57 protein-coding genes (2 of these 57 only partly in view) are annotated in these 57,671 nt (G+C 38.9%); 50 read left to right on the top strand and 7 right to left on the bottom strand.

Translation table 11 applies throughout. The annotated features are described in order from the left end of the window. The 30 genes from FPK91_RS10330 to FPK91_RS10180 all read left to right on the top strand — a co-directional run. Positions 1-526: the 3' end of a type II and III secretion system protein family protein gene (locus FPK91_RS10330; RefSeq protein ID WP_227006731.1), read on the top strand. Its footprint begins 740 nt before the window's first position; the window shows 526 of its 1,266 coding nt (coding positions 741-1,266); the start codon falls outside the window, past its left edge; its stop codon occupies positions 524-526. A gap of 12 nt (positions 527-538) precedes the next feature. Next, positions 539-2,263 (top strand): ATPase, T2SS/T4P/T4SS family, encoded by a 1,725-nt coding sequence (locus FPK91_RS10325; RefSeq protein WP_144211098.1) that lies wholly within the window; start codon positions 539-541, stop codon positions 2,261-2,263. Then, positions 2,260-3,111, top strand: coding sequence for a type II secretion system F family protein (locus tag FPK91_RS10320; protein ID WP_144211096.1), 852 nt, complete (start codon positions 2,260-2,262; stop codon positions 3,109-3,111). The genes FPK91_RS10325 and FPK91_RS10320 overlap by 4 nt, the downstream gene beginning before the upstream one ends. Before the next feature lie 8 nt (positions 3,112-3,119). After that, entirely contained in the window at positions 3,120-3,983 is an 864-nt protein-coding gene (locus tag FPK91_RS10315; protein ID WP_144211094.1) for a type II secretion system F family protein, read from the top strand. Further along, positions 3,973-4,323 (top strand): DUF192 domain-containing protein, encoded by a 351-nt coding sequence (locus FPK91_RS10310; RefSeq protein WP_227006730.1) that lies wholly within the window; start codon positions 3,973-3,975, stop codon positions 4,321-4,323. The genes FPK91_RS10315 and FPK91_RS10310 overlap by 11 nt, the downstream gene beginning before the upstream one ends. 53 nt (positions 4,324-4,376) lie before the next feature. Further along, positions 4,377-4,808, top strand: a complete 432-nt coding sequence (locus FPK91_RS10305; RefSeq protein ID WP_227006729.1) for a tetratricopeptide repeat protein — start codon at positions 4,377-4,379, stop codon at positions 4,806-4,808. 32 nt (positions 4,809-4,840) lie between these two features. After that, a complete protein-coding gene (locus tag FPK91_RS10300; RefSeq protein WP_144211090.1) occupies positions 4,841-5,488 on the top strand; it encodes a TadE family protein in 648 nt (215 codons plus the stop codon). A gap of 76 nt (positions 5,489-5,564) precedes the next feature. Next, positions 5,565-9,737, top strand: a complete 4,173-nt coding sequence (locus FPK91_RS10290) for an IPT/TIG domain-containing protein (protein WP_158638080.1) — start codon at positions 5,565-5,567, stop codon at positions 9,735-9,737. 2 nt (positions 9,738-9,739) lie between these two features. Continuing rightward, positions 9,740-10,165: a hypothetical protein gene (locus FPK91_RS10285; protein WP_144211084.1), complete on the top strand. Its 426-nt coding sequence runs from the start codon at positions 9,740-9,742 to the stop codon at positions 10,163-10,165. Between the two features lie 71 nt (positions 10,166-10,236). After that, positions 10,237-11,472: a hypothetical protein gene (locus FPK91_RS10280; RefSeq protein WP_144211082.1), complete on the top strand. Its 1,236-nt coding sequence runs from the start codon at positions 10,237-10,239 to the stop codon at positions 11,470-11,472. Positions 11,473-11,792: 320 nt separating this feature from the next. Then, positions 11,793-12,224: a hypothetical protein gene (locus tag FPK91_RS10275; protein WP_144211080.1), complete on the top strand. Its 432-nt coding sequence runs from the start codon at positions 11,793-11,795 to the stop codon at positions 12,222-12,224. 76 nt (positions 12,225-12,300) lie between these two features. Beyond that, on the top strand, positions 12,301-13,332 hold the full coding sequence (locus tag FPK91_RS10270; RefSeq protein ID WP_144211078.1) for a hypothetical protein: 1,032 nt from the start codon (positions 12,301-12,303) through the stop codon (positions 13,330-13,332). 59 nt (positions 13,333-13,391) lie between these two features. Then, complete coding sequence (locus tag FPK91_RS10265) at positions 13,392-13,826, top strand: hypothetical protein (protein ID WP_144211076.1); 435 nt, start codon at positions 13,392-13,394, stop codon at positions 13,824-13,826. A gap of 156 nt (positions 13,827-13,982) precedes the next feature. Continuing rightward, on the top strand, positions 13,983-14,759 hold the full coding sequence (locus FPK91_RS10260; RefSeq protein WP_144211074.1) for a hypothetical protein: 777 nt from the start codon (positions 13,983-13,985) through the stop codon (positions 14,757-14,759). Continuing rightward, positions 14,749-15,183: a hypothetical protein gene (locus tag FPK91_RS10255; RefSeq protein ID WP_144211072.1), complete on the top strand. Its 435-nt coding sequence runs from the start codon at positions 14,749-14,751 to the stop codon at positions 15,181-15,183. Before FPK91_RS10260 ends, FPK91_RS10255 begins: the two co-directional genes overlap by 11 nt. Before the next feature lie 164 nt (positions 15,184-15,347). Continuing rightward, a complete protein-coding gene (locus FPK91_RS10250) occupies positions 15,348-15,785 on the top strand; it encodes a hypothetical protein (protein ID WP_144211070.1) in 438 nt (145 codons plus the stop codon). 90 nt (positions 15,786-15,875) lie between these two features. Beyond that, the gene (locus FPK91_RS10245) at positions 15,876-16,538 is read left to right on the top strand and encodes a hypothetical protein (RefSeq protein ID WP_144211068.1); all 663 of its coding nucleotides are present in this window, start codon (positions 15,876-15,878) and stop codon (positions 16,536-16,538) included. A gap of 146 nt (positions 16,539-16,684) precedes the next feature. Continuing rightward, positions 16,685-17,176: a hypothetical protein gene (locus FPK91_RS10240; protein WP_144211066.1), complete on the top strand. Its 492-nt coding sequence runs from the start codon at positions 16,685-16,687 to the stop codon at positions 17,174-17,176. 78 nt (positions 17,177-17,254) lie between these two features. Continuing rightward, positions 17,255-17,968 carry a hypothetical protein gene (locus FPK91_RS10235; RefSeq protein WP_144211064.1) on the top strand — a complete coding sequence of 238 codons (714 nt, stop codon included), beginning with the start codon at positions 17,255-17,257 and terminating at the stop codon, positions 17,966-17,968. A gap of 91 nt (positions 17,969-18,059) precedes the next feature. Next, the gene (locus FPK91_RS10230; protein WP_144211062.1) at positions 18,060-20,081 is read left to right on the top strand and encodes an IPT/TIG domain-containing protein; all 2,022 of its coding nucleotides are present in this window, start codon (positions 18,060-18,062) and stop codon (positions 20,079-20,081) included. 164 nt (positions 20,082-20,245) lie between these two features. Continuing rightward, complete coding sequence (locus FPK91_RS10225; RefSeq protein WP_144211060.1) at positions 20,246-20,953, top strand: hypothetical protein; 708 nt, start codon at positions 20,246-20,248, stop codon at positions 20,951-20,953. Positions 20,954-21,064: 111 nt separating this feature from the next. Continuing rightward, positions 21,065-23,080, top strand: coding sequence for an IPT/TIG domain-containing protein (locus tag FPK91_RS10220; RefSeq protein WP_144211058.1), 2,016 nt, complete (start codon positions 21,065-21,067; stop codon positions 23,078-23,080). 200 nt (positions 23,081-23,280) lie between these two features. Continuing rightward, positions 23,281-23,967 carry a hypothetical protein gene (locus FPK91_RS10215; RefSeq protein ID WP_144211056.1) on the top strand — a complete coding sequence of 229 codons (687 nt, stop codon included), beginning with the start codon at positions 23,281-23,283 and terminating at the stop codon, positions 23,965-23,967. Then, on the top strand, positions 23,967-24,443 hold the full coding sequence (locus FPK91_RS10210; protein WP_144211054.1) for a hypothetical protein: 477 nt from the start codon (positions 23,967-23,969) through the stop codon (positions 24,441-24,443). Before FPK91_RS10215 ends, FPK91_RS10210 begins: the two co-directional genes overlap by 1 nt. 56 nt (positions 24,444-24,499) lie before the next feature. Further along, entirely contained in the window at positions 24,500-25,813 is a 1,314-nt protein-coding gene (locus FPK91_RS10205) for a hypothetical protein (RefSeq protein WP_144211052.1), read from the top strand. Between the two features lie 68 nt (positions 25,814-25,881). Continuing rightward, entirely contained in the window at positions 25,882-26,310 is a 429-nt protein-coding gene (locus FPK91_RS10200; RefSeq protein WP_144211050.1) for a hypothetical protein, read from the top strand. Positions 26,311-26,373: 63 nt separating this feature from the next. Then, entirely contained in the window at positions 26,374-27,618 is a 1,245-nt protein-coding gene (locus tag FPK91_RS10195; protein WP_144211048.1) for a hypothetical protein, read from the top strand. A gap of 79 nt (positions 27,619-27,697) precedes the next feature. Then, positions 27,698-28,129 carry a hypothetical protein gene (locus FPK91_RS10190; RefSeq protein WP_144211046.1) on the top strand — a complete coding sequence of 144 codons (432 nt, stop codon included), beginning with the start codon at positions 27,698-27,700 and terminating at the stop codon, positions 28,127-28,129. Between the two features lie 68 nt (positions 28,130-28,197). Further along, positions 28,198-29,229: a hypothetical protein gene (locus tag FPK91_RS10185; protein WP_144211045.1), complete on the top strand. Its 1,032-nt coding sequence runs from the start codon at positions 28,198-28,200 to the stop codon at positions 29,227-29,229. Between the two features lie 26 nt (positions 29,230-29,255). Beyond that, the gene (locus tag FPK91_RS10180; protein ID WP_144211043.1) at positions 29,256-29,891 is read left to right on the top strand and encodes a hypothetical protein; all 636 of its coding nucleotides are present in this window, start codon (positions 29,256-29,258) and stop codon (positions 29,889-29,891) included. 127 nt (positions 29,892-30,018) lie between these two features. On the opposite strand, the gene rluF is transcribed toward FPK91_RS10180, so the two are convergent. Continuing rightward, positions 30,019-30,951: a 23S rRNA pseudouridine(2604) synthase RluF gene (gene rluF, locus FPK91_RS10175; protein WP_264371781.1), complete on the bottom strand. Its 933-nt coding sequence runs from the start codon at positions 30,949-30,951 to the stop codon at positions 30,019-30,021. 173 nt (positions 30,952-31,124) lie between these two features. Here rluF and FPK91_RS10170 point away from each other — a divergent pair, with 173 nt between their 5' ends. The 6 genes from FPK91_RS10170 (at position 31,125) to gloA2 (ending at position 37,752) form a co-directional block, all read left to right on the top strand. Further along, positions 31,125-31,571 carry a GNAT family N-acetyltransferase gene (locus FPK91_RS10170; RefSeq protein ID WP_158638079.1) on the top strand — a complete coding sequence of 149 codons (447 nt, stop codon included), beginning with the start codon at positions 31,125-31,127 and terminating at the stop codon, positions 31,569-31,571. A 165-nt stretch (positions 31,572-31,736) separates the two neighbouring features. Next, positions 31,737-32,171 (top strand): hypothetical protein, encoded by a 435-nt coding sequence (locus FPK91_RS10165; RefSeq protein ID WP_144211037.1) that lies wholly within the window; start codon positions 31,737-31,739, stop codon positions 32,169-32,171. Positions 32,172-32,296: 125 nt separating this feature from the next. Next, positions 32,297-33,298 (top strand): DUF4382 domain-containing protein, encoded by a 1,002-nt coding sequence (locus tag FPK91_RS10160; RefSeq protein ID WP_144211034.1) that lies wholly within the window; start codon positions 32,297-32,299, stop codon positions 33,296-33,298. Between the two features lie 319 nt (positions 33,299-33,617). After that, positions 33,618-34,919, top strand: coding sequence for a DEAD/DEAH box helicase (locus FPK91_RS10155; protein ID WP_144211032.1), 1,302 nt, complete (start codon positions 33,618-33,620; stop codon positions 34,917-34,919). Between the two features lie 242 nt (positions 34,920-35,161). Then, entirely contained in the window at positions 35,162-37,231 is a 2,070-nt protein-coding gene (locus tag FPK91_RS10150) for a PhoX family protein (protein ID WP_144211030.1), read from the top strand. 134 nt (positions 37,232-37,365) lie between these two features. Beyond that, the gene (gene gloA2, locus FPK91_RS10145) at positions 37,366-37,752 is read left to right on the top strand and encodes an SMU1112c/YaeR family gloxylase I-like metalloprotein (protein ID WP_144211028.1); all 387 of its coding nucleotides are present in this window, start codon (positions 37,366-37,368) and stop codon (positions 37,750-37,752) included. A 13-nt stretch (positions 37,753-37,765) separates the two neighbouring features. Here the strand turns inward: gloA2 and FPK91_RS10140 are convergent, their stop codons facing one another. Beyond that, on the bottom strand, positions 37,766-38,179 hold the full coding sequence (locus FPK91_RS10140; protein ID WP_144211026.1) for a MarR family winged helix-turn-helix transcriptional regulator: 414 nt from the start codon (positions 38,177-38,179) through the stop codon (positions 37,766-37,768). A 307-nt stretch (positions 38,180-38,486) separates the two neighbouring features. On the opposite strand from FPK91_RS10140, the gene FPK91_RS10135 reads away from it, so the two are divergent. The 3 genes from FPK91_RS10135 to FPK91_RS10125 all read left to right on the top strand — a co-directional run bounded on the left by FPK91_RS10135 (position 38,487) and on the right by FPK91_RS10125 (position 40,723). After that, on the top strand, positions 38,487-39,317 hold the full coding sequence (locus FPK91_RS10135; RefSeq protein WP_144211024.1) for an ion transporter: 831 nt from the start codon (positions 38,487-38,489) through the stop codon (positions 39,315-39,317). A 294-nt stretch (positions 39,318-39,611) separates the two neighbouring features. Continuing rightward, a complete protein-coding gene (locus tag FPK91_RS10130; RefSeq protein ID WP_227006727.1) occupies positions 39,612-40,421 on the top strand; it encodes an AzlC family ABC transporter permease in 810 nt (269 codons plus the stop codon). Then, positions 40,421-40,723: an AzlD domain-containing protein gene (locus FPK91_RS10125; protein WP_144211021.1), complete on the top strand. Its 303-nt coding sequence runs from the start codon at positions 40,421-40,423 to the stop codon at positions 40,721-40,723. The genes FPK91_RS10130 and FPK91_RS10125 overlap by 1 nt, the downstream gene beginning before the upstream one ends. Before the next feature lie 92 nt (positions 40,724-40,815). Here the strand turns inward: FPK91_RS10125 and FPK91_RS10120 are convergent, their stop codons facing one another. Next, complete coding sequence (locus FPK91_RS10120) at positions 40,816-42,552, bottom strand: glycoside hydrolase family 9 protein (protein WP_144211019.1); 1,737 nt, start codon at positions 42,550-42,552, stop codon at positions 40,816-40,818. Positions 42,553-42,982: 430 nt separating this feature from the next. Here FPK91_RS10120 and mpl point away from each other — a divergent pair, with 430 nt between their 5' ends. The 7 genes from mpl to FPK91_RS10085 all read left to right on the top strand — a co-directional run bounded on the left by mpl (position 42,983) and on the right by FPK91_RS10085 (position 49,038). Then, the gene (gene mpl / locus FPK91_RS10115) at positions 42,983-44,383 is read left to right on the top strand and encodes a UDP-N-acetylmuramate:L-alanyl-gamma-D-glutamyl-meso-diaminopimelate ligase (protein ID WP_144211017.1); all 1,401 of its coding nucleotides are present in this window, start codon (positions 42,983-42,985) and stop codon (positions 44,381-44,383) included. A gap of 110 nt (positions 44,384-44,493) precedes the next feature. Beyond that, on the top strand, positions 44,494-45,165 hold the full coding sequence (locus FPK91_RS10110; protein ID WP_144211015.1) for a flavin prenyltransferase UbiX: 672 nt from the start codon (positions 44,494-44,496) through the stop codon (positions 45,163-45,165). 7 nt (positions 45,166-45,172) lie between these two features. After that, on the top strand, positions 45,173-45,703 hold the full coding sequence (gene hpt, locus FPK91_RS10105; RefSeq protein ID WP_144211013.1) for a hypoxanthine phosphoribosyltransferase: 531 nt from the start codon (positions 45,173-45,175) through the stop codon (positions 45,701-45,703). Positions 45,704-45,852: 149 nt separating this feature from the next. Further along, positions 45,853-46,788 carry an ABC transporter ATP-binding protein gene (locus tag FPK91_RS10100; protein WP_144211011.1) on the top strand — a complete coding sequence of 312 codons (936 nt, stop codon included), beginning with the start codon at positions 45,853-45,855 and terminating at the stop codon, positions 46,786-46,788. Then, on the top strand, positions 46,788-47,558 hold the full coding sequence (locus tag FPK91_RS10095) for an ABC transporter permease (RefSeq protein WP_144211009.1): 771 nt from the start codon (positions 46,788-46,790) through the stop codon (positions 47,556-47,558). The genes FPK91_RS10100 and FPK91_RS10095 overlap by 1 nt, the downstream gene beginning before the upstream one ends. A gap of 316 nt (positions 47,559-47,874) precedes the next feature. Then, positions 47,875-48,396 carry a signal peptidase II gene (gene lspA / locus FPK91_RS10090; protein ID WP_144211007.1) on the top strand — a complete coding sequence of 174 codons (522 nt, stop codon included), beginning with the start codon at positions 47,875-47,877 and terminating at the stop codon, positions 48,394-48,396. 192 nt (positions 48,397-48,588) lie between these two features. Next, complete coding sequence (locus FPK91_RS10085) at positions 48,589-49,038, top strand: SMI1/KNR4 family protein (protein ID WP_144211005.1); 450 nt, start codon at positions 48,589-48,591, stop codon at positions 49,036-49,038. A 118-nt stretch (positions 49,039-49,156) separates the two neighbouring features. On the opposite strand, the gene FPK91_RS10080 is transcribed toward FPK91_RS10085, so the two are convergent. Both FPK91_RS10080 and FPK91_RS10075 read right to left on the bottom strand, forming a co-directional pair. Then, positions 49,157-49,636 carry a DUF2306 domain-containing protein gene (locus tag FPK91_RS10080; protein WP_144211003.1) on the bottom strand — a complete coding sequence of 160 codons (480 nt, stop codon included), beginning with the start codon at positions 49,634-49,636 and terminating at the stop codon, positions 49,157-49,159. Between the two features lie 197 nt (positions 49,637-49,833). Next, the gene (locus FPK91_RS10075) at positions 49,834-50,169 is read right to left on the bottom strand and encodes a winged helix-turn-helix transcriptional regulator (protein ID WP_144211001.1); all 336 of its coding nucleotides are present in this window, start codon (positions 50,167-50,169) and stop codon (positions 49,834-49,836) included. A gap of 163 nt (positions 50,170-50,332) precedes the next feature. Here FPK91_RS10075 and FPK91_RS10070 point away from each other — a divergent pair, with 163 nt between their 5' ends. The 4 genes from FPK91_RS10070 (at position 50,333) to dbpA (ending at position 55,178) form a co-directional block, all read left to right on the top strand. Then, positions 50,333-51,664, top strand: a complete 1,332-nt coding sequence (locus tag FPK91_RS10070; RefSeq protein WP_144210999.1) for an aldehyde dehydrogenase family protein — start codon at positions 50,333-50,335, stop codon at positions 51,662-51,664. Between the two features lie 75 nt (positions 51,665-51,739). Next, positions 51,740-52,522, top strand: a complete 783-nt coding sequence (locus tag FPK91_RS10065; protein WP_144210997.1) for a prolyl hydroxylase family protein — start codon at positions 51,740-51,742, stop codon at positions 52,520-52,522. A 247-nt stretch (positions 52,523-52,769) separates the two neighbouring features. After that, positions 52,770-53,645: a pirin family protein gene (locus tag FPK91_RS10060; RefSeq protein ID WP_144210995.1), complete on the top strand. Its 876-nt coding sequence runs from the start codon at positions 52,770-52,772 to the stop codon at positions 53,643-53,645. Between the two features lie 129 nt (positions 53,646-53,774). Further along, complete coding sequence (gene dbpA / locus FPK91_RS10055) at positions 53,775-55,178, top strand: ATP-dependent RNA helicase DbpA (protein ID WP_144210993.1); 1,404 nt, start codon at positions 53,775-53,777, stop codon at positions 55,176-55,178. 80 nt (positions 55,179-55,258) lie between these two features. On the opposite strand, the gene FPK91_RS10050 is transcribed toward dbpA, so the two are convergent. Together FPK91_RS10050 and FPK91_RS10045 are read right to left on the bottom strand one after the other, a co-directional pair. Then, positions 55,259-55,966: a DUF6445 family protein gene (locus tag FPK91_RS10050; protein ID WP_144210991.1), complete on the bottom strand. Its 708-nt coding sequence runs from the start codon at positions 55,964-55,966 to the stop codon at positions 55,259-55,261. A 353-nt stretch (positions 55,967-56,319) separates the two neighbouring features. Beyond that, on the bottom strand, positions 56,320-57,671 hold the 3' portion of the coding sequence (locus tag FPK91_RS10045; protein ID WP_144210989.1) for a DEAD/DEAH box helicase. Its footprint extends 67 nt past the window's final position; only the last 1,352 of its 1,419 coding nucleotides appear in the window; its start codon lies off the right edge, out of view — the gene reads right to left on this strand; its stop codon occupies positions 56,320-56,322.

Raw genomic sequence — 57,671 nt, 5'->3', positions numbered from 1 at the left:
CAATCTTACAACTCGTAGTGGAGAATCTGCCTCATTTTTAGCTGGTGGTGAGTTTCCTGTTCAAAGTGTTACAGGGCTTGGCGCAGTAAATGTTGAGTTTAAAGAATACGGTATCAAATTAGATATTGAGCCAGTAGTCGATGATGAACAGAATATCGTGAGCCGCATAATGGCTGAGGTTAGTTCTATTGATCCTTCAAGAAGTTTTGACGGGATTCCTGGCATGCTCACACGAAGAACGGAATCAGTGATAAATGTAAAAAATAACCAAACGATAGTTATTTCCGGGCTCGTAAATAGCCAAATGTCAAAAATTGTTCATAAGTTCCCTTTCTTAGGTGATATCCCCGTCTTGGGTGAGTTATTTAAATCTCGAAACTTTAAAGAAGATAAAAGTGAGTTGGTTATTTTTGTTACTCCAACGGTTGTCTACCCAGGTGAAGAAAGCCACGATAAACAACTTGCTCGAGGATTAGAGATGGTTGATGAATCAAGCAAACTTGAAGCATTTTACATCTTAGATTAAAGGGAATTAGCAATGTTTAACATTATGGTTAGCACCACTAAAGGCACTAAGGTTGGTGAGTTTCAATGTATTCACTCGGAATGCCTAATAGGTAAAGATACAAGTCAATTGATTCAATTGCGTGGTTTTAAAGTCTCGAAAAACCATGCAACGCTTCATCAGGACGATTCTGGCATATTTGTTACAGATAATAAAAGTCGTACAGGTATAAGAGTTAACGATGTTAAAGAAGACAACTTTGGACCTTTATCATTAACTGATAAGGTTCAAATTGGCGATTATGTGATTAGAGTTCAAAGCTCTGATCCAGTAAGAACTCCTGTTGCAGCAGTTAATAATTTTTCGATAGAACCTCAAATAACAATTGAAGATGAAGGCAAAGAGACTTTAAGTGTTACTGAGTATTCAGAAGCTCCAGTTGAAAAAGCCTCAACAATAGCTGACCCTGAAATAATTAAAAAAATTCAGATTCGCAATGAATGGCGCCGTAAAGTTCACAGTGAATTACTTAAGTTAATGGACTTACGTCGAGTGAACGTAAATGAAATGAGCGATGATGAACTCAGAACTCAGAGCCAAAAATTGATACAGCAAATCATTTTGAATATGAAAATTCCAAATGATATTGATATTGAAGCTTTAACGAAAGAAGTTCTCGATGAAACAATAGGGCTAGGTCCTCTTGAAGGATTAATTGCTGATCCTGAAGTGACTGAAATCATGGTAAACAGCCATGATCAAATTTTCTATGAAAAAGCCGGTAACTTGTTTTTATCCGATATCGCCTTTTCAGATGATCAAGCGGTATTAGGCGCGATAGAAAGAATTGTAACGCCTATTGGTCGACGCATTGATGAAAGTTCTCCAATGGTTGATGCCCGACTTAAAGATGGCTCTCGAGTTAATGCTGTTATTCCTCCTCTTGCCCTGAAAGGCCCATGTATTACCATTCGAAAATTCATGCAGCAAAGGCTTAGTTGTAATGATCTAGTCAATTTTGGTTCGATGAACCATCAGATGGCATTATTTTTAGAGATGGCCGTAAAACAAAAAAGGAATATTGTCATTTCAGGCGGAACAGGTTCAGGTAAAACAACATTATTAAATGTTTTATCAAACTTTATTCCGGATAAAGAGCGCATTGTTACAGTAGAGGATGCAGCGGAACTACAACTTTACCAACCAAATCTAGTCGCACTTGAGGCGCGACCGCCGAATCAAGAAGGCAAAGGGGCGGTTGAAATCCGAGATTTAGTAAAAAACTGTCTTCGTATGCGACCAGATAGGGTTGTTATTGGTGAGTGTCGTGGTGGTGAGGCTTTAGATATGCTTCAAGCAATGAACACTGGACATGATGGCTCACTTACAACAGCCCATTCAAACTCACCTAGAGACTGTATATCTAGATTAGAAGTGATGGTGATGATGGCAGGGATGGACTTACCTGTTCTTGCTATCCGTGAACAAATCACTTCGGCTGTGAATATTATTGTTCAACAGTCGCGCTTCTCTGATGGTTCAAGAAGAGTAACAAGCATATGTGAAGTGACAGGCTTAGAGGGAACTGTAGTTCAACTTTCTGAAATATTTAAGTTTCAACAAACAGGCTTTAATACTGAAGGTAAGGTTGAAGGGCATTATACCGCTACTGGTACCGTTCCTGAGTTTTACGAACAGCTACAAAAACGTGGTGTTAAAATCAAGCTTGATATCTTCGATATTGGCGGTGAAAGATGAGTACGGTGATTATTGCTGCCATACTCGCATTTTTCTCCATATCTTTATTGGTGTGGTCAGTTAAGCATTTATCTGCAAAATTCGCATTAAAATACCAAGAAACGTTCACCACATCAGCAAGAACAAATCTATCAGATATGTTTTTGTTTATTGAGCCTAAACAGTTATTTCTTATTAATATGCTGACATTGTTTTCATTGCCGATTTTATTAAGAATATTTTTGGGTTCTTGGGCTATTGGTATCATTATCAGTATCATTTTAGCGATAGTGCCCCGCTTCGCTTATAAGTTTTTGCATAAAAGGCGACGCCGTAAATTTGTTCACCAACTACCTGATGGACTTAATATGGTTGCAACTTCGATGCAGTCTGGAGCCAATGTCACCAGTGCTATTGAGTTTATGGCCGTTGAAATGGAGTCTCCGATGAAGCAAGAGTTTCAGTTATTTCTGCGTGAACAGCGTTTAGGTGTCGAGTTTAATACGGCGTTAGATAATATGTTGGTAAGGATTCCTGAAGACGAATTCCAATTAGTTACCGCTGGAATGCAAATATCTAGAGAGGTCGGGGGTAACCTGGCTGAGGTGTTATTACGACTTTCGAGTACATTAAGACGAAAAATTGAAATGGAAGGAAAGATCGATGCGCTAACGTCCCAAGGCAAGATGCAAGGTGTTGTAATGACTTTACTACCACTTTTCATTGGTTTTGTTCTGTATCACATGGAACCAACTTCAATGGGGAGAATACTTACAGAACCTATGGGGTGGGCATTAATGGTGGTGATTGCAATCATGCTAACTTGTGGTTATATGTCGATTAGAAAAATTGTGGCGATAGACGTTTAAGGATAATTATGGTCAATCTCATTGTAGCCTGCTATACAATTGCTGTTGTTTTTCTGGTTGTTAGTTGCATAAGAATATATAGAAAAGTTCCTGCGGATAATCGCGAATTTATGGATCCTATCTCGCCAGGTTTAAAAATAATTTGGCCTTGGGTGCGTATCTTAGCTTATTACGTGAGTGAAAATCTTAGCGTAGATTATCTTGAGCGAATCTCTAAAAAACTACAAACTTCAGGGTTATCGTACATCATGACAGCGGAGCAATATTTTGCTATTCGTCTGATAAGTACAATATTTTCCGTAGGTTTATGTATTGTAACCGGTTTTTTACTTGATGGTGTCACTGTAAACTACCTAATTATTGCCATTGTTATTGGTTATTTTTTACCAGTATTAACGCTAAATGATTTACGGAAAAAACGTCAAGGCTTAATCGTAAAATCACTCCCTGTATATTTAGATTATTTAACTATGTCGATTGAGGCAGGTTTAAATATGACGGGTGCTTTATCACAAGCTGTAGATAGAGGCCCAGATGGGCCATTAAGAATCGAACTTGAGAAAGTCATCCGTGATATGCGTGCAGGTATGTCACGTGCGCAGTCTTTTAGAAATATGGCCGAGCGAGTTCAAGTGACCGAAATTAATAGCCTTGTAAGTGCTTTAGCACAAGCAGAAAGAACGGGGGCAAGTCTTGGTCAAACATTAAGAATTCAATCCGATCAACGACGAGTTGAGCGTTTTCAACGGGCAGAGAAAAAGGCCTTAGAAGCGCCAGTTAAATTAGTGTTTCCACTCATTATATTTATTTTCCCAGTGACCTTTATGATTCTGGCATTCCCTATTGCAATGAAATTTATGTATGAGCTTTAATATGAGAACCGTCAGCATAACTCATGAAAACGGAAACAGTATTAGTGATGTCAAAGTCGCTGATACCGCACCATCAAGAATGCGTGGTTTATTAGGGAGCAAGCCTTTAACTATCGAACAAGGTTTATTAATTACCCCTTGTAATTCAGTTCATACTTTTGGCATGAAGTACGCAATTGATGTCATATTTTTAAATAAAAAAAATTATGTCATCAAAATAATAAAAGTAATGAAACCAACTCGGATTACAGGGTGTTTTAGAGCTTCAAAAGTTTTAGAAATAGCAGCTGGGGCAGCTGACAAAAATAATATAAAAAAAGGAGATATATTGTCATGGTAAGACAGAGTTTTTTATTAATATTAATTATTACGAGTTTAATGTTAAGCGGTTGTGTGAGTTCTGAACCACCCAAAGAGCCTGAAGGTAATCAGCAAATAATGATATTGCAATCCGAAGCTGAATCAGCTTATAAAATGGCAATGTTAGATAAGGCAGAAAGCTTATATTTCGAGATTTTAGCCAGTGTACCTAATTATTCACCAGCCTGGTTTCGTTTAGGAAATATATATACCAGAACTGGCAGGCAAGAAGCGGCAATTGCTGCCTATAGTAAATGTTTAGAATTAGATCCTGAAAATCAAAAAGCTTGGTATAACATAAGTTTAGTCAGAATAAAACAGTCTACTCAAGTGTTATCTACGGCATCAAGAAAAGGTAATTTAGATACTCCCGTAGGGCGACAAATTAACGCGCTTTTAGCTGCATTAAATAAATTGCAGCAAGAGCCGCGTAAATCTGACAGCCAAATACAAGCAGCATTATGAGGTCTTTAGTGCGCTTTCAAAAAGGTCAAAGTATGGTTGAGTTTAACTTAGCTCTGCCTTTTTTGATGCCCTTAATTCTTGTAACCATGATGCTCATTGTACAGTGGGGCTTTATTTATTCCGCTAAAAGCACGCTAGATGCAGCCACTATTAATGCTGTAAGGGCAGGTACATTACATAACGGAAATCTTAGTGAGATAAAGAAAGGTTTGGCAGCAGGAATGATGCCGTTATTTGCTCATGGAACTGATATTTCTGACACGCTTGAGGCTGTAGCGGCGTCCCGTATTGCAGTAGCTTTACAAAGTGAAGTGACCATATTAAGTCCTGATAGAGCAACATTTGATGAATTTAAAATCAGAGCTCGATATACACAAGGTTATGTTAATGAAATTCCGAACAATACTTTAATGTACCGTAACCCGGCTTTAAAAGATGTGGGTCAAGGAAGGAAATTAAATGTTCAGGATGCCAACTTATTGCAGATTGAAGTCCGTTGGTGTCAGAAATTAATCGTGCCTTTTGCTAATTATGTTATTGAGGAGATTGTTAATTCTATTTTGTATGTGCCAGGACCTGAGCAGTTGGTTTGTAGTGCCCTAGGTCAAGCAACTGGAGATATATATTTGTCGATGGTGTCACAAGGATTAATGAGGATGCAAACACCTTTTAGATTGTAAATATAATAGACGTCAACTAATCAGATAGTAAAACTTTAAAAATTGAAATAAATGGATTTATATAGGGATATATTCAATGAAACATAACAGTCTTTGGCTAGCGATGGTTTTATCGTTAAGCATTGGGATTTCTGGGTGTAATGGCGAGTTAGAAGAAGGAGAAGGTACGCAGGAACCAACAGTACCGACTAACCCAACAGATCCGGTAGATCCAACAGATCCAACAGATCCAACGGACCCGACAGAACCAACAGATCCTGACGAGTATGTTGGCACCTGGGAAAATAAAGATGAAGATGGTGATGGTGTACCTGATGAATTAGATGATTATCCGTTTGATTCAAGCCAATCTGAATACGAAATGCTTTTTGAAGAAGAATTTAATAATAACGTTGGTGAGGCAAACGTCGTCGGTTCTGTGCCATTTCGCATACAAGGTGCCATTAGTGACTCCCGTGATATTGATGATTTTAAATTTACAGTATCAAATGAGGATATTAGTGCTGAAGTCATTTTTAGTTTTATTGTCTATAAAGATGAATCTAAATTTAAACCGAGAATCGCTATCATAAAAGATGATGGTGTTGTTCTTCAGGTGCCTAATATAGCAATTGATAAGGTTGGGCGAATAGGGTACGCAATCTCTTTTAAACCTATGGATGTAGGAAATTACAATCTGAGTGTGACAGACTTCTTCGGGAATAGTGATGTTGATTATACTTATTTACTAGAGTCATTTGTTGATTTAGATAGTGATGGTGTAGCTGATGAGAAGGAAGTTGCATTAGGCATGAATCCTAATATACAGGATACAGATAATGATAATATTCTTGATGGTAACGAATATCATGTCTTTAAAAGTCAAAATGTACGAGATCTAGATGTTGACTTAGATAGTATTCCTAATTGGTTGGATAGTGACTCTGATGGTGATGGTATTTTAGATTTATTAGAGTCTACAGCAAATTTTGACGGTGATAATTATCCTAATTTTGTAGACGTAGATAGTGATAATAACAATATTTATGATAAAGATGATTTTGATGACTCTATAGGGTACCTACAAGATACAGATGGGGATAATATTCCTGATTATGCGGATGTTGATGATGATGGTGATCTTCTGTTAGATATCAATGATACTGAAAGTAAACAGCCTCTTGTATTATTCAGTTCGGTAAGTGACACAACTCCTAAAATACGCAATGTGCAGTCTAATATTGCTGGTAATTCTGTGATAAATAAAATTTCTGCATTTAACCCAGTAATTATCAATGGTATTAATTTAAATTATTCGAGTGAGGCTTTTGTTGTTTTAAACAAAAATGACGAGAATGAAAAAACGACAAATATTGAAGTTAACGTTACTTCGGAAAAACAAATAGAGTTTGTTGTTCCTGATTATGGTGATATTAAGTTTGGTGGGGAAGATGTTGATTTGTTTCTTGTCATTGGTGGTAAGAGAACAGAAAAAATACGTGTTAGGTTACTGGATCCTCTTAATCCACAGCTGTATACAATAACTCCAACTTCAGCTGGGTCAGGGCAAGTGATAAGCGTCGTAGGAGATAATCTTTCTCCTGGAACGAATGTGATTATTAATGATCAAGAACTACAACTTAGCATAATCAGCTCAAGTTCTGCTGAGTTCACAGTACCAGAATTAGCTTTATCCTCTAATATTTACTTAAAAAATCAATATGGAACAAGTGAAGCCAGTTTTTTAATTATTAGACAAAATAAAAATTTGGCAATAGATATACCAGTTCAATACCAAAATATGACCGGACCTTTTAGGTTATCGATGGTAGATGAGATATTTACTGAATTAAATGATATACAGGGTTATACCTACCCATTTACTAGTATGCAGCCTAGCACGATATTAATCACAAATAGTAATGATACCAGTATATTACGTGCAATAATGCTACCTTCTAAATCACAGGTTAATATAAGTGTAGATTCTACTATCAAGGCTATGGCGTTAACCAGTTTTATTCAGGGGAAAACAGAGGCTCAAATTATTGAAGCGCTAGAGCTACTACCTCAGCTATCTAGTTACTTATCTCTTGAAGAATATGTGTTGGAAGGCATAACTACAGATATAGATGACACATTTGATTTTGGGAATATGACTGTAGCTGCAAAAATTTATGATATTAATGAAGAATTAAATCAGTTATTGACACAACAGTTGAATACAGTTGTCCAAAAAAAAAGCATTTTAAATGCAATAGAAAGCTCAGTTGTTGGTAAGTATTCAGCTTCAGATCCTCAAAGACCATCTATAACACCAACTGAGTCGCAAGATGGTATAAAAATTGAGCCGACAATAAGTGGAATAACCGATCTTTTTGATTATGATGGGTACACTGAACTTCAGAATAGTACTCAGATGTACTTGAGTACTGCAGTTTATAAAATAGATAAAAGTTTAACTGTCGATACTACTCCAGCTGTTGGAGTTGACCCCGCAGATAATAAAAAAGGTAAGACCTATAGCCATATTGATTCATTCTTAGATAGGGATATGATTGCGCCAGTAAATTATGTTGCCTTTTCTGTCGCATATTGGTCACAAGATACAGATCTTGATGTATGTAAGTATCAAGATTGTTTAATTGAAGTGATAACGCCAGGACCTAATGGTGAGCCTTTAAATGATAGCTTAAAACAAAATGTAGCAAAAAATTTATTTATTCGTAACTTAATTGATAGAGCGATTTGGCCAACATTTAAAGCTATCTCAGACATAGTTTCAACCGCCACAGCTAAAGATAATAATAAGCAAGGGATTGGTGATGATGGTTATATTAGAGACCCATCTCGAGCAGATACAGCAGTACACATTACTGAAATATTTATATCAGTATTACCTAATGTTATTGATTCTATTCATGATGCTTTTAAAGATGGGAAAGTTACCCCTGAAGAAGAGAAAGACATCATTAATGAGTTAACTAAAGTAATAGATGCAGAAAGAAAAGCATTGCAATCATTTAAGTTAGGGCCAGTTTTGACAGCTATATACTCAACTGCTGGTTTTGATATGGCGAAATTACTCGCAGATATTTCTACAACGATTAGAGATAAGATACTTGAAAGTTTTGTACCTTATTATGGACAAGCCGTTAGAATTATAGAAATTTTAAGCTTAATCAATAATGGGGCTAATGCTGCTGAAGCTTGGTATCATCTGTTTAATTTAAATCAAAAATACGAATACCGAGTGACTTGGGGGTTGCGTATTGTTGCAATGGAACCAGGGTTGATTCAAATTAACGAAAAAGATTTAGTTGAATTGAAAATCACGGGTATTGGTATTTGTCCTGTAAAAGATTGGAGAGGATATTTAACTTATCCAGTAATTACTTTTAATGATAAAACTACAGGTGAAACTGAAGAATTAGTTATTAAGAATCAAGGTGAACTTTATAACTCTTATAGAGTGAATGATATTTGTACCGAAGCGAAAATATACATACCACCTGCTTATTTATCTAAAATGACACCTGACTCCAAAGTGACAGTAGAACTGGATTTTTCCGGTGATATTGCTAACAGTGAAGTGCAGCAGTCAGAACCATATTTTCTCACCTTTGGTGACGGCTTAAAAATTGATAAAATAACGCCACAACCAGCTTTTATTAATAGTGAAATTACTATCACAGGCTTAGGTTTCTCAAAAGTACCAAATGAAAATGAAGTTTATTTTGTTGATAAATTTAATAATCGACTATCTGCAAGGATTGTAAAATCATCAGAGAATCAACTTAATGTGTTAGTACCTGAAAGTGCAGTTTCGGGTAATATTTATGTTAATGTTAACAATATTGAAGTAGCTAGTAATATTATTATAAGTTCTACTGAGATGATATTTACTTTTGGTGATAATGGTAACCAAGCAGATGATAGCTTCCAAGTATTGTTAAATAACGTTGCTGTTGATGAGTCCATTGCCGGTCAAGCTAAACGCACAAAGACATTAACGCTACAACCAGGTGAAGTTGATTTCGAGCTTTTGGGCATTACAGTCCCTGATTCTCGAGCGACTTATTATGTATGTTTTTCAAATAATGTTGATGTGATAACGGGTGTTACTTCTGCTAAAGTAGATTTCGAACCTGGTAGTCAGTTTTCTACAAAACTAAGGTTAAATGTTAAAGCTGAATCAGCTTCTAACCCTGTAAATTGTAAGTATTTCGATCCAACAACCAACCAGCCAATTGTAATGTGGGAAGAGTAAATATGGATATTTTAGTAAAATCGTTTGCATTCGTTTTGCTAGTTAGTTTGTCATATGGCGTTCATGCAGATGACCGTAATCATAATTTTGTTGCAGACAGCAATACCGATAGCATCTTTCTTGATAAATGTAAGGTTTATAGAGACTCACTAAAAAACAAAGATATTGAGTTGTTTAAAACCTTTATTGCTCCTTCATTTCGTGAACATCCTGGTTTAATCAAAGGTTTTTCTACTTATGTGAAGAAATATGAACGTGAAGTCGGTAAGGATGCATATATATTAGAAAAGGTTGTGATTGCGCCATTAGAAAATCAAAACTTTGCCGGTGTTGATTACATATATTCTTTTAATAATGGTAAAGGCAATGGCAATTCTGGTTGTACATTTATTCGTTTAGAAGGTAATCATTGGGAAATAGGGAGTTAAGTCTTTAGTGTTGAGTGTATTAAGAAGATCTGACAGCAAAACTGGCATGTATAAAGCGATTAAGGGATAAAATGTTTAGCAAGATAACAGGGACGTTATTGAAAAACGCGACATCATTTTCAATTATTTCAGCATTTGAAAAAGTGAAGTGGATTTTTTTATTTTTAAATCTTATTCACCTTGTGCTGGGATCGGTTTTATTTACGCTTTCAATTGAATCAGTTGGGCGTTTAATCATCAGCATATTGCTGATACTGATTACCTTCAGTTATCAGCGACGATGGTGCTTTGATGCTTCACGCAAGATACTGACACAGTTTCATGGTTTCAAACTCGGTATTAAGGCTATTTATACGATTGCGCAGCAGGAGTTCGACTACGCAAACATTAAAAATATCGAGTTAAAAGAAGTTCATAATACCAATAAAGTGATATTGCACCTCAAAGATACTGAAAACAATCAGGCCGCTAAGCAAGTCTCAATATCGCTTAAAGTTAAGTCAAATAAGCTTTCTTTTGTGGTGCAACAACTTCGGAGCAATCTATCATCCCAAGGTATTAATGTTATTGGTCAATTTGGTTGTATCAACAATAAAGTGTGGCCTAGCTTCGGTTCTGTAGCGCTTGACCAGGACACAGTAAAGGCTTTTATTGGAATTAACTTATTTAATAATCCAGTAATGAGACAATTTCCGGTTATATTATTTATGCTGCCGTTGCCTTCTCAGTATTTTCATCGAGTTTGGATCCCCAGTTATATCAGTAGCATACTTGCTTTGTTTATTGTCTATTCTAGTCAGAATTTCATTGCCGCGATTGTGGTGGGTTTATTTGGTGGTGGAGTATCGGCAGTGAGACGAAAGTTGATTTGCGATAAACACTATACATTTGGTGCATCCCCTATTACTGAAATTATTATAAGTGAAGAGTATCTAGATATTCCTGCTGTTTATTTTGAAAACAAACAAGCTAAGCAGATTAAAAAAACGGATATTCAATCAATTGATATTGAATGGAATTGGTATAAAAGCGGCAAAGTTCAATTTGGTGGAGGATACCTTGAACCTTATGTGTTTAACCTGAATATCGATGTTGAAAATGAAAGTCGCTTGGTATTAGCCGGGCAGTCATTTGATAGTAAAAAACTCGTTATCGCTTTATGTGAGCTGGGTTATAACGCCACACTGACACAAATTACTAAAACCCCAATGGCTTGGCGTTATTATATTTTAGGCCCACTTGTCGTGTTCCTTTTGGGGGTAATCGGTTATGGGCTTTATATGGCTTATTTTCGTTTGATTGCTTAAGCGATCAATAACATGGCCATGAATTCTTGCATCAAGTTCAGGCTTCTAGTTATATCGGCTTTTTTACCGTCTTATTGATAGTTTTTTTACCGCATTATTGATAGTTTATTCGAGCCAAAATATTGTTTCGGCAATCGTGGTTGCAGTGTGGCGTTTTTACTTACTCGCCCCGCTAGTGGTATGCCTGCTGGGGATGACAGTTTTTGGATTATATTCACTTTATATTCGTTTTTTAATTTAAGAATACAAATAAAATTTGCAGCAACCTAAAAATGGAAAATAGGCGTTATTTACAACGCCATTAATGAAAAGGACTTTATATGAAAATAGTAATATTAATCAGCATGCTGCTGTTCAGTGTATCGGCCAATGCCCTTGAGCGATTCGCTGGGCTTAATGACGGCTCTGATGAAAATTTAAAAGCAGTCTGCAAAAACTATATGCTCAATAGTTATCTGAAAAATGATCCGGATCTATTTTTTCACTTACTACCTCAATCAATGAAAAAACGTGAAGAAAGGCTTGAAAAAAAGTGGTATGAAAATCATTTGAGCCGCTTTGGTAGTGAGCCGTTAACAGAATATGACCTTTTTGAGTTGGATGACTCGGTCATAAAGTCTTCACATAAAGGGCATTCGATAAAGCGTTTCAAAGTCAAATTTAAGGCCGGCACTATGGAGCGCTATCGCAGAAGTGCTTGCTCTTTTAAGCAAAGTGATGACCAACGATGGTATTTTAGTCAAAAACCTTAACTGATGTAATAAAAAGCCCTGTTAATTCTTAATGGGGCTTTACTTTTTAATGACCAAAAGACACTAAAGGGATGTAATGAGTTATAAAATTTGTAAGCAGACGGATGAGCGTATTGTGCTACAAGATACTGGTGGCTTTTTCGATTTCATTTTTGGAATAGTATTGGTCGTGTTAGGTTCAGGGGTTATATATTTAGGTTGGTTTGGTTATCAAGATACTGGCGAGCTACTCATGCCACTTATTATTGCCCTTGTTGGTTGTTGTTTTTTCTTCCCCGTATTTAAAGTTAACCGATTAATTATTGATGCTGTAAATAAAGAAATCATTAAAACCAAGTCTTGGTTTGGTATTACCACCAATAGAGAAGTTATAACTAACCGCAGTTTATCTTTACTGGAAATGTCAGGTTTCACCAGCGGTGAAGTTGAGGCGTTTTTTGATAGTACTGAACGGGCTAATCATCATTACAGTCTTAAATTCTACAGCTACCCTGAATGGAATCTTTTGATTAGAAGTTTTCCAACTATGCTCGATATTGCGTTGTTTATTGAGCAGCATTTTGATACCGAATTAGCCTTGATCGTGCAGCATAAAAGACATAAATTTAGCGCTATAGGCTTATTGAAAAATCATCAGAAAACCACATTACCTAATGATTCAACCGTTAAAGAAACTGGCTTTCAAGAATTAAGAATTGCCTTTACACGAGGCGGAATCATTAGGCAGTGGGCTGTGCCTGTTAGCCTTAGTATGTGGGCCATTATGACTAGCGGTTTTTTATTATATTTATCTGCGTTAGAAGGTTTTACATATATCCCTGTTGCATTGCAGTACTTATTAGCTTTCATCTTTTCATTCGGCATTAGCTTTCTTATCATTAAAAATTATGTACCAAATCACTTAAAAATAGACCATGGTAATTTGATTGTGAAAACAAGCCTATTTGGTGCGAGAAAATACCCACTATCTGAAGTGATTGGTGTGGTTAATGTGGCTAAAATAACTTATTTGATTACACGTCAAGGCTCCGAAAAACTCGCCTATAAAATACCCACTAAATACAGTTATGCGATTCATAGTTGGTTAATACCATTTGTTAAAAACTAGACCACAAATTAATATGGCCACCCATTTTTAGTGGCTCACTCCACTTTCAAGGATGATATATGTTCCGCTTTAGTTTATTACTGCTGTTATTAGGCCTAAATAATAGTGTTGCTGCCGAGAATCAAGTTCAACCAAGTCAAAATCAAGATGCTAAGTTAACCCAGCGCTGCCTTAATAGTTTTGAATTTATTGAGCAGCAAGATGTACAAGCCTACATTGCTGAAATGCCAGGGGAATATTATGTTGGGCAGGAAAAGCGATTGCAGGAGATACTGAATCGCTCACATAAACGCTGGTTTGAAAGGGGAAACACTAAACCTATAGAGGTCTTGGAGGTGACTTATCATCAGCCTAGTGAGATTAAGAAAGAACGTTTTGGCGCAATCGAAGAGGCTAGGATTAAACTATATATAGTCGGTGACTCATTTACTGCTTATGCTAATTGCAAGTATCTAAGAACTTCTAATGGCTGGTTTTTGTTTAAATTACCCTAAAAGCTTGCGTCAATAAATATGCAGAAATAACATGGTCATCCATCTTATTGGCGACCTCACTTAGCGTTAACGTGTTTATTAGTGTCTCCGTTCAATTTATAAAATAGAAATTACCATTAGTCAGGATGGCTGTTAATGAAAACAAGGAAGTAATGCATGCAGTATTCGCAGTTGCCAAAAATGGCGCGCCGGTTTATTCAATCTGATGGGTTGCCGAAGCACTTACGTTTTTCCACTAAGCTGCATTATATTTGTCGAGGTTTTGCTGTTTTGGGTTTGCTGCCGTTATCGGCATCATTGGTTATGGCTGTTACGCTTGACGGAGCAGAGCAAACTTTCTACCAAATTGTTGCTGGGCTATTACTCGTTACAGTGATCTTACTTGGGTCGCTTAAACATCATTTTGTTTTAGATAATTCGAATAAGCATTGTTTCTTTCAATTACAGCTGTTTGGTGTTTTCTTTAAAAAGAAAGCGATAACTACATTTCAATCAACGCAACTCCAGTATAGGCATAATCGTCATGACCGAAGCCAGTTTGAACTTAAAATTGGTCGCGACTCTTATAATACTGGCAGTCTTACTGACACGATGAATACAGCCTTATTTATTGCGCAAAGGTTTGATATTCAGGTGAATGAGCAAGTCAGCGATTATCCGAATATTCACCCAGTTCATATTGAAACCCTTGCATCATCGTCAACCGAGTCAATAACACCAGCTAATTTAAGTATTCAAGACGCACAGCTCATATCTACTCCCCCCAATTATGCAACTGCAAGTAATAGCAATGTGTCTAGCCAAGCCGCAGTGGACTTCATTGAACCACTATGGCGCCCCAAAAAGTTAGTCAGGATAATATATCCTTTGCCCTTTCTTATGTTATTTGCTGTGGTGATGAAGCTCATAGGAGGCTATTTAAATGTATTTTAAACAGTTGACTCCGACAAAAGCCATTATGACTAAAACACGCTCGGCAGTGATTACTCGAGGAGTCATTACTGGTATTTTTGTGCTAATGTCGTTGTTTCTTACTCTTAGATTTGAGCATTGGAGTTATGGTGAACTACTAAACTGGGCATTAGCGAATTTGCTTATTTGGCATTTGATGTTTGCTAAACGGCAAGTCACGTTTGATTTAGAATCCAATCAAATTACCACTAAAGTAACCTCTTTATATACGCTTGCAAAACAAGTTATTCCTATCAATCGGATTGCTGCAATACAATTTAGACAGGTGACAGCACGAGGTAATGGATATGGGCTTAGTTATGATTTACTCATAGTGCTAAAAGGGCAGGTCACACCGTTAAAGTTTGAAAATGGCAATTTGCAAAAGAATGGAGTCTTTAGGTGAGCAAATATCAAGACTTTGTAACGTGCCAATGATTAAGCATGATTGAGTTTTCTTAGTTTCATCGGTTGCACGTATTGCCTAGTTAAATTTAATCAATAAATGGTTAGTAACTACATAGCCATTAATAATAGCTACCAATAAAATAACTTAAAAAGGAAATTGAGTTGAAAAAAATATATTTAATCGCAGCTTCATTATTACTGAGCTCCAATGTTGCAGAAGCTAAATTTGAAGAAGATTTACAAAAAAGGTGCGTTAACATTGTTAATTACAAGTTAAGTGGCGATGTAAACTCGGTAGTAGAATATTTTTACCCAGAAACTCAAAAAAATCCTAAGTTTATTAATTTTCAAGAAAAAAGAAAATTAAAATTTACTAAGAGATATGCTAAAGAAAGAACAGTTGAAAGCATTATTGGAGTTAAAACTATAACAGAGCCTAACCCTAAAAGTGATAGTAAAGGTGCTGGATTTAATATTGTGGAGCAACTTTCTGTATTAACTCATGTTCAGTTTGCTGAAGAGAGTTCACCTAGTGAATTAAGTTGTTCATTTGGTCGTGAGAAAGAGTCAAATAGCTGGTTTTTGTTAAATGGCTTTTAGGCTTTTTTGAGGTAAGCAGAATAAGAATAGTAGATTACAAATATGTTCTACTATTCTTTTTATTTCTAATTGATTTCTAGTGAAAAGATCATGCCTTGGTTAACCAAACGACTGCAAAAATACAATAAAACTGAATCGTTATTAGTACAATTAGGCGATAATTCCAAAGTTGAGATGTCCGCTAACTTAATCGTGTGGCCTTTATCTTATAAAGCCTGGGCTTTGATATTTTTTTGTCTAATAGGTATTCCCAGCGGGCTTATATACTTCAAAACAACAGAGTATTTATGGGAAATAACTCTTACAGCAGTAGTGCTAATACTGATTAAGCATTTAGTATCCCACTTCAAAATGGGCCTAAAAGTAAAGATAACGAAAGATGCCATTGAATTGCCAGATGAGTTGGTGACAAAGTCAGCAAGCTATTTTCAAATGAGTAGGGTTGATGCAATTCATATACAACGTTTTTTCTATCATTATCACTACAAAAAAAAAGATGAAATAGTTAAGTCGGTAATGAAGGCTGAAATAATGACGCATGCTAGGTTGGTGTTGAATACTGGCGAAAAAATTAATTTATCGCGGGTTAATGTCTTCGCACTACCTGAATTAATTGAATGTATACAGGAACATCATTCACCAAACATTCGATATTACTACCCAATGCCTTTGAAGCTATTAGGCGTGATGTTTTTGTTATATGTTAGTTTTCTAGTTTTATCAAATATCTATGATTTCTCGAGCTACTTCTAAGAATGGTGCTAATGATATTTCTGCAACATTAATCCGCCCTAGGAAGTGTATTTTAAGGGGGAACTGGTTTAGTCATATAAAGGGAATGTTGAGTTGATAGCAACATTAAAAGCCAACATCAAAAATAACAGCAACAAGGACGTTTTATGTTAAGAAAGATATTTTTAGCCGCTTTGGTCGTTACAACACCTTGTCAAGCATGGGATTTAGATAAATATCCGCCTATTCCTGACAATATAGATATTTCCATACCTGAGGGAAATTGTTTAAAAGCAGCTGAAGTGATTGCTAATCAAGATGTTGACCTGTTTAAAGCTTTATTTTTTCCTACTCCAGCGACAGATGCACAAGTCACTCAGCACGTTAAAGCTAGGTATGATAAGTATTTCAAAAAGAGATATTCAGGAATTAATAATTTTAGATTGGACAGTGCCTTTAATAGCTACTTTGATAATGCAAAAAAGTCAAAAATTCACAGTGTTAGCTCGCAAGCGAAATCTAAAAATTATGATGTAGAGGTGTGGATTGGCTATGCTTTCGATTCAACAGACCCTGAAACAAATTTTGATGCAGAGGGTGGAGGCTATTGCCGTTTTGCTAAAGTCGATGAACATTGGTATATGCTTAATTTATTATAAATAAGTCATTATTAATAATAATCACCACAAAATTGATAAAGCAGCGCCTAATACTGGTGCTGCTTTTTAGGGTTCTATATGCAAGAAAAGCTTACAGTCGATGATGAAACTTGGTTTGGTTCAACTTACTTTAAAGGCATAAAACAACTTAACTCAGCGAGTAATATCACGCTCAAAATGATCTCATTTTTTTATCCATTAAAAGTGAGAACACAGTTAGTATTATCTGGTGGCTTACTGCTGATGGGGCTGCTGCCTTTTGTTACACCTAGCGCGATATCGCTATATCCAAAACTTCCAGAGATTCCATTAATCATCGTCATTATGAATGTGTGTTTGGTGCCAGGAAGTTTGCTATTACGTTATTTTTTAATTAAGCGCCAATATAAAATAGAGGCTCCACAACGTTGCCATATTAATACTGAGACGGTGTCATTACCGGTTAACAGTTTGGTTAATGAGCCTGATGGCCAATTAGAATTATCTAAAGGTGATATAAAACAAGTTGAAGTGATTTACACAGTTCAAACCAATGGCGGCAATTCTATTCGTACCGTGTATCAAGTAAATATTCACTTAGTCTCGGGTAAAACATTAAATTTGGATGTGTTTCATTATCCATTAAAGAATATATTCTATTTATTATTTTACTTTAATTACCCTGTGAAATTAACTCAGCGACGCTGGACCATGAAGTATCAGTTACATGTCGTAGTATTAATTTTTCCTGTACTAGCACATCTAGCACTAACTAGTCTGATGGTATTATTGGTGTCACCATTCAATTTATAGCAAGGTTTTATGTAATAAGCTTATTCGGTTGTGCACAAATAAGTATCGAAAGAATAATGGATTAATTTACGGTTTTATAGGGATATAAACAATGAACAACATAGTCTTTAAATTGGCAATAGTGCTTATTGCAAGCCTTGGGGTCGTCACTAGTCATAGTGCTTTCGCCGCTAAAGAAGCGCCCCTAAAAATGGGTAGCTGGGAAAATAAAGACGAAGACCGAGATGGTATACCAGATGAGCAAGATGACTATCCGTTTGATGCGACAAAGAGTCAATATCCCACTTTCATTGAAAAAGAGCCCAATGATAATCCATCCATCGCGACCCCGATAACATTAGATGTTGGTGTAAAAGTACAGGGTGTGATTAGTTCGAGCCTCGACAAAGGGGATTTATTTAAGTTTGTGGTGAATGAGCGTAAATCATTAACGGCTTTTTTTAAATCTTCCTCCGCGCGTTTTTTGCCGCAAGTTTATGTCTCAAATAAAGATGGCTTGGTAATAAATGCAATATTTTTATACAAATATACAAAACCGAATATTTACGTCGTTAATTTTCCTATTTATGACCCAGGTACCTATCAGTTAAGTGTTATTGATGAAAACTTTGCTGGAGGCGCAGATCTCACCTATGAAATGGTGTTTTTTAATGACGAAGATGTCGATTCATTCGATGATATGAAAGAGCGCGCTTTTGGGGCTGACCTAATCGAAAATGATATGGATAAAGACAAAATTCTTGATGGTCTTGAATATATATTTGGTGTTGAAACAACCGCTATCGATCTAGACAAGGATAGCATTCCTAATTGGTTAGACCAAGATTCTGACGGTGACGGTTTTGCAGATAAATTAGAGCAAAGTGTTGATTTAGATAATGATAGTTATCTTAACTTTTTAGATCTTGATGCTGACGGAAATGGTATTAAAGATAATGTAGAAAGCGGCTCAAGCACCAACCCAAATGATTTTGATAATGACGGTATTATTGACCATCTAGATTTAGATGATGATGGTGACAATATTTTCGATATCCATGACATTAATCGATTACAGGCGGCAAAAACCATAAATTGGTCAAAAAGGGGCGATTTATCTATTAAACATGTGTCGACTATTTTTGAAAACAGTAAAATAAATTTTCACCTCCGCGCTGGCGACACCTTTGAACTAACCATTGAAGGGTTCCCTAATCCTGCCGTCTCACCAGTACTCATCGTGAGTTTAAAAGGAACACTATATAACCTACAACCTAAATCCACGACTCGTGATGGTGATAAGTCATATTTACAATTTGATTTACCAATCGATTCTGGTGAAGGTGAAATGGCCATTGTGGTTGGAGATATAAAATCAGAACCTCATTATATCAATGTTGGCGTAGAGCAATTACCACTGCTGTCGGTTTCAAACTTAAAATCTGTCACAGCAGGAAGTGAAACCAGCTTGTTAGGTGAAAACTTTGATAAGGATACCAGCGTATTTTTTAATGAGAAGCAGGCGAAAACAACATTTAAAACCGCTAATGAGATAGTGGTAACTATCCCCAGTAATATTAAAAGCGGCAGTTATTCTGTTAACAATGCATACGGTAAAAGTAACTATATAAGGTTTGTTGTTCAAGAAACTGTCCAAGTGAAAGTGACGCAAAAAAATGCCTTACCCATTCACTCAATTGGTGGCTTATACCCTGAGTTTTCTAAACCTTTATTAGGTCATTCGTTTCCTGCAACCAAAATGACCGATAATCACGAGATTATCTATACCTATACCAAAAATGATGACGGCGAACTGACAGCATACCTAAGTGCTATTCAATATAAAGGGGATACCGTTGTTGAGTTTAATGATGAAAGCACTGCCGAGGCGAGTTTAGTGCTGAGTGTTATCCATTTTTATAGAGCCCAAGGCTATAGCACCAAAAAGCTGGTTAATTTAATTCGCACCACCGAGGTTTATCAACAATACATCGCAGAATCTATAGCATTTTTGGGTAAAGATACGTCATTTTTTAGTTTTAAAAATAGAGCCGACACAACGACAAAGTTTATAGATAAATATGACCTATTGATAAAAGACGAATTACTATCGAAAGGCGTAATAAAGCCATAGTGAGCAGACTACATTGTGGTGAACCAGCCGTTTTATACATATAGCATCAAAGATGAGTGTGAGTGTTCTTTTTTGATAAAGGACACCCATTCAATATTCTTTATTAGCCATTATGCTAATCGAATTACAGACGGAACTAAGAACTAAAAAATGGAATTTTTATTTTGAATAATTTGCATCATTTACTGACAGATAATCGTTGGTTTTATAGCAGCATTAGCAGAAAATATCGCAATATTAGCGCAGATAAAGCCATCACCTTGCCCATCACTTGGGGGGTTATGCGCCTGCCATGCAAGCGTGAAGTTAAGTTAGCTTCACTTTTAGCGATAATGTTACTCGTTGGCTTTGGATTATTGCATTTTACAGTGACTACGTTAGTGAATGACTTTCAGGTGCTTACAGAAAAAGAGAGTAAGCCATTTTATGGCGTCAGCATCCCCTTCATCACGTTATTTTGCCTCGTTATTTATTATCAACTTAGAGTAAAAACATCCTTACGGAGTATGGGAATCAAACCCGTAGAGCTTAAGTTTAATAAGCAAATAGAGATTGCAGCAAACCATATTAGTTTCCCTCCTTTTGTCGCTCAATTGTGTAGCGATAAATCAATTGCCAATAATGCTTCAAGTACCAGTTCAATGGTTTTATCTAAGGATAGAATTGTACGAATAGATGTTAAATGGTATGGGTTTTATGCTTCTGAAAATGGTGGTTCGATGAAGAAAAGTCAGATTTACTCGTTTGCAATTGCATTACATGATGGACAGCGTTTTGAACTGAACAGTTGGGCATTCCCGTATTCGAGTTTATTGTATTTACTGATTAAGTTTAATTATCCTGTGGTGCTGAAAAATATAAACACGGGATAAAAGGGCAAAGGCATGCAGTGCTTAAATAGCATGGCCATCTAATCCAAGTACTGCACAAATAAGTATCGAAAGAATAATGGATTAATTTACGGTTTTATAGGGATATAAACAATGAACAACATAGTCTTTAAATTGGCAATAGTGCTTATTGCAAGCCTTGGGGTTATAACGAGTCATAGTGCATTCGCCACTAAAGAAGCGCCCCTTAAAATGGGCACCTGGGAGAACAAGGATGAAGATGGTGATGGCATACCAGATGAGCAAGATGATTATCCGTTTGATGCATCTAAAAGTGAGTTATTTTTAATTCAAGAAAGTGAACAGAATAATCTGGTTGAAACGGCGGATGATTCACAAGGGCATTTCCCAATACGTATTAAAGGGGTGTTACCCCATTCGGGCGATACAGATGTATTTAAATTGCGCTTTCCAACAGCACTTATCAAACCGCATGATCGACTAAGTATCACCATTCTTTCAAGTGATGATAACTTTTATCCCACCGCAAACTTATTTGATAAAAATGGTACTCAACTTGTCACTTATCGAGAAGATAATATAAAGCCTGTGAACGGTGTAAAGTATCACTTTACTTACACTCCCAATGGTAATGACGTGGGTTATTTGAGTGTTTCTTCGTTAAGACAGGTCGGAGATGCATCTTATATTGCTGAAATATCGGTGGATAACGACGCTGATGGAATGGATGATATTAAAGAGATGGCCTTAGGTATTAATCCTCACACCGCTGATACTGATAAGGACGGAATTAAAGACAGTTATGAGTATCATGTGTATCAGCATGGACAATTAAAAACTGATTTTGATAACGATGGGATCCCTAATTTTTTAGATGATGATTCAGATGGTGATGGCCTCCCTGATCGCCTTGAATCCTTTGCTGATATTGATAAAGATAGTTTGGGTAATTTTGTTGATACAGACAGTGACGGAAATGATATTTCAGATGCTGTTGAAGCTGTAAATGTAAATCACCCAATTGATAGTGATAGAGACTCTACCCCAGACTATAGGGATTTAGACGATGATTTAGACGGTATCTTTGATAGCTACGATAGTCATCGTTTAGTTGCTGTTGAGCCGCCCGAGTCATTTAAAGCCAATATAAAATTATATGGAGTAACAACTAAGTTAAGTGAACAAGTGCAGCTAAGTCAGCAGTCACTGCAGGGACAAACTATTTCTCTATCTGGGCGATATAACAAAAATACTGAATATATTGCCGCTTTATGGATAGGCAATCAGTTATTCAACGAAAAAATTATCAGTGATGATAATGGTAAGCTTTATCTAACAATCCCACGGCTTAATGACATTCAAACCAGCAGCATTAGGAGCAGTGTATTTATTTACTCGGATGCAGATGAACGAACTAATAGCTCTAACTTTGAGTTATTGTCGCCTCATATACCCATCATTACCGAGTTTGAAAATAAATCCTACGCCAGAGGTGAAACAATAGTGCTAAAGGGCCGGAATTTCAACAGTAATACTACGGCTTGGTTTGGTGATATTAATGTCAAAAGTAGCCATTTTGCAAAAAGCACTCAAATAGAATTTAAAGTGCCTGAGAATATTAGTGAATTCTCGATACGATTACAAAATGGTTATGGTAAAGGTAATAGTGAACGTTTGATGGTTAAAAATGAATTTACAGTCAAATTATCAGTGCCTAAGGCCATCAGCAGCCAATATGAACACCTTTTTTATCATGATGCAGATGGAAATATAAAAGAGTTTGATACCACTAAACCCACGACGGTTAACTTACCGGCATTAAGCGATCCACTATTCATTCTCTCAGTAAAGAAAAATGAAGAGTACGCGAGAGTGTTTGCTTTACAAATAGAAGGTCAAGGTGTTCAAACTGTCTCATTTGAGAGCACCTTATTTGTGTGGTTGTATCGTGGGGTTCCCGGCTTGACCATGAAGTCCATGCAACAAAATTCGCTTTATCCTGAACTCTATGACTACCTCCATCAAAAACTGTCAGAAGATATTTACTTTTTTAGCTATGAGAACTCTGCCGCTCAAAATGAATTCTTTGAAAAATTACGTCAATTTGCAAACTCAGTGCCCCGTAAATCAAGGTTTAGTCATCAATAAATGCGCTTGATAAATTTGTGTAAACAAATGAGCAAAAATAAAGTTATATATTCAAGGTGAGTCTTTCAATGCTCGTGCAAGTTGTAAGTACATTAAAACTCCCGATGGTTGGTTTTTATCTTCAATCCCACAAACCGTGGGATTGTAATGTTAACTTTTACAAATAGTTTGTCGTAGGACGTTGCAGTTAAGGGAATATAATGCAGTATTCTGATTTATCTAAAAAAGCTCAAAGGGTAATTAAGCCTGACGGATTACCAGAAAAAATATGTCTAGGGACTAAAAAACATTATTATCTTCGCGCCGTTGTATTGATATTAATGTTTCCTTTGTCTGCTTCTTTGGTAATGGCAATCACCCTTGATGGAGTACAGCAAACTTTTTACCAAGTTGTGGTGGTGTTATGTATTCTCCTCGCTACTTTATTGCTATCACTTAGCCATAAATTAATATTGGATATCAGCAGTCGTACACGGTATCTAGAATTAAAAATTTGGCATTTTAGTTTACATAAAACGACATCTGAGCCCCTTAATAATACGGCGTTACTTTTACGTCGCTCGAGTGCAGACCATAAACAGTTTGAGATGAAAGTCCATCAGCACACTTATACTATTGGCAGCTTAACCGAAGCCACCGAGGCCGTTAGGTTTATCTCGTTTGTCTCTCAAATACAGGCTACTGAACAAGTTAGCCACTTTCCTGAAATTCGTATACTTGAACACGCCCCAGTTAAGATGGTAATGGTTAACGACAATAATATAGCGGGTAATCATGCCGCAGATGTCTCATCGATTTGGCAGCCGATGACTTTTGCAAAGTTTCTATTACCATGGCCATTTTTGTTATTGCTTGGCTTTGTTATACGTTTAATTGGAGCGGAGTGATGCAATTATTTAAACGTTTATCGGACACTCGAGCAGTACTGACAAATAAACGTACTGATAGTATTGGCCGAAGAATATTTGCCATTATTGTCACAGCAATGGTGTGTATCGCTGGGCTTGGCTTGAAGGGGGCTGAAATTGGCTTTGTGCTTAACTGGGCTTGTGGCGCTTTGTTTAGCTGGCATTTGTTATTTTGCCAGCGCAAAGTTGAAATTGACTTAGGTAGTACTTTTATTACCACCACTATCAGTTCGGTATATCCTATCGCTAAACAAAAGATCTCAATAGATAGCATTAAAGCATTTAGAGTAGATAAGGATATTGGTCGTAAAAATGGCTATAAATTGGTTATTATTTTTGATGAAACAAAAGCGCCGTATGGTTTTAGTTTTGGCAGTTTAAGCTCAATGAGCCTTTTAGCTTCGCAGCTATCAGCATTTTGTAATAAACCATTAATAGAGATGTCGGTGCCATAATTTCTAGTGTCAGTTAACTTTTTAAATCAATTAAACTGTAAATATCAGGGAAGATAATGAAAGTAAATAATACTCTATTGGCTTTGAGTTTAGCGCCTTGTTCAGCTGCATTGGCAAATTGTCCCGTGGAAGTAAAAATCCACGATCAACTAATACCAGATAAAGAATATCAACTTTATTATAGCTACAAATTGCATGAGAAAACCATCAACTTAGGGCGCATCTCTGCACCTTATTCGCAAACGTTTGATGTTGGTAAATGTCCTAATGTAACCAAAGCTGACGCTGATATTTTCTATATGGAAAATGGCCAGCGCCATGATGTATTCCAAGCTTCAGTATTCCCTGACGTTGCGACAATCTCTTTTAGTCATAGCGATACGATAACCAAGCGAAGTTGCATCTCATGCTCATTTGACGTGCAAATGGGTGTTGTTAAACAGGTCACTGAAAGCGGCTTAAACACTGAACTGATAGCATTACTCAAGCAGCAACCCGATTACCTTAACTATGATTTATATCATCAGTTTAGAACCCAGTTTGATGCTCGTGTTAGAAAGCTCATGAGAGCTGAAGTTGAAGCAAGATATATCACTCCGCCCAATATTGGAGTGATTGCTAAAAGCTTTCCAAATGCAAGAAACGCTACAGAACAATGGATTACCTTGTTATTTCCACAAAAAAACTTTAAAAGACTGCTTGAGTCAAAAATGCGCGATAAAGGCGCTTTTAATGACGCAAAGGCATTGCAGGCTAAGGTTAAAACGATTAACCCTAAATTCTTTCGTGAGTTAGCTAACCTGTCTAAAAGTATTAAGTCTAATGATGTTTTTTCGACTGAGGTTCAGGCATTAATCGCGCCTTTAGATTCATCCCATGACGCAGACATACAAACATTAGTTAAATTGGTTAATGGGTCATTAGCTGAAGCATTATCGTTTAATCAAGGTATCAGCAGTTTATCTATTTCGAATAAAGGGTTAAATAATCCTAAGCCAGATAACATTGATGTGTTGGTGGTCAACTGGTTTCGTGTATTGCATACAACCTCTTCTGAAACAGAGCAGCAATTAGCGATGTTTTCAAATCGTTTCAGGGATGACTTTGTCAGTAACATAAAGCAAAGGGATAACAGCATGGAGCCCATCATTACGGCAGCATTAAAGAAATACAGTAAAGCAATGCTATATGCCCCAATGGATACTAGCGACAAAGATGTGGCTGCTTATAATGGTTTACTTAACGAGTTACAGGGTAAAAGCCAGCTAAACGGTAAAAGAATCATTATCAAAGATAGTGACAATGGCCAGCAGCTTGAATGGGTATTTGAACAAGATACCTGGAAGCTTGATAGCTTTAGTCGCATTTAATTAAGGGCTTATATTGCTGTTTAATGATGTCACTACACTCGTGTCGATTTTAAAAAGGAAGAGTAAATATGGATATTTTAGTTAAAACGTTAGCATTTGTATTATTTGTTAGCTGGTCATATGACGTTCATGCTGACGGCAGAAATTATAATTTTGTTGCAGACAGCAATACCGATAGTATCTTTCTTGATAAATGTAAGATTTATAGAGACTTACTAAAAAACCAAGATGCCGAATTGTTTAAAACATTTGTTGCCCCTAAATTTCATGAACATCCTGGTTTAGTTAAGCAATTTGAAGTATACGTAAAAGCTTATGAACGAGAAGTCAGTGCAGAAACATATACTTTGAACAGTATTGTTATTGTGCAATTAGAAGATCAAAACTTTGCCGGTGTAGATTACATATATTCATCTCATAATGGCAAAGGCAGCGGTAACTCTGGTTGTACATTTACTCGTTTAGAAGGCAACCATTGGAAACTACGACCTCGGTAATATTAAGTATATTAAAAAGATCTGACAGCAAAACTGGCATGGATAAATCGATTAAGGGATAAGATGTTTAGCAAGATAACAGGGACGTTATTAAATACCACGTCATCATTTTCGATTGTTTCACCATTTGAGAAAATGAAGTGGATTTTTATATTTTTTAATCTGATTTATGTCGTGCTGGCAATAGGTGTATTCAGTCTTTCAACTGAAGCTATCGGGCGCTTAATGCTGAGCATATTGTTGAGCTTGATAGCGTTTAGCTATCAGCGTCGATGGCACTTTGATGCTTCATGCAAGCGGTTTACCCAGTTTCATGGTTTTAAGTTAGGTGCAAAACCCCTTTATACCTTTCAACAACAGAATGTTGATTACTCGATAATAAAAAATATTGAGTTAAGAGAGGTACACAATACTTATAAAGTGATTTTACATGTTAACGATAATCAGCAAACTCCAGCTTCAGACCCTATATCAATATCGCTAAAAGTTAAACAACATAAGTTGTCTGCTTTAGCGCAAAAACTTAGAATAAATTTACTGTCCCATGGGATTAATGTGATGGGTAAATTTGATACTATCAATCGCAAAGATTGGCCTGATTTTAGTTCAGTTCCCCTTGATCAAGATACGGTAAAAGCGTTTATTCGCCTTGATTTATTTAACGACCCTATAAAATTACAATTCCCTGTTACGCTATTTATGCTGCCTTTACCTCGGCAATACTTTCATCAAGTTTGGGCCTCTAGTTATATCGGCTTTTCTGTTGCCTTATTGATACTTTATTCGAGCCAAAATCTCGTTGCGGCAATCGTGGTTGCAGTATTTGGTGTTGCAGTATCTGGCGTTAGGCGAAAGTTAATCTGTGATAAACATTATACAAACGGGATAACGGCGCCAAATGAGATTGTTATCAGCGAAAACACATTAGTTATTCCTGCTGTGTATTTTGAGGACAAGCAAGCTAGGCAGATAGAAAAGGCTGCGATTAAATCAATTAATATTGAGTGGAATTGGTATAAAACTGGCTCCGGTAACGATAATGATCCCCTCAGAGTGTACAGGCGACCTTTTGTATTTAAGATAAACATTGATGTGCGTAACGGTAAATGTTTTACATTAGCTGGGCAAACATTCGATAGTAATAAATTCGTTATTGCACTGTGTAAGTTAGGCTACAGTGCGACATTGACGCAGATTCAACAAACCCCAGCAGTGTGGCGTTTTTACCTACTTGTCCCGCTAGTGGTATGCCTGCTGGGGATGACAGGCTTTGGGTTATATTCACTTTATATTCGTTTTTTAATTTAAGAATACAAATAAAATTTGCAGCAACATAAAAATGGAAAATAGGCGTTATTTACAACGCCATTAATGAAAAGGACTTTATATGAAACTAATAATGTTAATCAGCATGATGCTGTTCAGTTTATCGGCCAATGCCCTTGAGCGCTTTGCAGGAATTGAAGACGGCTCTGATGAAAATTTAAAGGCCATTTGCCAAGACTATATGGTGAACAGTTATTTGAAAAATGATCCTGAGTTATTCTTTCACTTACTGCCAAAATCTATGAAAAAGCTAGAAACCATTTTAGAAAATGACTGGCCACAAGGACATTTAAAGCGTTTTGGTAGCGAGCCATTATTTGAATATGAAGTTTTTGAAATGGAAGATAAGTTAATAGAGAAAACATATAAAGGTCACGAAATTAAGCGTATAAAAATAAAATATAAAGCAGGAATAATGAATAGTGTAAGAGGAAGTTCCTGTTCTTTTAAACTGTATGATGATAACCGTTGGTATTTTCAAAAGAAACCATAACGATATGCCCTATTGTGAAAGCAATAGGGCTTTGTTTTTAAATGGCTAAAAAATATTAAAGGGATGTAATGAGTTATAAAATTTGTAAGCAGACGGAAGAACGGATAGTTCTACAAGATGTCGGCGGTATCATAGATTTTATTTTCAGTGGGGTCATGGCATTGATTGGCGCTGGAGTAATGTATTTGAGCTGGTTTAATTACCAAGATACAGGTGAAATAGTAATGTCTTTTGTGTTTTTATTGTTGGGGAGCTGTTTTTTCTTTCCAATGTTTAAAATCAATCGATTGACTATTGATGCTGTAAATAAAGAATTAACCAAAACTAAGTCTTGGTTTGGTATTACCACCAATAAAGAAGTTATAACTAACCGCAGTTTATCTTTACTGGAAATGTCTGGCGCTACCAGCGGCGAGGTTAATGCATTTTTTGATAATCAAAAACAAGTTAGTCATCATTACCGTCTTAAATTTTATAGCTATCCTGAGTGGAATCTTTCGATGAGAGGCTTTTCAACCATGCTGGATGTTGCGCTATTTATTGAACAGCATTTCGATACTGATTTGGCGATGGTCGTGCAGCATAAAAGGCATAAGTTTAGCGTTAAAGGGTTAATGAAAAATCATCAGAAAACCCCATTACCTAATGACTCTATCGTTAAAGAAACGGGGTTTCAACAGTTAACCATATCAGCTGCAAAGGGAGGAGTAATTGGGCAGTGGATTGTGGCTATTAGCATTATCACTTGGGCAGTATTGACCAGCGTATTTTTGTTGTACTTATCTGAGATGGAAGGTTTTACATACATCCCTTTTGCTGTTCAGCAGTTAATTGCATTCATCTTTGTGAGTGGCCTTAGTTATATTAGTATTAATAGCAGTGTATCGACTCGCTTGAAGATTGACCATGGTAATGTGATTGTGAAAACAAGCCTATTTGGTGCAAGAAAATACCCATTATCTGAAGTTGTGGGTGTGGTTAATCTTGCTAAGATTACCTATTTAATTACTCGAAAAGGCGCTGAGACACTAGCCTATAAAATACCTACTAAATACAGCTATGCGATTCATAGTTGGTTAATGCCATTTCTAAAAAAATAAACCATATTATTAAAAGGAATTAATACTTGAATACTCAAATAAATACTCAAATAAATACCAAAATAAAAACCATAAAACGTGCTGTGTTACTGGGGCTGCTCTTGAGTGTTAATAGCGCTGTGTTTGCTGAAAATAGTCAACTTGCCCGCGATCAATTTGACGCTAAAACTAAGCCGATATTCGATCGTAGTCAGGTTATTTCAGAAAAACAACTCGCACTTATGCAGGAGTTTAATCAAGTGGCTGAGTCAGGAAGTGCTGTTGCGATATTCACTGGTGGCAAGGTGCAAGAGTTACAAGCATTGGGTGAACAAACTATCACAGAGGCCAATCAATTTATTACAGAGTATCAGCAGTTTCTTAGCCAGTTACCTGAAACCTCGAGTTGTTATTTACCGGAAAACGTTGAAAAGTATCAAGGTACAGTTGCTGAAATAGCAAAAGCGAATGAGGCTTTAGGTCAGTTCGTTGCGCCTACTGATTCAAATGATGAAATCGGTGCGACAATGGCTTTGTTGAATTTACAAATGCATGCAGGGCGTTTGAGCTCTGTGGTGCAGATGTTTCAGTTGGTGAAAGTTTGCTATATGACAGATGCGATGGGGTTAACGAAGGAAGATGTTAAACGTATGGCGGCTGAAAATATGGATGAGGATTATTGAGTTTAGGTTTATTGGCTAGGATAATGTTAGTCAGTTGAAAAATTTAAAGCGCCAATATGCATATATTGACGCTTTTTATGTTTCTAAGGCTAGCAAGGCTTATTATTTAATCTAAATATCGAGCCAATTAACGTGCTCGGTTCGGTTTACGGCCGCCGCTTGGCTTGCCTTTACCGCCCTTAGCTTGGGTCTTAGTTTGGCCTTTGTTGCCACCTTTTGCCTGGCCTTTATGCTTGGTGCTGCGGTTGTGCTGCATAAAGTGCTCTGGGCCTTCAATTTTTTCACGAGCTACCGTTTTAACTTTAGGCTGAGACTTTTTCTTCGGGGCTTTTTTATCTTCTGATGACGAGTCTTTAATCATGTCAAACAACTCATCAAGCTCTTGTTTGTCTAAATCACGCCATTCACCGATTGGCAGACCTTTAAGGCTGACATTCATGATTTGTTGGCGTTCAAGCTTAGTGACTTCAAAATTAAAGTATTCACACATTCTACGAATTTGGCGGTTAAGACCTTGAACCAATACGATTTTAAAAGCATATGGTGAGACTTGCTCAACTTTACACTTTTTAGTCACTACGCCCAAAATCGGTACGCCTGCGCCCATGCCTTTGATAAAGCTATCGGTAATCGGTTTATTCACCGTGACCACGTATTCTTTATCGTGGTTATTACCCGCTCGAAGGATTTTATTAACTAAGTCACCATTATTGGTTAAAAAGATTAAACCTTGAGAGTCTTTATCTAAACGGCCGATAGGGAACACACGGGTCGAGTGGTTAACAAAGTCGACGATGTTATCGCGCTCAGCACCTTCAGTGGTACTGACAATGCCAACGGGCTTATTTAATGCAATAAACACTAAATCTTCAGCATCTTTTGGCTCGATATCTTGGCCGTTTACTTTGACCTTATCGCCAAGTGACACTTGGTCACCTACTTGAGCACGTTTACCGTTAATAAATACATTGCCTTGTTCGATGAAGCGGTCGGCTTCACGTCTTGAGCAAATGCCACTTTCACTGATGTATTTATTAAGGCGGATACCTGAGTCTGTCACTATGGATTTCCTGTGAGTAGAGATTATTCTGAAGAAAGGTTAGGTTTAAGCCACACAGTTTATCAATTTTTGGCAATTTTGCATAAGCTTACTCATAAAAGAACCGATTCAAATGCTGAGTTTGTGTTTAACAATACGATTAATGGACAGAAAGGCGAGAGGGAGTCATGTACTTGCAGCTAAGGAATATCAAACCAACCGATTTAGAATGCTTATATCAGTTTCAAGCCGATCCGCTCGCCAATGAGATGGCTGATTTCCCTGCCCGAGATCGCAGCGCCTTTTTTGAACATTGGCAGACCAATATTTTGAGTAATGCTGATATCGCGGCGAAAGCGATTATTGTTGATGGTGATATTGTCGGCAGCATAGTGTTGTGGCAAAGCGACCATCAATGGTTATTAGGCTATTGGCTTGGCCGCGAATATTGGGGTAAAGGCTTTGCCTCTAATGCCTTAAGAGTCTTTTTATCGGAGCATACACAAAGGCCGATTATTGCAGAAGTGACAGAGCATAATTTCGGCTCAATTAAGGTGCTGGAAAAGAATGGCTTTAAGCATATTGGTGTTGCTGACGATCCTGATAGTGCATTGCCACTGCTTGAATTTCGCTTAAATTAATTGAGTATAACAATCGATTTGAAATTGATGCGAGGTCACAGTTAGCTACAACAGTTAGCGCTAATATGAAGAGAGTTTGCCCTAATACACTGAGTTAACCTTATTGAGTAAATCCTGAATGAGTTTTGCGGTTTACTGAGATAGTTCAAATTGTGTGGAGGTTCTATGTTTACTCATCCTTCCCTTTTAACCCGGATTGCCATTGGTAAGTTGCTAGGTTTAGTCTTTGGCGTATTGTGCTTTTGGATAGTGTCATGGTTAGCACCTGAAACCAGTTCGTTATTCTTATGGGGCTTATTGCTTTGGTATATCACCTTTGGCGCCATTATCGGTCTTGTTGGGGTATTTGATTATCATCCTATGTTAAAAATATCGCTACCCTGGTGGTTAACCGCAGTCATGATGGGCGGCTGGATGAACTTTGTTTTTACCTTTGTCGCCTATGATCAAATTCAAGCTTTAATGGTGGCCATATTTGGCGTGCGTGGTTTATTGCAATCGCCGTTTTGGTTTGTTGCAGATGGATTAATCGCTGGTTGGATTATTGGTTATTTTGCGACTAAGTTTGGCGGTTATGGACCATTAACTGCGAGACATTAACATTACTATGACGAAGGTATTAATTTTCAGGCAATGTACGGCACTTATTCGCTAATTTAGTCATTACTATTGCTGTGGATGCTAAACTATCAGTCTTAGGTTGTAATTTATAAGGTTGATATTCTATGACGTTTTCAAAGATAGCACTTCTTTTTACCGCGGCAGGGCTGCTAAGTGCTTGCGGTGGTAGTGACGATTCTACTCCGGCAATTGAGACTGGAAAGTTTAGCTTAGGGGTGTCAGATAATCCTGCTGATGCAAAAATGGTCACCATAGGCTTTAAGCAAGTTGTTCTTAAAAATAGTGCCGGTAGTATTTCATTTGATGTATCAGATAATGGCGAATTAAAGCAAGTCGATTTATTAGAATTTCAAGGCTCAGACGTTGAAACCTTAGTGAGCGGTCAAGATGTCGCGGTCGGTGAATACCAGATGTGTATTTACATTGAAAACAGTGAATTGGCTAATGAAGACAGCTCTTACGTGCAAACGATGGACGAGGCTATTGCAGGTTTAACCACGAACAGTAATGGCAGTTGTGGCGGTGTGGGCGCAGACGATGACAACACCGGTCGTTTGTTCTTCAATAAGGCCTTCACTATCGCAGCGGGTAATAATAGCTTTGTCGCAGAATTTGATTTACAGAAGGGCTTGCAAGGACCAAAAGGAAATAAAGACTACTGGACTTTAAAACCGACTTCAGTGCAATTAGTTAATACGGCTGAGGTTGGCGCTATTGCAGGCAGTATTTCTGACGATGTTATGACTCAGTGCGAAGTTGCCGCTGGTGGCTCTGAATTTAGCTCAGCAGTGTATTTATATCCAGAAGCGACAGCCCTTGAAAATATGGATGACTTTCGTGATAGCGAAAGTCAGTTCATTATGGTGGCGCCAATTGCGGCTGCCAGAGTTAATCCCGTGTTGGATGCAAACGATGACGTTGTAAGTTATGACTATGAGTTTGGTTTTGTGGTCGCAGATAACTACAGCCTAGGTTATACCTGCGTTGCGCAAAATGACGATCCTGAATTACCCAATACCCCAGAAGATGATCCAGCCTTTTTTATCCATACAGATGAACAAGAGGTTATTGTCATTAATGGTGAAACCACTGAGCGTAACTTTTAATTTTAGGATTAAATTTTAAACATTAGTGCCAATGCGAGTATCCATTTACTCGCAGTTTAACTGCTGACGGATGTGAAAAACTGCCGACAATTCTTTATGTATGCTGTAGCTATTACAGTATGCAGATAAGAAAGTCGGCATTTTTATTGGCTTAGTCATTCCCTATAGACAGTGCTTAAATCATTTAACCTCTGCTGCTGTTATTTACAACGTGACTGACTGTTATTTAAAACGTAACTGGCTGGTAATCGCAAAGGGACTGACTGGTTTTCATCGATGGCCGTGATAAACTTCAGCGCATAAATTAATAGGAGTTTTCATGTCGTTTTCTTCGTTATCTTTAATGCCTTCGTTGGTTAAGCAGTTAAATAGCTTAGGTTACGAACAACCCACACCAATTCAGCAGCAGGCCATTCCTGTGGTGTTGTCTGGTAAAGATGTACTGGCAGGCGCACAAACGGGTACCGGAAAAACAGCGGCTTTTGTATTGCCTATTATCCAAATGTTATTGCAGGACCTGGATGACAAGGCAACTAATGCAGAAGTAGATAACGCCACCAATGCTGAAGTAAATATAGTCCCTTCAAAAGAAGCCCCTAAAAAAGCAGATAACACCCAAGCATTAATCCTAGTGCCCACCCGTGAACTTGCTCAGCAAGTGCATCAAAGTGTGGAAAAGTATGCCGGTGACAGCGGCATTAACGCAGTTATTGTGTATGGCGGTGTCAGTATTAAAGCGCAAGCAGATGCGATACAAGCTGGCGCTGACATTATTGTCGCAACGCCAGGGCGATTGTTAGATCATTTACGCAATCGTGTTATGTCACTGGCCAACCTTAAACACCTGGTATTTGATGAAGCCGATCGCATGTTAGATATGGGCTTTAGAGATGAGATTATCGAGGTGTTGAAACGCCTACCTAAAGAGCGTCAAACATTGTTGTTTTCAGCGACGTTAGATGAGCGAATTTTTAAGTTCAGTAAACGTTTACTGTACTCTCCTCAAGTGATTGAAACCAGCGATCGAAACAGTACCGCAGCCAAGATTGTGGAGCGGGTATATAACCTTGATATTAACAAGAAAATGCCGGCTTTGTGTCACTTGATTAAGAAAGAGAACTGGCAGCAAGCGTTAGTGTTTAGTCGCACCAAACAAGGTGCTGATAAAGTAGTTACGCAAATGAAGCAAGCGGGTGTTAATGCAGCCGCTTTTCATGCGGATCTTTCGCAAACCATGCGTGAAACCGTGTTAGCCCAGTTTAAGTTAGGTGACATTAAAGCGCTGGTAGCCACCGATGTTGCAGCAAGGGGCTTAGATATTAATGAGCTTAACTATGTGGTTAATATAGAACTGCCTTTTCAAAATGAAGACTATATTCACCGCATTGGGCGTACAGGCCGCGCTGGCAAAGAAGGCCAAGCCATTACCTTATTAAGTGTTGATGACGAGCCGCAATTAATAAAGTTAGAAGCCTTTTTAGATAGACGTTTACCACAACAATGGTTAGTGGGTTTTGAGCCTGACTTAACCCAAGTTGCTTCAGTGACTCGTAAAACAAAAAAAGGTGCATTGAAAAAGCAAGCGCTCAAAAAAGCCTTAGCGCAGTCAAAGCGAAGATAACGATTTTGAGCGATATTTTAATGCTCTCAATAACAATTAGTTAGATAAACGTGCTCTAACATCTGTCTGGCTGCTAACTCTCCAGTGGCTAAAGTCACATTTTCATACCTGTTCATTATTTTGATATATAACCGTCATCTTGTTGTCATCAAGATGGCGTGAATTTGTCACAAACTCTGCTTATCTTATGTTCACTAATTTAGAACGCTAATTAATGATGTGAGCAAACTTAAGGATAGATTATGAGCAAGGCAACATTCGACCCAACAAAATATAATAAAAGTAATAATGTGCCATTTGCCACGGTGATGGAGAATCATTTATCACGTCGTGACTTTGTGAAACGTGGTTTAGGCTTAAGTGCTATGACGGCGTTTGCTGGTGCAGGATTAACGGCTTGTGGTTCTGACAACGATTCTGGTAGCACACCGCCGCCAACAACGACACCACCACCGACAGTAACACCACCTGCTAAAAGCTCTGCTGTTTTAGGTTTTGATTCAATCGCGGGTTCTAAATTAGATGCTGTGGCAGTGCCTGCTGGTTATTCAGCTTATGTACTCGCACCTTGGGGAACACCATTAAATAGTAAAGCGAATGCTTGGAAAGATGACGGTTCAAATACAGCTTTAGACCAAGAGAACGCTGTGGGTATGCATCATGATGGCATGCATTTTTATCCATTAAATGATGCCGCAGATGACGGTTTATTATGTATTAACCATGAATATATCAATCAAAATGCCTTACACCCAATGGGGCCGACGGCTGATGCGAATGGTAAGCGCACGGTAATTGATGAAATCCGCAAAGAAATTAACGCTCATGGCATCTCAGTGGTGCGTATTCAGCTAAAAGATAATATGTGGCAAGTGGTTGAAAACGATCCACATAATCGCCGCTTTACTGGTGCAACTGTGATGGATATCGCGGGCCCATTAGCTTATTCATCATACCTTGAAACACGCTACTCACCAGATGGAAGCCAAGCTCGTGGTACGTTAAATAATTGTGGTAATGGCTACACACCTTGGGGCACTTATCTTACTTGTGAAGAAAACTGGCCGGGGTATTTTGTTAGTCATGGCACCTTAACTGAAGATCAAAGCCGTATTGGTATTTCAACTACAGATACGCGTTATGGCTGGAACCACTTAGCGGGTGATGACGATGAACGTTTAGATGAATTCGCTCGTTTTGATATTACGCCTACAGGCTCAAGTGCGGCTAACGATTATCGCAACGAAGCAAACGGTCACGGTTATATTGTCGAGATTGACCCATACAACCCTAACTCACGCGCAGTAAAACGTACCGCTCTAGGCCGTTTTCGTCATGAAGGTTGTACTTTTGGCAAGCTAGAAGCAGGCCAGCCTATTACTTTTTACTCTGGCCATGATTCGCGATTTGAGTATTTATATAAGTATGTTTCTGACGCGGTTTGGGATGAAGCTGATGCAAATGCTACTAACCGTATCGCAATGGGCGATAAGTACATGAATGCGGGTACGTTATATGTGGCTAAATTCAGTGAAGATGGCGTTGGTGTTTGGTTACCATTAACCTTAGATAGCACGACGACTGATGGTAAAACATTGGCTGATAGCTTTGATTCAGTAGCCGCGATTATATTAAATACCGCTGGTGCGGCTGATTTAGTTGGCGCAACGCCGATGGATCGCCCTGAGTGGGCAGCTGTTGATCCATTTACTGGCAGTGTGTATCTCACCTTAACCAATAACACTAAGCGCACTGAAGAAACCAATGCTGCAAACCCACGTTTAAATAACAGCTTTGGCCATATTATTCGCTGGGATGAAGGCGAAGCTGCAACTGAGTTTAGCTGGGATATTTTTGTATTTGGTGCACCGACAGATGCTGATGCAGATACAAACCGTTCAGGCTTAAGTGATTTGAATCAGTTTGCCAGCCCTGATGGTTTAGCGTTTGATCAGCGCGGTATTATGTGGGTGCAAACCGACAATGGCGCTGATGAAGTTGAAGACTACACCAACGATCAAATGTTAGCGATTGTGCCATCAACCATGGTTGATGCTGATGACAAACAACAAGTGATAACAGCAGATAATCAAACACAGCTTAAACGTTTCTTTGTTGGCCCTAATGGCTGTGAAGTTACTGGTTTTGCGATTACATCTGATTACAGCACGGTGTTTGCCAATATTCAGCATCCAAGAAATTGGCCGTACTCAAGCAATGCTGCTGAGCAAACACCTGCAGGCATGACATTGCGTCCACGTGATGCCACAGTGGTTATTCGTAAAGATGATGGCGGTGAAGTCGGGGTATAAAGCTTCAGATTGACTTGCTAAGAATCAGCGACTGAATTACAACTGAGTTGCGAAAGGAAAAACCTGCTGAATAAAACCCTGATAGACTCTCTATCAGGGTTTTATTATTTTTATCATAGATCGAAAGGGATTTTATGTTTAATGGCATTCATCATGTGGCGATCATTTGTGACGATTACCCGCGATCAAAACACTTTTACACTGAGGTTTTAGGCTTTACAGTCTTGGCTGAAAACTATCGTGAAGATCGTCAGTCATATAAGCTGGATTTACAGCTGGCTGATGGCAGTCAAGTTGAGCTTTTTTCGATTCCTAATTCACCTAAACGCCCCAGTTATCCTGAGGCACAAGGACTGCGTCATTTAGCCTTTAAGGTGACCGATATTGATATGGTAGTGGCGCATTTAACCTCAAATAATGTCGATGTTGAACCGATTCGAATCGATGAATATACTGGCAAAAAGTTCACTTTCTTTAGCGATCCCGATGCCTTGCCATTAGAGATCTACCAAACGGTGTGATCAACAATACGCTTTAACCGAGTTTACGTAAAAGCTCGCTTAATTGAGTCAACTGCTTTGAACTCAAATGTTGAGTCAGCCCATCACTGCAACTTTGGCTGGTGGCTAATGCATCTTGGTATAAAGTATTTCCCGTATCGGTAAGCTTTACTAAGCTAACCCGAGCGTCTCTGCTATTTTTCTCTTTTTCTACTAGGCCATTCTTTTCCATGGGCAGTAATAAACGCGTGACACCCGATGCTGTGAGGTTAATGGCATCTGCCAATTGAATGCGGCTAATGACCTTATTGGGCGCTTGCGCTAATTGATGCATTACCATGAATTCGGTAAAGCTAATGCCATGTACGCTTAAGGCGCGATCAATTTTTTTATTGAACTGTCCAAAGCTGGACGATAATTCAAACGCGATAGACAGTGAATCTGACATGATTTTTCCTAGTGATATTCTGTGGTGTGATGATTATTTGATTGCTAAAAGGTTGACTAGTCAAGTATTGATCAATAAGTTTAATATAACAAGCTTTTCTTGAAATGTATGATTTCAAGCCCAAGGGCTCTTAAAACAAGCTCAAAAAAATCTTTCGAAAATTAATCATTATTTATAAAGTGACTATTTCACATTTCTGGCGTTATTTTCATCGAATTAACGCAATTTTTAAGACTATTTTAATATTGCTTCAGTAGGCTCACGAGTCCTCAAAATAGAGGGATTATTTTCGGAGCTACAATTCATCATGCAAGCCTCAGGTATTCTGACTCACCTTAAAAAAATTGATCAAAGCAAAACCTTTCAGGGATTTGTTATCTTTGTGATTATTGTGTCGGCACTGTCTATTGGTGCACACACTTATCAGCTACCAGAATGGTTTGAAAAAAGCTTATTGGCGTTAGATATGGCCATTACGGCATTTTTCTTAATCGAATTAATTATCCGCTATATGGCAAGTGATGGGATAAAGTCATTTTTTTCAAAAGGCTGGAATATTTTTGACACCATCATTGTGATTGGTAGCTTAGTGCCACTGGGTGGCTCAACGATATTATTGGCGAGATTACTGCGAATTTTCAGAGTATTGCGTTTAGTGTCGATGGTACCAGAGCTAAGAATGCTCATTAACGCATTGCTCAAAGCGATCCCAAGAATGGGTTATATTGCGTTATTAATGTTTGTTATTTTTTACATTTATGGTGCAGTTGGCAGCATGTTTTTTGCTGGCATTAATGAATTTTTATGGGGCGATGTCTCTATTGCCATGCTGACGTTATTTCGAATATCCACGTTTGAGTCGTGGACATCAATCATGTACGAAACCATGGAAGTTCATCCACTAAGTTGGTTGTATTATCTCAGCTTTATCTTTTTAACCACCTTTGTTTTTCTCAACATGATGGTGGGCGCCGTGCTTGATGTGATGGGTGAAGAAACCAAAATCATGCGGGCAGAGCAAGGCGAAGATGAGGATGTTATTGATGACACTAATCTAGCTGCCTCAGCCGCAGAGATTCAGCTACTCCATGACAAGATAGATAAACTGACTCAGTTAGTATCGGATCAAAAACGATAAGTTGATTGGTCATTAAAAAAAAGGCTTCCATGTGGAAGCCTTTTTAATATCCACACTTTACTTCTACACGCCCTATCTATCTTTCGAATATCACTTCTGTAAACAATCGACTTGAATATTGTCGACTTGAAATAGCCGACTTGAAAATTCCCGACTTGAAATTATTGAGACCTTTTGAGCATTATGCTTATTAATAAAGTAGTTTAAGATAAACTCATTCACTGACCGTTATTAATACTATTTTCATGGAGATGATAGCCACTTTATATGCCGAATGACACGACTGAGATCTCGATGGAATCGACTACTAAATCAAGTGCTTATTTAAAAGGCATGTTGGCGGTGATGCCGCTGACTATTGCTGTAATACCTTGGGGGGTTTTAGCGGGTTCTTTAGCGTTAGAAGTGGGGCTTACTGCACTACAAAGCCAAGCTATGTCGGCCATTATTTTCGCTGGGAGTGCACAGTTAGTGGCTTTAGGGATGATTAAAGCTGGCATTGGTATTGGCAGTATTTTGATTACGACCTTACTGATAACATCACGTCATTTACTGTACGCAATGACAATGAGAAGCCAAATTAGCCCTATGTCTCTGAAGTGGCGCTTGAGTTTAGGCTTCTTATTAACTGATGAGTTATTTGCCATAGCGCAGCAAAGTGGTTCAGAGGCTAGCAGCCGTCATAAGCTTGATCCTTGGTATGCATTGGGTGGCGGCTTAACCTTCTATTTGGGCTGGAACCTAGCGACCTTCCTCGGCATCGTTGCAGGTCAATCAATTGATAATCTTGAAGAGTTGGGGTTAGATTTTGCCATCGCTGCGACCTTTATTGCTTTAGTGGTGCCTACTGTTAAAAAGCCATCCATTCTTGTGTGTGTATTAGTGTCGCTAGTACTTGCCGTTATATGCGCTGTTTTTGAGATTCAGGTGGGGCTGTTAATTGCTTCGATATCCGGCATGTGCGCCGGAATGGCATATGCAAAATTAACCAATGAAGGCGAGAAAAAAGCAGCGGTGTTAACTGAGCATGTCAGTGAGTTTGAAACACAAGATCATTCACAAAGTCATGAAAAAGAACACACAAAAAATGAGGAGAAGCGCTAATGATGTGGTTAACTATTTTTTCGATGGCAGCAGTTGTCTTTATTAGCCGCTACTTGTTACTTGAGCCAAAGCTGCCACTGCGACTCAGTGAAAAAACACTGACCTTTTTAAGCTACTCAGCTCCCGCGGTACTCACGGCCATTTTAGCGCCGATAGTCTTTAGTCCTGAAGGACACTTGGATATCAGCATTGATAATAGCTATCTAATTTGCGCCGTGGTGGCGACATTATTGGCTTACTTTACTAAAAATACCTTGCTGACAACGGTGTTGAGTATTGGTCTATTTTTTATTATTTACTAAAAAATAGACCAACTGAATAAATCAATTGGACAGCCCGCTAATCTACTTTATCTCGTTAACTTATTACGCTTACTCACCTAACGTTTTAAGTGCTATTCAGTTAACGCAGCCAAAGCGTAAACTAAAGCGGCGTTCCAATTAATGGTCACTTCATTACTGGCATAGCTACAACCATGGTCAATGTATGATAATGCTGGTTTTGTAGAAGCATAAATGCCGCCTTGAGGCGTACAATGTTCAGCATCTTGTTGTCCTGGTTGTGGGCCTCCTACAAGAAATCCTGGTATCGGCTCCGTAATGCCATCAGCCATCGAAACACGATGATGAATGTGCATTGGTGTATGTTGTCCAACCCCAGTGACGTAAGACATGCCTAAAGGATTGCGGCCAAAGATATAATCTACGATAGCATTAGCTTGATGCACATATTCAGGGTTAGCTTGAAGCTGATTGACTCGCAGCAACATAATGGCTTTATTGAGCATGTTTGAATTACTGCCCCAGACAAAATCTTGCGGTGTAATGGCGACGCCATAGGCTGAATTATGTCCTTGGGTAAGCCATTTATTGGTGACGGTTGTGAGCTTAAGCAGTGCATGGTCTCTAATGTCAGCAGGGGTATTTAGATTACTTGCAAAGGTAAATAAGGCCAATGTTTCAACCTTGTCCCATTCAGGAATACGCAGATTTTCCGGAAAGGCAATATCAGCAAGATATTGCTTGTCACCTGTGGCGGCAAACAGCTCTGATTTTGCCCATAACCATTCATCTTTTAAATCATCGCCAGCAGTCGCATAAGCTCCTGTGGCAATATCGGCAGGTTGTTCATAATGTATTGCTGGATTGATAAGCGCCCATTGCCAAGCTTGCTTAGCAGATGTCAGTAACTTCTGGCTGTAACCTGGGAGTTGCTGCTCATACTTTGCCAGAACAGTACTGGCTTTTGCCATCGTAGCGGCATAACCCAAGCTGGCCGCGGTAGACTTTGCTACCACATAACGAGGCTGATCCATATGATGAGGCATCTGAGTTTCGCCCGTAAAGCGCTTGGTTGTCAGCTTATGGTAAAGCCCGCCATCATTTGGATCTTGCATGGTGAGCATCCAGTCAATATTCCACAATATTTCATCGACGAAATCGGGCAAGTTATTGCTCGATTCTGGAATATTTAGTTTAAGCGATTCAAGTGCGTTTTCATGTTCTGTTAGCGCGCTGAGTAAGGTATATACGCTGATATTAGAGTTAACGATGTACTTATTGTAATCGCCTGCATCGTACCAACCTTTTGGGGATGAAATGACTGTGCCTGCAGGTCTTGCTTCTGTTGCTGCTGATTCATGTACATAAACGATAGTGTCAGGGTGGGCAGCAGGCCTTGCGTATTTACCGGCATATTTTTTTTGAATGACTGCGCCGCTTCGATTGAAATAATAGGCTCTTATGACATCGATTAACGGTTGTTGATAACGTGAGTTATCGATTGTAAACGGCAATGACTGTTCGAGTTCTTTTACTTGGATATGGTAACGACCAAGGTTAGTGAAATCATCAAACTTGGCAAGCTTTACTGTCTCACCTGATGATGGCCATAACGCAGACTGACTCAATTGACCTTGATATACCGATTTACCAGAGGCGATATCGATAATAGAAAATGACTGGCTGTCAGTGTTATTGATGACTGCCGTTTTCGTTGATTCTGGCGTAAAGCCTAATTGGTTCAAACGAATTTGATTAGGGGCTGCAGATGCTTGCTGAAGCAAGTTTAATGATAACAAAGCCGTTGTTATTAGCCATGTTGGTTTGGTTATACTTGCTAGATTAAGCATTATTCCATCCTTGTTGATTAAATCTACAACGCTATTATTAGCAGCTATAAAGTAGAATTACTGCTAAACCGTTACCGCTATTACTTTTTGTTACATCGATGGTTGTCGCTAACAAAAGTTATTCTTGAATTTTTTATAAGGTGATTTTTTACCAGTGCTTAACGCTTAACGCTTAACGCTTAACGCTTAACGCTTAACAGGCTAGGACAAATAGTAATCAAAAGCAATGTGAGGAAGTTACCATTATATGCCAACGGCTTTTATGCTTATTTGAGTGAGTAATATGTTGGGTTGCATTTTGATAAGTCGATTGGCTGAGTAATCAGATAGTGGATGTAGAAATCACATTAAAGCTTGTTATTGTTAGCTGACATTTTGATCGCCAATGCATTAGAATAACCCTCAAATAAATATTAAGCAGAGCAATGGCATGCACGTACATATTCTTGGAATTTGTGGCACTTTTATGGGCGGCTTAGCGCTATTAGCCCGCGCAATGGGACACAAGGTTACTGGTAGTGATGCCAATGTGTATCCGCCTATGAGTACTCAACTAGAAGAGCAGGGTATTGAGCTTATTCAAGGCTTCGATCCCGTGCAGCTTGGTAAAGAAGGCGACAATCAGCCTGACTTAGTGGTTATTGGTAATGCCATGAGCCGTGGTAATCCTTGTGTTGAAGCAGTATTAAATCGTGGTATTAAATATACTTCTGGGCCGCAATTTTTATCTGAATACATTTTAGCAGAGCGATGGGTACTGGCCGTATCAGGGACTCATGGTAAAACCTCTACATCAAGCATGTTAGCGTGGGTATTAGAGTATTGTGGCTACGAGCCGGGCTTTTTAATCGGTGGTGTTCCGCAAAATTTTGGTGTGTCAGCGCGTTTAGGTAATTCACCTTTCTTTGTGGTTGAAGCAGATGAATATGACAGTGCCTTTTTTGATAAGCGTTCTAAATTTGTCCATTACCGCCCGCGCACTTTAGTGATTAATAATCTTGAATTTGATCATGCTGATATATTTGCCGATCTTGCTGCTATTCAACGTCAATTTAATCATGTTATTCGCACGGTACCTGGTGAAGGTAAAGTCATTTGGCCTGCTGAAGTTGATGCGGTAAAAGAAGTGATTGAGCTTGGATGTTGGAGCGAGCAAGAACACTTTTATGCCACTGAAAAAACAGCATTACAAAACAACAGCGGCTGGTTTGGTAAAACGATAGCTGCTGATGGTCACGAGTTTGAAGTGATGTTTAATGGCGAGTCTCAAGGCATATTAAACTGGAGCTTAATCGGTCAGCATAATATTGAAAATGCGATAATGGCGATAGCGGCAGCAAGGCATGTTGGCGTTGCCCCCAATCATGCTATTGAAGCCTTAAGTCAATTTTCTCCACCCAAACGCCGCTTAGAGTTACTCGATACCGTAAACGGTATTGCTGTGTACGATGATTTTGCCCATCACCCAACAGCGATTGAAACCACCTTACAAGGCTTAAGGGCAAAAGTGGGCGAAGGTGAGTTAGCGACAGGCAAGTTAATTGTAGTGCTAGAGCCTCGTTCAAATACCATGAAAAGTGGCGTACATAAAGACACGTTAGCGGCTTCAATGGCATTGGCTGACAGTGCCTTTTTGTTTCAAGCAGGTAATGTAGGCTGGGACTTACAAGCCAATATGGCTAATGCCAGCATTCCTGTTGCTGTATTTACCGATATTGAAGACATTATTGCCAAGGTAACCGCACAGGCAAAAAATGGCGACACTGTGGTGATTATGAGTAATGGCGGCTTTAACGGTATTCATCAAAAATTGATTACCGCCTTGAAGTAGTGACTTTATTAGATAAATCTTTGCTAAAATACGCGATGACATCAATATGATTGTCATCAATAAAGTGAGTTAAGCCGTATAACCTGCAAAGGTTAATTAAAAGAGACAATATGAGTAATTCGATTCACCCATACGCCAAAAAAGAAAAAGCGATCAGTCTTGCATGGACTGGTGCTTCTGGCGCGCCATACGGTTTAAAGTTATTGCAGTGTTTGCTGCAAGCTGATTATCAAGTTTTCTTAATGATATCGAGCGCAGCAAGAGTGGTGCTTGCCACTGAAGAAGGCCTGCAACTGAGTGCGAATCCTGAAAAAGCCTGCCAGCAGTTATTAGGCCATTTTAATATGGACGAAAATGCGATTGGTGAGTTGGTGGTATTAGGTAAAGATGAATGGTTCTCACCGCCAGCATCAGGTAGCGCCGCACCGAAACAAATGGTGGTTTGCCCTTGTTCAACAGGGACATTAGCCGCTATTGCTACTGGTATGAGTAATAATTTGCTCGAAAGAGCCGCCGATGTGGTAATAAAAGAGCGCGGACAATTAATCCTTGTTCCGAGAGAAACTCCTTTTAGTGCCATACACTTAGAGCATATGTTAAGCCTTACTCGCAATGGTGCGACCATCATGCCAGCTGCGCCAGGCTTTTATCATCATCCCCAATCGATAGAAGATCTGGTAAACTTCATGGTTTCCCGAATTCTAGATCATTTGGGCATTGCGCATGGATTAACAAATCGTTGGGGTTATTCCAACGACAAGTCCGAAAAAATCGATAACTGAGAGTAATATGAAACACACAACCGAAGTGATGATTTCTGCAGAAGAAATCAACGAAAAACTGGATATATTAGCTGAAAGGATTAATGCCCATTACGCAGACAGCGAACGTTTGTTAATGGTCGGCTTATTGAAAGGGTCTGTGGTTTTTATGGCTGACTTATGTCGCCGTATTAAGGGCCATGTTGAAATCGACTTTATGTCTGTTTCAAGTTATGGCAATGCAATGACAAGTACACGTGATGTGAAGATCCTTAAGGATGTCACTTCTGAGATCGCTGGGCGTGATGTATTGATCGTTGAAGATTTAATTGATTCAGGTAATACCCTGAACAAAGTACGTGAAATGCTTTTATTGCGTGAACCTAAAAGCCTGGCTCTGTGTACATTATTGGATAAGCCAGAGCGTCGTGAAGTTAACGTACCTGTCGACTTTATTGGCTTTACTATACCTGATGAGTTCATCGTAGGTTACGGTATTGACTACGCTGAGCAATATCGAAACTTACCTTACATCGCTAGAGTTGTACCGTTAGACTAATATAACTTTTGATGTGTAAACTCCCGCTTTAGGCGGGAGTTTTGTTTTAGGCGTCATAAATTTTCTGCACCTTTTTCATTTACATAACGTCATTAAGATTATCTAATTAAGCATGTGTCATTCGCAATTCATGGACCAGAGGTATAACAATGAGTAAACCCGCCAATGCTTTGGTGATAGAAAACCTGCAAAAAACCTATAAAGGTGGCGTTCAAGCTGTAAAAGGTATTAGTTTAACCGTTGAACAAGGTGATTTCTTTGCGCTATTGGGTCCAAACGGTGCAGGTAAATCGACAACTATCGGTGTCATTAGCTCTTTAGTACAAAAGACCTCTGGCAGCGTTAAAGTGTTCGATCATGATATCGACAAAAAATTAGAACAAGCCAAGCTGTGTATTGGTTTGGTTCCGCAAGAATTTAACTTTAACCAGTTTGAAACCGTACTCCAAATTGTAGTCACTCAAGCAGGTTATTATGGTGTTCCACGCCATGTAGCACTTGTACGTGCTGAAAAGTATTTAACCCAGCTAGATTTATGGGAAAAGCGCGATAGCCAAGCACGGGCTTTGTCAGGTGGTATGAAGCGCCGTTTAATGATTGCACGCGCGTTAATGCATGAACCACAATTGCTTATTCTTGATGAACCAACAGCGGGGGTGGATATTGAACTTCGCCGCTCGATGTGGGAGTTCTTAAAGCAAATTAACAGCCAAGGCGTGACGATTATTCTCACGACGCACTACCTTGAAGAAGCGGAAATGCTTTGCCGTAATATCGGTATTATTGATAAAGGGTTGCTGGTGGAATGCACTAGCATGAAAAGTTTACTCAGTAAGCTGAATATGGAAACTTTTATCCTCGATTTATCTCAAGACATTAACACCGCGCCAGAGCTAAATAACATGAATTGTCGCTTAGTGGATGGCCATACTCTGGAAGTTGATGTGGCGAAAGAGAATAATCTGAATGATTTATTCAACCAGTTAAGTAATGCAGATATTGAAGTGCTATCAATGCGAAATAAAGCCAACCGTCTTGAAGAACTGTTTGTCGAATTAGTTAAAAAAGCACAGGGTCCAAAATAATGAATAAGCTGTATTGGATAGCCTTTAAAAGTATTATCGTCAAAGAAACGAATCGCTTCACCCGTATTTGGGTGCAAACATTAGTGCCGCCAGCCATTACCATGACCTTATATTTTTTAATTTTTGGTAACTTGATTGGCAATCGCATTGGTGAGATGGGCGGCGTATCTTATATGGAGTTTATCGCTCCAGGTCTGATTATGATGTCAGTGATAACTAACTCATATTCTAATGTGGCTTCATCTTTCTTTAGTGCCAAAATGCATGGCAGTATTGAAGAGTTAATGGTCGCACCCGTACCGCATTATGTGATGATTGCTGGTTTTGTTGGTGGTGGTGTCGCGCGGGGATTAAGTGTCGGTTTCATTGTGACCATGGTCGCCATGTTCTTTGTCGATTTAAGTCTTCATCATGTGGGCTTAGTGATTATGACGGTATTTTTAACCTCGGTGCTGTTTGCATTAGGTGGGTTAATTAATGCGGTATTTGCTAAAAGCTTTGATGATATTAGTATTATTCCGACCTTCATATTAACGCCGTTGACCTATCTTGGTGGGGTGTTCTACTCGTTGTCATTGTTACCTGAATTTTGGCAAGGCGTATCAGGACTAAACCCTGTGGTGTATATGATTAATGTATTCCGCTATGGCTTTTTAGGGTTTGCAGATATCAGCGTACCGTTATCAATAGCCATTATGGTGGGCTTTTGTGCCTCGCTTTGGTTTGTGGCCTACTACCTCATCTCGCGCGGCATTGGTTTACGCAGTTAAGCCATAAAGACGTGAGTGTTAAGTTAGGTAAATTCGAAAGGACTCTTTATAGAGTCCTTTTTTATTGAGTCCATTTTATAGATGTATTTCGTCATTAAAGTAAATTAAATCGTTGAAAGTGTGATTTGTCTATTGGGGTTAAGGTGAGCAGTAAGCATGATTTACTTATGGCTAACGAGGCTATTTTTACATGGTTAAAGCGTCTTCTTTCTCAAGAAATAAACTCTTCATAGCGTTGTGCAAATTTAGATATTTCAATCAATAATGATAGTCTACCTACCTTGGTGATTAGCTGCTAGAAAAAGGATTATTGAATATGGATATTTGGAAAAGATTGTTGGTTGTTTTTACCATTACACTCTCATGTGTAGGCTGCGATCAAGGTACTAAATTATTAGCAACAGAGCACCTGCCTAAATTTCAAATGACAAGTTACCTCAATGATATTCTTAGGGTGGGTTACACCGAAAATATAGGTGCATTTTTAGGTTTAGGTAATAATCTCTCTGAGCAAGCGAGATTCTGGCTACTGGTAGTATTAGTCGGCTCTTTCTTGTTGGCATTACTGATATATCTAGTATCAAATTCAAAACAGCACCTTTCTTCCATAGTGGCATTATCTTTGGTGTTTTCTGGTGGCGTCAGTAATTTTTATGATCGACTGGTAAACAATGGGGCTGTGATTGATTTTCTAAATATAGGTTTTGGTTCGATGAGAACCGGGGTATTTAATGTCGCGGACATGTTCATTATGCTCGGCGCTTTTCTACTCGTTTTTACGTCAAATAAAAGTGCAAATGGCGTTACGGTAAAAAGCACAGCTAACGAGTCTTTATAATAACAATACAGTTTTATTGTAAACTCTTTACCATTTGAATCGGTTTAAGTGAGTTGTGGAGAATAAATGCTGATTTTAAGCGACCATGACGAGAATACTAAGCATTTAAACAGCGATTAATGTAGTTATCTGGTATTTTAACCTATGTCTTTTAGCCGCAAGTGTGGCCTTGATTTTTTGGAATTCTCTGAGATGAATAGCATCGATCTATTTGTAAAAAATTGGGGCAGTAAAAATGCCATGGTGCCCATTAAGAGTTTATATATTGAAGAGCTAGAAGAAAAACTAGCTGTCGTGTTACCTGATTCATATAAGTATTTAATCTCTAAATATGGCTTGGTGCACACGCCTAATGTGTTGACTAAAATTTGTGATTTAGGTGTTGATATCTCTGAGGTGCAGGACTTTCTAAGCCTTGATGATGTTAGTTTGCTATCAAATTTATACGAAATGAGCGGTATGCCTAAAGGGCACATTTTGTTTGCCTCTGATTGCAAAGGCAACATGTTTTGCTTTAAGAAAACAGATTGTGAAACATCTCAAAAAGATGCGCCAGTTTGGTTTTATAACCAAGGACAAGGAACGGTTGAAAAGGTTTCTGCTTCTTTTTCCGCATGGCTGGATCAATTCAATGATCTATAGATTTAACCAGCGATTGATTTACGAGCTTTAGCTTTTATGTGGAATCAGCTGAGCTGAAAATAAATCTGATTAAGTATTTAAACCGACTTACATTACTAAGTCGGTTTTTTATATGTTATTAATCCTGTTTACGTAACCAATTGACTTGGTAAATAACAAAGGCTAGAAATAACACAAAAATTGTTAGGAAGGTTTTTTGTAATAAGGGGTCTTCTAATGATGTCACTATTGGGTCACCCATCGGGAAACGCGTCAAAATTTCAGTGGCTGTTGGGATCAAATGAAACAGCATCGTTCCTGAAAAACAAAGATTCACGGCATACTTATTCCAAGACTTCAGCAGCTCAGTTTTCTCAATCACTATACCAACCACAGTGGCTAATATGGTTAGTATTGCCAATGCATGGGCAGGATTAAAGCCACCGTGCTTAAAAATAGTTAACGCCGACAAAGCAGTAAATAGCGTTGCGATAAGATAAAACTTACCTTCCAATGACCTAAAGGTGATTTGTTTATGTTGCCAAAGCATTTTCAAACCGAAAAATACGGCAAGACTACCAATGATGGTATGGGCGATTCCAATAGGACTGAGTGGCATGTGAGTTCCCTTACTAAATAGTTTTATGCTTGATTGACGATCAGCTTACCTTTAATTTTAGTTGTGAGCAATTTAATTGTGCACAATATTTATTGAAAAAGGAGGTCACATCAAATAAAGTGGCTGTTAGGTTAGGCGTTATTGCAGTGTTTATATGGTGTTATAGTTTGCGGGTAAGTCATTGTTAAGGCACTTTACTAGAAGTTACTTTCTTCAGTCCAATCTTTTAGCTTCTCTAAAATCTCTAGCGCGGTACGGCCAAATTCGGTTATTTCATAGGTGACTGCAATAGGTCGAGTGCAGATGACTTCTCTCGTCACTAAGCCTTGGGTTTCCAGCTCTTTAAGGCGTTGATCTACCATTTTCTTGCTGGCGCCGCCCAGCATGCGTGACAATTCATTGAAGCGTACAGGACCATCTTTTAAATGCCACAGTATCGATGCTTTCCACTTTCCGCCTAAAATTCGCATCCCTCTTTCGATCAAGCAAGGCTGTTCACAATTTTTTATATTTATTATTTCATCTTTAATCATTGTATTTAATATCTTTTATTTTAATTTTGCAAAAAAACAGAGTGGTTACTAAAAGTATACTAGTTGCTTTAATTACCTACTCTAGCAAAATATGACCCTAAGAACCAAAGATAAATTGCAATGTATTGCGCTAGGTTAATGCATCTCAAAAGGAAGAAACTTGATGTCTATGCTCATCTCTTACGATCCGATCGATCAACAAGCCATTGGTGAAGTGCCAATTACAACCAATGCACAAATGCCAACCCTTGTGGCCGCGGCAAAGAAAGCGCAGCACGCATGGGCAAAAGTATCATTACTAGATCGACAACAAATTGTGGTTAAGGCTTATGAAAAATTAGCCAAAGTACAGGAATCGCTGACGTTATTGATCAGTAAAGAGATGGGAAAGGATTACCGTCGAGCCAGTTATGAAGTTGCAGGTACAGCACAAAATGCAGGTTATTTCTGCCAAGAAATTGCTGCGGCATTGAAGCCCGAATCTATGGGGCATGGCGCAGAATTACAATACCGACCTTTGGGGGTTGTGGCTGTTATTGCGCCTTGGAATTATCCATTAGCAATGGCTAACAATTTGCTACTTCCTGCACTTATGGCGGGGAATAGCGTGATATTAAAGCCATCAGAATTAACGCCTTTAGTTGCCGACTTGTTCGTTAGTACATTAAACGAAGTATTACCTGAAGGTGTGTTGCAAATAGCACATGGTGATTCTGCTACGGGTAAAGCATTAGTGGAAGCCGATATCAATATGGTGGCTTTCACTGGGTCGCTTGCTGCAGGTAAACATATTATGGCATCAGCAGCATCATCGTTAAAACGGTTGGTGATGGAGCTGGGTGGCAATGATCCTATGATTGTTATGGCGACAGCTGACATTGATAAAGCGGTGCAGTTTGCTGTGGCAAGTTCATTTGAGAATGCGGGGCAGATGTGTACATCAACTGAACGTGTTTATGTGGATGCACGTGTTGCTGAAGAATTTGAGCAAAAAGTGGTAGCGCTGGCTAGCCGTTACCAAGTGGGGCAATGGGATCAAACTAACGTGAATATTGGACCTATTGTCAGTCATAAGCAGCACCAACGAGTGTTGTCGCAACTTAAAGATGCTGAGCAAAAAGGGGCGAAATTCCTATTAGGAAATGCTGATTACGAAGTGCCTTACATACAACCAACGGTCGTGACTGATATCAGGCCTGAAATGCAGTTAGAACATGATGAAACCTTTGGGCCTGTAGTGGCAATTAGTCGTTTTACTCATATATCTGAAGCGATTGAGCGTGCGAATGCCAGTCCCTTTGGATTAGGCGCAGCGGTATTTGGCGGTGCGGGAGCTGCAGATGTTGCAGAGCAAATCGAGGCTGGCATGGTCGGAGTTAATCAAGGTGCTGGAGGCCCTGGGCCCTGGGTCGGGGCGAAGCAAAGTGGATTTGGTTTTCATGGCACCGCTGCTGGGCACAGACAATTTGCTCAAGTGAGAGTTATCAGTAAGTAACTCGCTAGGGCAATACGCCAACTCCCAACCATATCCGTATGTATTACAGAATAATTAACGACAGTTGAGTTGAATATGACACAGAAAAATAAGCCAGAATCCTTTTTTGTAGCGGCGTTGGAGCAAGGCGCTGAGCATCCAGCATTACCCGCTTGGGGCAATAACAATTCTAACCCCGCTAAGTTAAGCAGTGACTTTGACATTAGCCAAGTAGAGCGCCGAGAGTTGGCTGATGTACCGGGTGCTTTTCAATTGTTCAATGTATTGTCAAAAGACGAGTGCCAAAGATTTATAGAGATCAGTGAGCAGCTTGAGTTTTTGCCCGATGCGGCAGTTTCTTTACCTAGAAGTGTTCGCCATAACGATAGTTTAACGTGGATTGTTGATCCTGAAACTGATGGCACCATTTGGCAGCGAATAGCTCATTTGATGGATGACAGACAAGGTATTTTCAACGGAGATAAAGCCTTAGGGATTAATGCTCGTTTTCGTTTTTATCGATATGGCCAAGATGACTACTTCAAACCTCACTCTGATGGTTCTTGGCCTGGTAGCCGAATTATAGACAATAAGCTTGTCGCCAATGCTTACCCTGATCGCTTTAGCCAAATGACGTTTTTAATGCTACTTCGCGAAGATTTTGAAGGCGGTGAAACACGCTTTCTAGTTAATGCGGATGATGCGACCAAACCAGCTAAAGCCGGTGATGCGGTAGCACATGTAGATGTTAGGACACCTGCTGGCAGCGTATTATGTTTTCCACATGGAATGCATCCATTACATTGTATTCATAGCTCTGTTGCAATAACACAAGGTGTAAAGTACATCATTCGTACAGATGTATTGTTTGAGTTGTAATTGTTGGACGTGTGATAGCTAAAAGCGTGATTGCTACATAACGTAAAAGTCATCATCTCTCATTTCTAATTTCTACTATTGTTATTCCGTTGCACTCAGTTTGAGGCAACGGATGTTAATTATCTCATTGTGAATTTACCCATAAAACGTTCTAATAAATAGACTAAAAGCACCGTTATATTGCAATTTTTATTCGATTAATTGATTGGTAATCTAGATTCATTAACCCGTTATTGAGTACAAGATTATGAAAGTAATAAGTCGTTTTACCGCTCGACCTGCAATGGATGGCGATGGTGTTAACATTAAGCGCGTTGCAGACTTTATGAATACTCGCTTCGATCCTTATTTAATGATCGATGAGATCAAATCAGCTGATAAACAAGATTTTATTGGCGGTTTTCCGCCGCATCCTCATCGTGGCATTGAAACCTTTACCTATATCCGTAAAGGTGGATTTGAGCACCGAGATCAACTTGGCAATGTTAAAGCTATTCGTGCGGGCGATGTTCAATGGATGAGCACAGGTAGTGGGGTGATTCATTCTGAAATGCCATTAGCAGATGCTGAAGACGGCCTACATGGTTTTCAAATTTGGCTCAATATGCCTGCCAAAGACAAGATGCGTCCAGCGATTTATCAAGATACCTCCGAAAAGCCTAATCCGATAGGGGTTAATCAACATGGTGCGACCTTAAAAGCATTGGCAGGGAAGTGGCAATTTGCTGAGACTGCAAAAAATAATGAGCCATTAATATCGACTATCCAGGGGTTGTCCGGTAATGGTGCTATTGCTGATTTAATGCTGGATGCAAATGGTTATGCGAGTATTGATTTAGCACGCCATGAAGTGGTGCATATATACATTTACCAAGGTGTACTTGAGTATAAAAATGCTGATGGGGAATTGTTAAATGCTAAAGCGGGTGAATTACTGGTGTTATCTGCTGAACTAAGCCATTTTACTAATCCTAACGATGATGAGACTGGGTTATTACTGTTGGCAGGTTCGCCCATTAATGAAAAAATAGTCCATATGGGACCATTTGTCATGAATACTCAAGCTGAAATAGATCAAGCAGTAGATGATTACCAACAAGGGCGCTTTGGTAAGATCATTTAGCAAAGATATATCTGCCATGTTCGGATAAAATTGCTACAATATGCAATTAGGCCAAGGTATAAATATCTTGGCTGTTTTGTTTGTACTCGTTTTGTTTCAGTACCCGTTTTATATCAGAGGATATTCACCTTGAGTCAGTCTACTCAACAAGTCGCTAATACGGCTTTCGCATCACTAAATCTTAAACCTGATTTGCTTGATAATCTCAAAACCATGGGATTCGAGTCTATGACTCAAATTCAAGCTGAGAGCTTACCAGCCATTCTTGCAGGTGATGACGTGATTGGCCAAGGAAAAACCGGCTCAGGTAAAACTGCAGCATTTGGTTTGGGCTTACTTAACAAGTTAGATGTGAAACGTTTTCGCATTCAAACAATGGTGTTGTGCCCAACACGTGAATTAGCCGATCAAGTGGCAAAAGAGATCCGTACTCTAGCCCGCGGCATTCATAACGTGAAAGTACTGACATTGTGTGGTGGTGTGCCAATGGGACCTCAAATAGGCTCGTTGGAACATGGTGCGCACATTATTGTTGGTACACCTGGACGTCTTGTTGATCATCTCGATCGCAATCGTTTAGATTTAAGCGAAGTTAATATGCTTATTTTGGATGAAGCCGATCGCATGTTAGAAATGGGCTTTCAACAACAAATAGATCAAATTATTGAAAATACGCCGCGTGAGCGTCAAACCTTGCTCTTTAGCGCGACGTTTCCAGATCAAATAAAGCATATCGCTGAACAAATCATGTATAAGCCGTTCATGGTTAAAGTCGAATCTACGCACGACAACCTCACCATCGACCAGCATTTTTACCTGACTGAAGATAACAATGCCCGCATGGAAGCATTACAGTTATTGTTACTGGATAAGCAACCTGAAAGTGCGGTTGTTTTTTGTAACACTCGACGTGAAACTCAAAAAGTTGCAGATACTTTAGCGGAACAAGGCTTTAGCGTATTAGCCTTGCATGGCGACTTAGAGCAGCGCGAGCGCGATCAAATGTTACTGCGTTTTGCTAACAAAAGTGCCCGCGTGTTAGTGGCAACCGATGTCGCGTCGCGTGGTTTAGATATTGAAGATTTAGAAGCGGTGTTTAACTACCACATCGCTTACGATGCTGAAGTCCATATTCACCGTATTGGCCGCACAGGCCGTGCGGGTAGTACTGGCGCTGCTTATACTTTCTATAGTCATGAAGATGGTCATCGTATGGTTGAAATCGGCGAAATTATTGGCCGTGAAATTGACGGTGAAACATTACCATCAATGAGTGCGTTAACTAAAACGCCACTTGAAGCTGAGATGATTACCATTCAAATCGATGCCGGTAAGAAGCATAAGGTTCGTCCTGGTGACATCGTTGGTGGGTTAACTGGCGAAAATGGTATTGATGGCGCTGATATAGGCAAAATCAAAGTGACCGATATCCGCTCATTTGTGGCCGTTAAACGCACAGCGTCAGCAAAGGCACTTAACAAGATCACTAAAGGCCGCTTAAAAGGTAAAACTTACCGCGCTTGGTTCTTATAGATCTGAAATTGATTCGATAACGTCAGGGTTACTGATGATATTTAAAGCGAGTTTAGTTGATACTAAGCTCGCTTTTTTGTTTATGAGACTACACGAAAGAAAGAGTTAATTGAGGTACGATTGTTTGGAGATTTCTTATCAAAATCGACATCGTCAGTGATGTTTGCGCTGTGAAGGATATTGCCCGAATAAATGATAATGCGATTGGGTTTAGCATCAACACTGAACACTTTTTCAAATAACTCATCTGAGTCATTCATATAGCCTTTTCTGTTATCGGCAGTCTTTTTCACATCCTCAACCATTTTTAAAATTACTTCTTTATCATCAATAGATAAATCCAGCTTCTCAGTCCCCTTGTAACGATAGAAACTGGTACCACCCAAGTCACTGCCGTTGAGGTAATGTACTGCCGCCATATCTTGACTGGCTAACGAATCAAAGTGAGGCATAGTTTGTTTGGCATTAAGCTGTAGCGGACTTAGGGTGACTTTTGAGAGCCAGCATTTTGCTATGGTATGTCGCTTGAATTTATTGCCACTCTCTTGCTGTGATAGTAAATCTATCAAGGATGACAAGCTGTTGTAATAAGGCTTGGGCATTTCATCTCGCATTCCCGGGAAAAGGGTCCCATCTGCACCAGCTTGGTTAAAATAAGCCTTGGTATTACTGTACTCAATTAAAGAGTCAAAATCAGCGATAAAGTCATCAATGACCCAGATAAAATGATCTGAATTAGGAATTTGAGTGACTTGAATATGTAAATTGCTATTGATGGCTGTCGTCATGGGGATACAGTATTCCTATACTTCAGTTTTACACTGGTAGCATGATTCTTCAGTGTCAGTTTGGGGTTAGTCATGGGCTTGGAGCCGGTTGCTCTTTTTGATCCGCAGCTTTGTTATTTTCTGTTGTGAGCTAATGTACGAAATCACTGTCTTTTTAGATCGATAAATTGTCATACCGCAGTTTATACATCAATGAAATGGAGCTTATTGGTTTTAAAGGTTTTTTTATATTGTGCTTTAGTCGGATATTGTGAAGGCTTTAGGCTTTAGGCATTAGTTTATTAAAGAAAGCCCAAAAAAAAGGTATGAAAACGATTGTCTTCATACCTTTATTAACTCATTGCTGACTAATTTTAGCTACGCGCTTTCGGTCTTGCATTCGCATATGGGTCAACACTTGCAGAGCTTGAGCTATTTGCAGTGGTGTTATTGTTACGGCGACGCTGTGGCTTTTGAGCCGCGCCACTTGAATCAGCATTAGAATCCGAACGTGAGTTTTGACGTGAGCGGTTTCTTGACTCAGGTCTAGCTGAACGCTCATTACTCGCTTCACTTGCATGCTTGCGACGATTAGGGTTCGGCTTTTTATGATTAGGGCTGTGTCCGCCACCGTGTTTCATATTCGGCTCAGGTAAAGTGTGAGCCGGTTCATAACCTTCAATGCCTTTACGCTCAATTACGCGCTTAATCAGTCTTTCAATATCATGCAGTAACTTGATTTCTTCACTACTAACAAGTGATACAGCTTGGCCTGAAGCACCAGCGCGGCCTGTACGGCCAATACGATGTACATAATCTTCAGGTACATTCGGTAAGTCAAAGTTGACAACAAATGGCAGTTGGTCAATATCAATACCACGTGCAGCGATGTCAGTTGCGACCATGACTTGAGCTGAACCTGCTTTGAAATCTGCAAGCGCTTTAGTACGCGCACTTTGGCTTTTATTACCGTGAATTGCGACAGCTTTAATGCCATCGGCTTCAAGGTTTTTCGCTAAACGGTTTGCACCATGTTTAGTACGCGAAAATACCAGCACTTGGTGCCAATCGTTGGTTTTGATTAGCTTCGATAAGATACTTGTTTTACGACTTTGCTCTACGGCATAAACGGCTTGATCAACTGTGTTAGCCGTAGCGTTACGTGGTGTAACTGAAATCTCGACAGGGTTATTCACTAAGCCTTTAGCTAGCTCGCGAATTTCATCTGAGAATGTTGCAGAGAACATCAGGTTCTGACGTTGCTTTGGCAGCATCGCTAGAATTTTCTTAATATCGCGGATAAAACCCATATCAAGCATTCTGTCAGCTTCGTCCAAAATAAGCACTTCAAGTTGGCTAAAGCTCAATACTTTCTGTTGGCATAAATCTAATAAGCGGCCTGGTGTTGCCACCAATACATCAACGCCATTTCTCAGGGTTGAGATTTGTGGGTTAATTGAAACACCACCAAATACAACAGCAGACTTAAGCGGCAAATTTGCGCCATAAGTCGCGACACTCTCAGCAACCTGTGCTGCTAATTCACGCGTAGGCGTTAACACTAGGGCTCTTACTTGTCCGCGTTTAGCTCGCTGACCTTTTGAAAGCAATTCTAGTAGTGGCAGGGTGAAACCTGCTGTCTTCCCGGTACCTGTTTGTGCTGCAGCCATAACATCTTTACCTTCAAGTACAGCGGGGATCGCTTGTGCTTGAATGGCGGAAGGCG

This window comes from Shewanella donghaensis, from assembly GCF_007567505.1.
Lineage (GTDB): Bacteria > Pseudomonadota > Gammaproteobacteria > Enterobacterales > Shewanellaceae > Shewanella > Shewanella donghaensis.
The sequence above is the reverse complement of the archived record's forward strand: the minus strand, read 5'-3'. Positions and strand labels throughout refer to the sequence as shown.

Bases quoted from the DNA above. Each gene is read 5' to 3' on its own strand.
- FPK91_RS10325 (WP_144211098.1), top strand. From the start codon at position 539: ATGTTTAACATTATGGTTAGCACCACTAAAGGCACTAAGGTTGGTGAG.
- FPK91_RS10320 (WP_144211096.1), top strand. From the start codon at position 2,260: ATGAGTACGGTGATTATTGCTGCCATACTCGCATTTTTCTCCATATCT.
- FPK91_RS10315 (WP_144211094.1), top strand. From the start codon at position 3,120: ATGGTCAATCTCATTGTAGCCTGCTATACAATTGCTGTTGTTTTTCTG.
- FPK91_RS10310 (WP_227006730.1), top strand. From the start codon at position 3,973: ATGAGCTTTAATATGAGAACCGTCAGCATAACTCATGAAAACGGAAAC.
- FPK91_RS10300 (WP_144211090.1), top strand. From the start codon at position 4,841: ATGGTTGAGTTTAACTTAGCTCTGCCTTTTTTGATGCCCTTAATTCTT.
- FPK91_RS10290 (WP_158638080.1), top strand. From the start codon at position 5,565: ATGAAACATAACAGTCTTTGGCTAGCGATGGTTTTATCGTTAAGCATT.
- FPK91_RS10285 (WP_144211084.1), top strand. From the start codon at position 9,740: ATGGATATTTTAGTAAAATCGTTTGCATTCGTTTTGCTAGTTAGTTTG.
- FPK91_RS10280 (WP_144211082.1), top strand. From the start codon at position 10,237: ATGTTTAGCAAGATAACAGGGACGTTATTGAAAAACGCGACATCATTT.
- FPK91_RS10275 (WP_144211080.1), top strand. From the start codon at position 11,793: ATGAAAATAGTAATATTAATCAGCATGCTGCTGTTCAGTGTATCGGCC.
- FPK91_RS10270 (WP_144211078.1), top strand. From the start codon at position 12,301: ATGAGTTATAAAATTTGTAAGCAGACGGATGAGCGTATTGTGCTACAA.
- FPK91_RS10265 (WP_144211076.1), top strand. From the start codon at position 13,392: ATGTTCCGCTTTAGTTTATTACTGCTGTTATTAGGCCTAAATAATAGT.
- FPK91_RS10260 (WP_144211074.1), top strand. From the start codon at position 13,983: ATGCAGTATTCGCAGTTGCCAAAAATGGCGCGCCGGTTTATTCAATCT.
- FPK91_RS10255 (WP_144211072.1), top strand. From the start codon at position 14,749: ATGTATTTTAAACAGTTGACTCCGACAAAAGCCATTATGACTAAAACA.
- FPK91_RS10245 (WP_144211068.1), top strand. From the start codon at position 15,876: ATGCCTTGGTTAACCAAACGACTGCAAAAATACAATAAAACTGAATCG.
- FPK91_RS10240 (WP_144211066.1), top strand. From the start codon at position 16,685: ATGTTAAGAAAGATATTTTTAGCCGCTTTGGTCGTTACAACACCTTGT.
- FPK91_RS10235 (WP_144211064.1), top strand. From the start codon at position 17,255: ATGCAAGAAAAGCTTACAGTCGATGATGAAACTTGGTTTGGTTCAACT.
- FPK91_RS10230 (WP_144211062.1), top strand. From the start codon at position 18,060: ATGAACAACATAGTCTTTAAATTGGCAATAGTGCTTATTGCAAGCCTT.
- FPK91_RS10220 (WP_144211058.1), top strand. From the start codon at position 21,065: ATGAACAACATAGTCTTTAAATTGGCAATAGTGCTTATTGCAAGCCTT.
- FPK91_RS10215 (WP_144211056.1), top strand. From the start codon at position 23,281: ATGCAGTATTCTGATTTATCTAAAAAAGCTCAAAGGGTAATTAAGCCT.
- FPK91_RS10210 (WP_144211054.1), top strand. From the start codon at position 23,967: ATGCAATTATTTAAACGTTTATCGGACACTCGAGCAGTACTGACAAAT.
- FPK91_RS10205 (WP_144211052.1), top strand. From the start codon at position 24,500: ATGAAAGTAAATAATACTCTATTGGCTTTGAGTTTAGCGCCTTGTTCA.
- FPK91_RS10200 (WP_144211050.1), top strand. From the start codon at position 25,882: ATGGATATTTTAGTTAAAACGTTAGCATTTGTATTATTTGTTAGCTGG.
- FPK91_RS10195 (WP_144211048.1), top strand. From the start codon at position 26,374: ATGTTTAGCAAGATAACAGGGACGTTATTAAATACCACGTCATCATTT.
- FPK91_RS10190 (WP_144211046.1), top strand. From the start codon at position 27,698: ATGAAACTAATAATGTTAATCAGCATGATGCTGTTCAGTTTATCGGCC.
- FPK91_RS10185 (WP_144211045.1), top strand. From the start codon at position 28,198: ATGAGTTATAAAATTTGTAAGCAGACGGAAGAACGGATAGTTCTACAA.
- FPK91_RS10165 (WP_144211037.1), top strand. From the start codon at position 31,737: ATGTTTACTCATCCTTCCCTTTTAACCCGGATTGCCATTGGTAAGTTG.
- FPK91_RS10160 (WP_144211034.1), top strand. From the start codon at position 32,297: ATGACGTTTTCAAAGATAGCACTTCTTTTTACCGCGGCAGGGCTGCTA.
- FPK91_RS10155 (WP_144211032.1), top strand. From the start codon at position 33,618: ATGTCGTTTTCTTCGTTATCTTTAATGCCTTCGTTGGTTAAGCAGTTA.
- FPK91_RS10150 (WP_144211030.1), top strand. From the start codon at position 35,162: ATGAGCAAGGCAACATTCGACCCAACAAAATATAATAAAAGTAATAAT.
- gloA2 (WP_144211028.1), top strand. From the start codon at position 37,366: ATGTTTAATGGCATTCATCATGTGGCGATCATTTGTGACGATTACCCG.
- FPK91_RS10140 (WP_144211026.1), bottom strand. From the start codon at position 38,179: ATGTCAGATTCACTGTCTATCGCGTTTGAATTATCGTCCAGCTTTGGA.
- FPK91_RS10135 (WP_144211024.1), top strand. From the start codon at position 38,487: ATGCAAGCCTCAGGTATTCTGACTCACCTTAAAAAAATTGATCAAAGC.
- FPK91_RS10130 (WP_227006727.1), top strand. From the start codon at position 39,612: ATGGAATCGACTACTAAATCAAGTGCTTATTTAAAAGGCATGTTGGCG.
- FPK91_RS10125 (WP_144211021.1), top strand. From the start codon at position 40,421: ATGATGTGGTTAACTATTTTTTCGATGGCAGCAGTTGTCTTTATTAGC.
- FPK91_RS10120 (WP_144211019.1), bottom strand. From the start codon at position 42,552: ATGCTTAATCTAGCAAGTATAACCAAACCAACATGGCTAATAACAACG.
- mpl (WP_144211017.1), top strand. From the start codon at position 42,983: ATGCACGTACATATTCTTGGAATTTGTGGCACTTTTATGGGCGGCTTA.
- FPK91_RS10110 (WP_144211015.1), top strand. From the start codon at position 44,494: ATGAGTAATTCGATTCACCCATACGCCAAAAAAGAAAAAGCGATCAGT.
- hpt (WP_144211013.1), top strand. From the start codon at position 45,173: ATGAAACACACAACCGAAGTGATGATTTCTGCAGAAGAAATCAACGAA.
- FPK91_RS10100 (WP_144211011.1), top strand. From the start codon at position 45,853: ATGAGTAAACCCGCCAATGCTTTGGTGATAGAAAACCTGCAAAAAACC.
- FPK91_RS10095 (WP_144211009.1), top strand. From the start codon at position 46,788: ATGAATAAGCTGTATTGGATAGCCTTTAAAAGTATTATCGTCAAAGAA.
- lspA (WP_144211007.1), top strand. From the start codon at position 47,875: ATGGATATTTGGAAAAGATTGTTGGTTGTTTTTACCATTACACTCTCA.
- FPK91_RS10085 (WP_144211005.1), top strand. From the start codon at position 48,589: ATGAATAGCATCGATCTATTTGTAAAAAATTGGGGCAGTAAAAATGCC.
- FPK91_RS10080 (WP_144211003.1), bottom strand. From the start codon at position 49,636: ATGCCACTCAGTCCTATTGGAATCGCCCATACCATCATTGGTAGTCTT.
- FPK91_RS10075 (WP_144211001.1), bottom strand. From the start codon at position 50,169: ATGATTAAAGATGAAATAATAAATATAAAAAATTGTGAACAGCCTTGC.
- FPK91_RS10070 (WP_144210999.1), top strand. From the start codon at position 50,333: ATGTCTATGCTCATCTCTTACGATCCGATCGATCAACAAGCCATTGGT.
- FPK91_RS10065 (WP_144210997.1), top strand. From the start codon at position 51,740: ATGACACAGAAAAATAAGCCAGAATCCTTTTTTGTAGCGGCGTTGGAG.
- FPK91_RS10060 (WP_144210995.1), top strand. From the start codon at position 52,770: ATGAAAGTAATAAGTCGTTTTACCGCTCGACCTGCAATGGATGGCGAT.
- FPK91_RS10050 (WP_144210991.1), bottom strand. From the start codon at position 55,966: ATGACGACAGCCATCAATAGCAATTTACATATTCAAGTCACTCAAATT.